Below are 57671 nucleotides of genomic sequence, written 5' to 3'. Positions count from 1 at the left end.
TGAAGAAACAAGGTATCTATGAAAACACTGTATTCATCTTTACTTCGGATAATGGAGGCTTGCATACAGATGGGGATACATGGAATTCACATCATGAACCAAGTAGCATTTTCCGAGGGTTCAAAAACTCTCCTTATGAGGGAGGACATAGAGTGCCAATGATCGTTTCTTGGCCAAAATCTATTAAAGGAAATTGGTCAACAGAAGCTCCAGCTATCGGGACTGATATCTTAGCGACCATAGCTGATATTGGAAATTCTGAAATCAAAGAAGGGCAAGCATTGGACTCATACAGTCTATTGCCAGTACTAAAGAAAGAGAAGCAGACTACTCGAAAGACTTATATTATTCAAGGTGGATCAGCTTGGGAAGGCATGATAACAGAAGACGGTTGGAAATTGATTCTTCAGTTCGATAAAAAGGATAAAACAAATAAAACGAGAATACCCGTTGCGCTTTTCAATCTCAATGATAATCTCCGAGAAAAGGACTCTGGTAATTACATCGATGATCCTAAGTATAAGGATAAGTTGGATTATCTGGTACGCCAGTATAATGAGTTGAGAGATGGTGGTAAACCAACTGGTTCGGCTCATTTGAAATGAGATGATGTTTAACAAACAATTTGACTTTGAATAGGCTGTGGTTACTGGGCTATATAAATGTTCTTGATCGTTTCTGTCTCTGGAATCACAATAAGGGATTAAACCAAGTAATGTTATGAAAAGCATTTTCCTGCTAATAGTTGTATCACTAGTTTTAAGAGTTACCCATCTCAAAGCTCAGGACAACCGCCCTAATATCATCTTTTTACTCTCAGATGACCAAACGAGTATAGCAACAGGGTGCTATGGAAACACTCAAGTAGTTACCCCAAACATGGATCGATTGGCAGAAGAAGGTGTACGTTTCGCTAATCATTATAATACCACTGCAATTTGCATGGCCAGTCGATCAACTATCATGACGGGCATGTATGAGTATAAAACTGCCTGCAACTTTTTACATGGCCCAATGAAACCTGAAACGTTTCAAAAGAGCTATCCAGTATTGCTAAGAGAGGCAGGATATTACACAGGTTTTGCAGGTAAGTTTGGTTTTGCCGTCACGGATGGAGAATCTTGGTCTGACAAAACTTGGGATGTACTACCAGTGAAAGCATTCGATAGTTGGGCTGGTGGATTAGGGCAAACCAATTATAAAACAGAAAAGAATAAATATATCTCGAAGTATGCGACCCAGTACCCACATAGCACCAGAGCATATGGTGCATGGGCCGAAGATTTCATGAAGGAAGCTAAGGCAGCAGGTAAACCTTTTTGTATGTCAATTAGTTTTAAGGCTCCTCATTTACCATTTACACCTGACAAATACTTTGATTATGTCTATGAAGGAAAAGAATACAAAAAGCCAGCTAACTATGGAGTAGAAAATGCCGAACACTTAGCTCCTCAAACCAAAACAGGGAGACAATACAATGGTTACGAATTTTGGAGAGAGTCAGAGCAGTCATATCAGAAAGCAATTAAGAATTATAATCAATTGATTCATGGAGTCGACTATGCTTTAGGAATGATCCGGACTGCTCTCGAAGAACAAGGCATGGCAGATAATACAGTAATCATCTTCACCAGTGATAATGGCTACAGCTGCGGGGCACACAATTTTGGAGGGAAAGTCCTTCCCTATGAAGAAGCCTCCAAGTCTCCATTAATCATCTATGATCCTAGAGCCCCTGAGTCTGCAAGAGGTGTGGTAAGGGAAAGAGTAACAGGTAATATCGATATGGCACCTACAATTATGAACTTTGCGGAGCTAGAAGTTCCAGCGTATATGGACGGTGAATCTCTACAACCACTGATGATAGATGAAGATGGTATAGCGCGTGAGTTCATAGGGCTATTCAATATGTGGGGCAATGATGAGATTCAAGCAATGTCAGTGGTATCTAAAGATTGGAAATACATCTACTGGCAATATGAAGATGATAGCATGTCTCCTACTGAAGAATTGTTCAATATTGAAAAAGATCGGATGGAAATGAAAAATGTATTTTTCAATAAAAAAAACACTAAGACCTTGAAGAAAATGAGAAATCAGTATGACAGGCAATTAGAAGTATTTAAGAAGGATGTTGTCGACTATCATGACTATCAAAAATATCAAACCCTCTTCGATAGAAAAGCTTCAGTAGAACAGAAAAAGAAATACTATTTAGACCTATATGGTCAAGAAAGGAAAAATTAAATACTGAATTTCACTTCGTTTACGGGGGTTAAAATCAACCTCCATTAAATGTCCCGACTATTCGATCAATACTTCCCTATCGGACGAGTCTATTTAAAATAATATTGAGTTTGAAGATTCATCATCCGAATGACAAATTCAGAAGAATAATAAGCTGTATGAAAATATCAAAACTAATTAATGCACTGGCATTGTTTATGGCTCTGAGCATAGCACTCAGGGCTCAAGCAGATGACCAAAATTTCAATAAATCTTGGCTATTCTATAATGACGTAGCTGAAGGAGCAGAAAAGCCAACATTCACAGATTCAAAGTGGAGAAAGGTAGATCTACCACACGATTGGGCGATTGAAGGACCATTCGATGAAAAATACAACGCACGATGTGGAGGCCTTCCTTTTCATGGAACGGGCTGGTATCGAAAACACTTCACGATGCCTTCTACTGCCAAGGGCAAAGTAGTTAGAATTGAATTCGAAGGAGCGATGTACGATGCTCACGTTTGGGTAAACGGAGAGTTTGTGGGTAATAGACCATATGGCTACATCGGATTTGAATTTGATATTAGTAAATATCTGAAATATGATGGATCAGACAATGTTATCTCAGTAAGACTGACGCCAGAAGATTTATCATCAAGATGGTATCCTGGAGCTGGAATCTATAGGTCAGTTTGGCTGAAAGTGGACGAACAGCAGTATGTGGACAATTGGGGGACTTACATTACGACCCCTACTGTTAACAAAGATTTAGCTTATGTTCAAAATGAGACAGTAGTTGTCAATAAATCAAAAAGTGCAAAAACAGTAAAGGTTAAGCACGAGTACTTCGATCCAGCAGGTAAGAGCGTAGGCAGTGTTGAAGAAGATGTTACTATTGACCCAATGTCAAAAGTAACCTCAGGATTATATTCTAAAGTGAAATCCCCACAACTATGGGATACTGAAACACCAAACTTGTACACCGCAACTACCACCATCAGTGATGGAGAAAAAGTATTAGATACTTTCAAAAGTAGATTCGGTATCAGAACGATAAGATATGATTTGGATGGTTTTTACCTAAATGGTAAAAAAGTAAGATTTAACGGAGTATGTCTTCATCACGATAATGGATCCCTAGGAGCAGCAGTTTACAGAAGAGCTGACGAGCGCAAGCTCCAAATCATGAAGGATATGGGAGTAAATGCTGTTCGTACCAGTCACAACCCTCCATCAAGAGAGTTTTTAGAACTTTGTGATGAACTTGGGCTGATGGTCCAAGATGAAGCATTCGACGTATGGAAAATGCCTAAAGTGCCAAATGGCTATAACAAATTCTTTGAAGAGTGGGCAGAGCGAGATATCAAGGACATGGTCATCAGAGATCGAAATCATCCATCCATTGTAATGTGGAGTATAGGAAATGAGATCATCGAGCAAAAAGATGTGAAGAATGGATGGAGAACAGCTAAAATGTTGCATGATTATGTAAAAGAAGTTGATCCTACAAGACCAACTTCAGCAGGGTTCAATAACTATCCAAGACCTTACTTGACCAACATGGCAGCTCAAGTAGATATCGCAGGAGCGAACTATAAGCCTACTAAGTATGGAGAGATAAGAGAATCAAACCCAAATCTTCCCATCTACGGATCTGAAACTTCAAGCTGTACAAGTAGTCGAGGAGTATATCACTTGCCAATCGAAAAATACAAGACACACGAATCACTCCAAGTGACGAGTTATGATTTGATCGGACCTCCTTGGGCTTACCCTCCAGATATCGAGTTTCATTTTCAAAAGAAATTCCCTCACAGTATGGGAGAATTCATTTGGACAGGATTTGATTATCTAGGTGAACCTACACCGTATGGTGGAAAAGACAATTCAACGAATGGATATTGGAATGGTGATTGGCCATCAAGAAGTTCTTACTTCGGAGCAGTAGATTTATGTGGGTTCCCGAAAGATCGATTTTACTTATACCAAAGTCAATGGACTACAAAACCAATGATTCACCTACTTCCTCACTGGAACTGGAAAGGAATGGAAGGCCAAAAAATACCAGTCTATTGCTATACCAACTGTGACGAAGCAGAACTTTTCGTCAATGGCAAGTCGATGGGTAGAAAAGTAAAAGGAAAAGATAAAACGAAACTACTAGTGAATTTTTTGAGATATGAGCATGAAACTTTCGATTCACCATATAGACTTTCTTGGGACGTACCGTATCAAGCAGGGACGATCAAAGTAGTAGGATATAAGGACGGAAAAGCAGTCGAAGAAAATATAATCAACACTGCTGGAACTCCTTACAAGGTTAGTTTGTCTGTAGATAGGACAGAGATTGATGCAGATGGTAGAGACCTAGCATACGTAACTGTTCGCATAGAAGATAGAAATGGTAATCTATGTCCAGATGCTGAGAGTTTAGTCAACTTTTCAGTAAGTGGAGAAGGTAAGCTGATTGCGGTAGATAATGGAAACGCTGCCTCTACAGAGTCTTTCCAAGCTCCATACAGAAAAGCTTTCAGCGGTATGGCATTGGCCATTCTAAATTCAACAGAGAAAACTGGTAAAATCAAACTTGTAGCCAAGTCCAAAGGACTGAGAAGCGCTACGACTTATGTCATGACCAAATAGGCTTTAAGCCAACTGGTAATAATAATTAGTTAGTGAAGTCACCTCGGATCTGGGGTGACTTTTTTTTATTAACCTTATAGGATACTTTCGTGGAATTTTAAAATGCTTATATCATGAAGAATCTTTTAATGCTAGCCTTCCTAACTGTACTTTTTACACAGATCCAAGAAAGTGTTTTTGCCCAAAAGGGTTTGGAACCTGCAATAGTCATTTTGAACGATGGTGATACCCTTCAGGGTTTTATCGAAGTTAGACACACTACAGAAAATGCAAAGTACTGTGGCTTCAGGACACCATTAATTGATTCTCAACAGGAAGAATATACTCCTGAAGATATTAAGGGGTACGTGATAAATGATACAAAATATTATGCCTCTAAGGAAGTCAATCGAAATGGAGTAAGAGAGCAGCTATTTTTAGAGTATCTAGTTAAAGGGTATGCAAACCTTTATTATTTGAAGGAGGAAGATGGGGAATCGTTTTTTGTTGAAAAGAATGGTGAGTTTACCGAATTGACAAATTCAAAAAAGGTCATTAATTCAGATAATGGATTGACTTACATGCAAGAAAGTAACAAATACAAAGGAACATTGATGTATTTGTTTTCAGATGCACCTGAAATGAAAAACAGTCTTCAGGCCATGAAATTTGACACTAATTCCATGATAAAGGCTACTAAAAATTACCATAATGCTGTGTGTGATGATTATGCTTGTATAGATTATACCAAGAGTATGAAGAAAAAGACTTGGTTAGAGCCTGTGATCGGGTATCAATTTCATGTACTTAATACAAACAGAAATGAAAGTAAGAAAGATGGTACAGCACTGCTTGGTTTAAATTTTAGATTAAAAAATTCATTTGATAGTTATCAAGGAAGCTTTATAGTTGGCCTACATTATTTTTCTAACTCGTTTTCAGGAGAGTATGTTGGACTTGATTCGAGAGATAAAACAATGAGTTATTCGTATGATGCATTAAAAATTTTAGTTGGAGGTGAATATTCCTTTTTACCAGGTAAAATTCAACCATATATGCGTTTAACATTGAATTATACTAGGCTTAGTAATCCTAATGTTTTAATTCAATCTGTAAGTGAGAATCCGTTGGTTTACGATGAGAATTTAGAACTAGATGTGCAAAAATCACAGCACGGTGTCAATCTGAACCTTGGTGTGAAAATTTATCATTCTTCCGAGTCTTATTTAGCATTATCATTTGATTTAGGGCTTCAAAGGTCGTTTCATTTGTTTAACTATTTAGAAAGATCGAAGCAGTTGGTTTACGGAATGACGGTAGGCTATGGCATTAACCTGTCAAAGAATAACTAGACATTTATAAATTATAGGTTATTCAAATCATAAAAATTATAAATATAGATTTATGATCTAAATGATTAAGTTGTTCGTAATACAAATTCAGACTACGAACAAGGACATGAATCATATCCTATTTAAGGTAGAGCACTTTTTAGAATCTGCCGGTTTTCAAAGAACACTTACTGCTATAATATGTATCAATGCAATACTCATTGGCTTAGAAACCAATGAGCAAATTGTAGAGTCTTTTGGAGGAGCTATTGACTTAATTGACTATTTGATACTTGCCTTTTTTGTGATAGAACTTAGTGTCAAACTAGTTGTATATAGAGGCAGGTTTTTCAAAAGTGGATGGAATTTGTTTGATGCTTTGATAGTTCTTATCTCAGTATTGCCAGCAGCAGGTTCATTCACAGTATTCAGAGCTTTGAGAGTAGTTAGGACCCTGAGATTACTAAAGAATGTTCCTAAGCTTCGATTGATAATTGAATCACTCATACATTCAGTACCTAGTATTGGTTGGATTTCAGTATTACTGATGGTTCTGTTTTATGTCTATGCTGTGGTTGGTCATTCATTATTCTCTGAAACACACCCTGTACTATATGGGGATTTAAGCAAAAGCTTTTTCACCCTTTTTCAGATAATGACATTGGAAAGCTGGGCCACAGCAATCGCTAGACCCGTGATGATGAACGGTGTCATATATGGACTTTATTTTGTCTCATTTATTTTGATAGCCACCTATACTACATTGAATCTTTTTATCGCAATTGTGGTCAATACCATGAATGAATTGAATCTGAGAGATATTCAATCAGAAGAGAAAAAGATGTTAGAAATCCTTACCTCAGAAAACCAACAGATAAAAAACCAAATACAAGAATTAAAGGAATTGATCATAGCCGATAATAAGAAACCAACCAATGAAATCTATGAAATAGAATCTCAAGAAAAGGGAGTTAAAATATCAGCATAAACACAAATGATAAGACAATGATACAGATGCTCGTAATTTCTCATAACCAATCTCATATCGATGATGTAGCCGATTACCTTAAAGGCAGTCAGTTAGTCTCAAATGCAATAGTGAAGCTTCGTGAGACTGCTCGACACACCAATAATAGTCAGGATAAATATTCTGAAAACTTGTATAAACTAATAGTCAAAACAGAGGTCAAGCTCTTTGCTGGATTAGAGAAAAGAATTCAAAGAGTTTTTCCTGATCATCAACTTAAAATTTTTGGACGTAGGTCTCGCATTCAAGGACGGAAAATATAAAATAAGGACCTCTCGAATATTTATGGCTCTTTGGTAGAGAACACCAAATGAGTGTATGAACTATATCTGATAGGCTTTTAGTATGAAATTAGATGATTAATCTATTCTTAGTAGATTGAACATTTAATAACCATGGTTTTCAAATGCGTTTATCAATTCTAGTGGTCTTAGTCACTTTATATCTACAATCCTGCAATTCTAAAAAGGATCTTGGTCTCATAGAAGGAACTAGTCACTGTGACTCCACATTAGAGTCAGACACGATAAGTATTAAATCTCTGCTTTCCCCTTATCAACAGAGACTGGATACGACTACAGGAGTTTTCGTGTTAGAAGATGGAGGCACCTCTATGATATCACGAGCATGGTGGACCAGTCATGCAACAAAGACAATAGACATCCAATATTTTATATTTTCCACAGACAACATAGGTTTGATAGCTTGTGACTATCTAGTCAAAGCCGCCGAAAGAGGAGTCAAAGTCAGAATCTTGATAGATGACATCATGGTCAACGCAGAAGCAGAAGACCTAATGAAATTGAATGCTCATCATAATATTTCCCTCAAAGTCTATAATCCTGGAGCCAATCTCGGTAAATCTCTATTAGGCAAAATATCCAATTTGCTCAAAGACTTCAGGTCGTTCAATCAAAGAATGCACAATAAGACCTTCATAGTAGACAATACACTGGTGATCACTGGTGGTCGCAATATTGCAGATGAATATTTTGATTATGATCATGAGTATAATTTCAGAGATCGAGACATTATGCTTGTAGGAAAAGCCACCAATCAGGTAACTGGCTCATTCGAGCAATATTGGAACAGCGATCTCAGTGTAGATTTGAATCAACTTACTGACTATAGAATAGAAGAAGCCGATGTTCGTTTTGATCTGCTACATGAGTATGCATGTAATCCAGAGAACTTTTGGCCCGAAGTCAGAGATCAGTTAGTTGGTTACCCTACTTTCTTTCGATCAATCAATGATTCAAATCAAATGGTATGGCTTGAGAATATAGAGTTTGTCGTAGACGAACCTGGTAAAAACGATGGCACTGAAGGTCTAAGTGGCGGCGGAGTTACTACATCCAAATTGATCGAACTAATTAATGATTCGAAAAGCTCAGTTGATATTCAATCACCTTATTTAGTGACTACAGAACTAGGTAAAAAAGTATTTAAAGCCGCTATTGATAGAGGAGTGAAAATTAGAATCTTGACGAACAGTCTAGCTTCTACAGATAATGCAGAAGCATTCAGTGGTTATCAAAAAGATCGTAATGAATTGTTGGAAATGGGAGTGCAACTCTATGAATTCAAACCAGATGCTAAGGTTAGAACAGAAGTGATGAATAGCGCCTTAGAAAACAATGAAGACTTCAACCCAATTTTTGGCATTCATGCTAAAACAATGGTGATCGATAGTAATGTTTCTGTGGTAGGTACTTTCAACCTTGATCCCAGAAGTGCCAATCTAAACACAGAATGTTTTGTTGTAGTACAAGATTCATTCATAGCTAAAAGCATTACCAATCACTTTGAAATTGAAACAGGCTCTGAAAATGCTTGGACTATTACAAAAGATTTCAACCCAGACTCAGAAGTCTCTAAGTCTAAAAGAGTAAAAACTTGGACTAGAAAAATCTTACCCAAGTCTATTCTTTGACTGACGTCAATTTTGTCTATCGAACACTTATTGAAGATGTTAACGACAAAAAGCCAACCTAAACCAGGAGGGCTTTTTTATTATTACTAACTAATTTATCGTTTGGTATCTAATAACCTAAAACTGCTACAGCTGATAAGATCGTCCTGTCAAGAAAAGTGGAGAACCTTTGAATCTTTGCAAAGGTTCTTCAATCGATCTATTTAGGTAACTATGAATTTAGAACTTCCCGTTCTGATTAGCCCAAGTTTCCTTAGCTGGAATTTCCTCTACTGTATCCCAGTGCTCTACAATCTTTCCATCTTCTATCCTGAACAGATCATAAAAAGCCGTTAGCTTCCCAAGGAATTGTCCTTCAGATGCAGTGAAAACAAAGTCACCTTCTCCGAACAGGAAATGATTTTTTGTGTAAACCATAGGAGTCCCTGCATCAGCCATTCCTTGTATAGCAGCACCCAAGCCCTCTAGACCATCAGCGACTGCCGGATTGTGCTGAGCATATGATTCTGTAGAAATATAATCAGTGACTTTAGCTGGATTCTCGCCCATCAATACATCTTTCACAAAACCTTTAATCAGCTCCTTATTAGCAGCAGTTTTGTTAAGGTCCTTGATTTTAGTAGGTCCATCAGTTTGTGATCTACCCGAAGCAGTTTCTACAGCTACTTCCTGAAGATTGTCCCAATGCTCAACGATCAGACCATCTTCAAATCTGAAAATATCAAAACCAATCTGAGGACCAAAGAAATCATACTCAGTATGCGTTACCACAAAGTCTCCATCTTGAAAAGCTCTAACCACATTAGCCTTAAAACCTCCCTCTGGAGCATTAGCGATTACTTTTCCAAATCCAGCAAGACCATCTTCTACAGCCAGATTGTGTTGGATGTATTTATTAGGATTAATATAACTGACAGGTTTTTGATCACCAGTTTCTAAGCTCGTCAAAAGAGCCACTACTTTCTCTTTATTTGAAATTTCCATATTCTTTGAAGTTTCCGTTTCCGATACTTTGCTTTTTTGAGACTGGCAGGCGAATAAGCCTATCGCAGCTGCTAGTGTGAGGATTGTTTTTTTCATTGTTCGTTGTTTTAAGTTGACAGTGCAAAGAACAGGAGGTATCAACCGAGAATTGAGATACAAAAACGACCTTGGATGGTAGATTTGGTCCGAATACTGATGCAGCAAGTGACGATGACTGCTACTAAATAAGGTTTGAGCCGAGGAATAAAAGAAAAAGCCCTCTGACTTTTTTGATGTCAGAGGGCATTATTTTTCCATCATATCATTGTGATGACTTGCAGGTACTAAAGAATACCATTAGTCCGCACGCTGTACGATACCCAAAGCCTCAAGAAGCTGAGGATCTTCTTCCAAAGCAATCTTCGCTATACCAATGAAGTCGCTCATCTTGTCAAGAAGTTCTTCAAGCGCTTGGTCACGAAGAACAGTAGCCTCTTGAGCCTCCCCCATTTCATGCTTCTGAATACCAGTCTTGACCTCTATATCTTTCACCTTAGCAATCATATCACTGATAGCATCAGCTGTAATACCAAACTCCAATAGAGTAGTAGCTATCCCTTCATCCTGAGAGATGTTTTGATAGAAAATACTAACCTGCTCCAGCCATCCAGAGTAAGTAGATTTACGACGCCCTTTTAGCTGAAGAGATTCCCAAGCCCCCCTGTGATCTTTAAGAGCGATTCGAGCGATTTTCAAATGACGGTTGTAAATAGCATTAGCAGCCTGTCTGGCAGTATCTAATGCATCCGTAGCATCATATTGATCACCATACTCCTTCTTCTGGTTCGCCTGTTTGATTTTGACATGATCAAGTAAGGCTTTCATAGCCAATATTTTAGTTTCTCCGTATCCATAGAGCGCCAATGCCTCTTTAATACGTTCATTTTGACTAGCATTTTGAATAGCCACGTCAGCATTAAGGATTTTAGCATCGATTGTGTTGTTTTTCATATTTTAAAACTGTTTCTGGTTGAAAATTTATTTGAATAAAAATCGTTAGGGATAACGTAGGAGAGCCTCAGACAGCATATTCCTGGAATAATTCATTCATTGAGCGGAATAACTCATTCCTGAGGCGGAATAACTCATTTTTTCATGGAATAACTCATTAGTAGAGCCGTAGAACTCATTCCTAACATGGAATAGATCATTCTTAAGTCGGTAGAACTCACTCTTATACTGGTAGAACTGAATTTTGAGTGGAATAACTCATTTTTCAGTACGTATATCCGAATCCAATCAAGAAATATGGAGCCCTTTGAGAGTGAAATAAAAAGTTTGATGCAGCCAAATAAGCCACTGATAGGTTTTACTAGATAATTCATATAAACAAAATAGAAGTTTGACTACTTCCGTCAAATGATGCCGCCAAGATAAGTTATTGCGGCGAAAATGATTGCGATATTTTAAGGAAGAAAGATTTTGACCAAATCAATTCTTTCAGCGTTAGGCCTGAATAGTATAAGAGCGACAATTATGACAAGTAATTAAAGCGTTGATAATAAGGGACTAACTTCTTTTTATTATTTTTAAGTAACCTAAATTCTAAAAAATGAATTTCCTAAAACCAGCCATTCTATTAATAACGTTTTGTTTAGCACAATTTGTATGTGCTCGATTTGCAGATGCTGCTATCACTGAGGATCTTTTTGATAGATTAGCAGCAGTCTCTACTATTGATATAGAAGTTCCCAAATATGAACTAACAATACATTCTATCTCTTTCAAAGGCAAAAAATTTCTATCGGGAGCTGAGCAGACTATATCCTATATACTGAAGAACAAAGCCAAGCAACAAAAATCTGATTTCATCATTGAGTTATACTTATCAGAAGATCAAGAATATCAGAAAGGACAAGATTTGCTCTTGGGAGCTACTTTTCTCACAGAAATAATCACTCCCTCATCGAAAGTAGGAAAGACAATGACAGTAACCATACCTGAGGCAGTCAATATCACATCATCATACAATATTCTAAGCGTGGTAATAGAGCAGGGTATAAAGTTTGACGAATCTGTAAGCCTTAATGTAAATTCTAGTGCCAACAGGTATAAATTTTCGAAACCAAGATATCCAGATCTCAAATATGGTTTTTTCACCTTTTTGAGCTCAATGAATATAGTAGAGCAGGGTCAAGTAAAATCAATAGAGTACTTTTTTAGCAACATAGGAGATGAAAAAGCGATCAGTCCAGAAGTCGAATTCTTCTTATCAGCAGATACTAATCTAGGCATAGAAGATTATTCAATAGGGCGTTTTAAGACTAATTCAAACTTGAAAAGAAATAGCTCTACGGGCTGTCTCAACGCTTCGGTGACTATTCCTAACAAAATACCAGACGGTGCTTATAACATAATAACAAAGCTCGACCCTGATGACAAGATCCAAGAATCTAGCGAGATTAATAATGTCAAAGTCGGAGGAAGTTTAATTGTCCGTACACTGTCTGCTTCCGAAAACGTAATGAATGTAGCATTACACGGAGAAAATAGTTTTGATTCTCCACAGGATATTTCAAGCGTTAAAAACTCTTCAGTAATTCTTCAAATACCCTATGCTACCATACAATCCATGTACGCAGAGGATGAAGAAGGAGCCAAGAGATCTGTTAAGTACTGGGACAGTAACTCAAAGGCAGAACTTGATCTAGGAATACTGCCTAAAGGAGCCTACTCGCTCAATATCATGTTGTACACTGGAGAATTGGTTCAAGTCAAAGGATTAAAAAAATGACGCCTAAGCATGTAATTGAATTGAATTAGCTTTCTCTAAATTCCAGAGGCGTACACCCTTGATGTTTCTTAAAGTATTTGACAAAGTTGGTCGGTTCATCAAAGCCTATACTATACCCTATTTCTTTTACGCTCTCATGTGTGTAAACTAACAGTCGCTTAGCTTCTAGCATCACCCGATCATCAATCATTTGTTTAGGAGTTTTCCCCACAGTTTTCGACGTAGATTGATTCAGTTTTTTAACCGTAATAGCCATCTGATCTGCATAATGACTTACCTGTTTTTCGGTTCTAAACATCTCTTCCAGTAGGTGTTTAAATTCAACTACCGCATCGCGATCTGTCCCCTTCTTTACAGCCTGTAAACTCTGCTTTAAATTGATTCTTTCTGCTTGAAGAAGGAAATTATGAAGTAGGTTTCTTAAGATCTCAGATTGATGCTCATCTTTTGGAAGAGAAAATTCATGCTCCATCAGCCCTGCGATTTGTCTGAAAACTTCAGCAGATTCTTCAACATGGAAATGTGAAACACTTTTCAAGTCATTGAACAAGGTGCAACTTTTCAGGAAACTGGTTTCCTCTTCATTTTTACAGAAAAAATCATCTGTGAATATCATTGCCTTTCCTTTTACCTCTTCATATTGGTGGAACTGCTGAACAGCATCCTTGTAGACGAAAAGCAAGGTGTTTTCGTGGATAGTACACTCACTAAAATCGATAGTATGTTTATGAACCCCTTTTTCAAACCAAAGAATATGGTAAAAGCCAGCTCGATGAACTTTAGTGAGCATATCCGAAGAACTTACAAATAGCTTTGAGAGATCAATTATTTCAAACTCGTGCGGTAGCCCTTCTTTAAAGGAATATTTTTTAATGTTTGAAGTCATTTTATAGATGACAAATCTAGGAGATGCTTTTATATGTAGTGACACACGGAAGTGATATTTTAATTACATGATAGTAATCGACTGCGACAGGTAGCTTCATTCATACCTATTGAATAAGAGAGTCAAAAAACTGTATACTGATCTCGAATTCAAATAATGCCAATCTAGCTCAAAGAGCATAAAGCCCTATAGAAAAATGAGTTAACTCGAAAATCACGATATTGCCAACCATACCTATAATTTCAAATGATGAAAAAGACTATTTATCTGCTACTGCTGTCAACCATCTCACTGACATCATGTAATCAAAATAAGGATGTACAAGTAGAGACTCCCAACGTAATCGTAATTCTAGCCGATGACATGGGCTACGGAGATATTCAGTACTATAACAAAGAATCAAAAATCTCAACTCCAAACCTCAATCAACTTTGTGAAGAAGGAATGATGTTTACCGATGCCCATACTAATTCGGCAGTATGTACACCAACCAGGTATGGCCTATTGACAGGTAGGTATGCTTGGCGAACCAGACTCAAAAGAGGAGTACTCTCTGGATACTCTGACCATTTAATAGAGTCTAGTACTATGACCATAGCCTCTTTACTGAAGTCAAAAGGTTATAATACTGCCGTCATAGGTAAATGGCATCTCGGTCAGGACTTACCTTGGACACAACAGGTCCCAGCCAAAGCGAATAGCCTAAACTATATCTCAAATATCGAAGAGTTGGATTATACAAAGTCAGTTCAAAATGGTCCAAATACGATTGGGTTTGATTATTCCTACATTATAGGTGGTTCGCTAGACATGGGGCCATATGTTTATTTTGAAAATGGAATGGCTACGATGGTGCCAGATAGCTTATGTCCTAAAGTTAACTTTCCAGCCTACATCAGATCAGGGGAAACAGCTACCGATTTTAACCATCAAACCGCAATGGATAACTTCACAGAACGAGCTATTACGTACATTAGTAAACAAGCCCAGTCCGAAAACCCTTTCTTCTTGTATTTCCCATTAACTGGCCCTCATAAACCAGCCTTGCCAGCTGAACGATTCATAGGAAAGTCAGGCCTGGGACCATATGGAGATATGGTAATGCAAGTCGACTGGACAGTAGGGAAAGTAATCCAAACTCTAAAAGAGACTGGAATTGAAGAAAACACTCTAGTTATATACACAAGTGACAATGGATCTTACATGTATGAATATGAAGCAGGAGAGCCTAGTCATGAATCTAAGCCTTGGATACAAGGATTTGCTCAAGATCAACACAGAGCCAACTATGTATGGCGGGGTACTAAAGCAGATATATATGAAGGAGGTCATCGCGTTCCATTTATCGTTAAATGGCCAAGCAAGATCGAACCTCTCACTACCTCTAATCAGTTAATAGCCACCAATGACGTATTGGCAACTTTGGCTCAGATCGTAGGGGTGAAGTTGGAAAATGATGAAGGAGAAGATAGCTATAGTTTTTATCGTGAGTTATTAGGGTATAATAATGATGCTAGGCCTCCATTGATACACCATTCGGTTAATGGTACATTTTCGCTTAGAGAAGGAGAATGGAAATTGATAGCAAGTGATGGTTCAGGAGGTAGGCAAAACCCAAAAGGAAAACCATTCCAAAAGCCATATCAGCTCTATGCAATAGACCAAGACCCTACAGAACAAATGAATGTAATAGATAAATATCCACACATTGCAGAGCAAATGATTCGTCAGTTAGAAGAAATTAAGAACGATGACAACTAATTAAAGAATTTTTTGATTCAATAAAGGGGGGCAATGATCTTGTAAGAATCATTGACCCTTTTTTACGTTTTTGCGATTTTATATTGCTTGAGAAATAACCAATACAGCATTCAAACATAAAATCCATGAGTTCTAAGCTTCAGACAGCAATTTTAATATGTGTTCTATTAGTAGGGATTATTCAGACTTCATTTAGCAAAGTATATGATATTGCTACCTATGGCGCAATCAATGATGGTAAAACCATAAATACAAAGGCGATTCAAAAAGCAATAGATGATTGTACCACCAATGGAGGAGGAACAGTATTAGTGTCAGGAGGAGGCCGGTATGTTACAGGGACTATTTATTTGAAAAGCTTTGTCACATTACATGTAGATAATGGAACAGTTCTACAAGGTAGTACTGACTTTGACGATTATACGACCGATACTCATCACATAATGTATAAACGAGAAACACATATGGATCGAGTATTGATTTATGCTGAAAATGCTGAATCCGTAGCCATCGAAGGTTATGGAGTCATAGATGGTATGGGAGCAGCATTTAAGCACGGCCGTCCGATGCTATTAAGATTTAAAGATTGCAAAAGACTCCACCTCAATAATATAAAGCTGCTAAATCCAGCAGCTTGGACTTCGGCATGGCTATACTGTGATGATATCAGTGTCAGCGGTGTGACTATCTATAGTCGAGCTAATAAGAATGGAGATGGATTAGACTTTGACGGCTGCACTAATGTGAGAGTAACAAATTGCAACTTTGATAACAGTGACGATAGTATCTGTCTTCAATCATCTCTTCCAGATAAGCCATGTAAAGATGTCGTAGTGTCCAATTGTATCTTCAGTACAAAATGGGGAGGCATGAGAATCGGGTTACTATCTAGAGGAAATATTGAATCAGTTACAGTGACGAACTGCACCTTTAAGAATATCAAAGATTCAGGACTTAAGATCCAGCAATGTGAAGGAGGAGAGATGAGGAATATGACTTTCACCAACTTGGTGATGGAAAATGTTCCACGTCCAATATTTATGACATTTTCTAGTCAGCGAGCAGCTATGAATTACCCAGAAGGTATCTATGAGCCACTCAAACGTATGCACTCGATGATTTTTAGCAATATCATAGTAGACAATACCCAAGGAGATGAAAATTCTTGTTTTTTCCTGACAGGTATGCCAGATCACAAGATTGAAGATATAACCATTAAAGATGTAAAATTTTTGACTGCTGGAGGTGGATCGGAAGAGTTAGCTCAAAAGAAGGACTTAAAAGAATATTCGTTGGACGTAGTAAAAAAACATTGGCCTGAATTCAGACTGGTAGGCCCATTACCATCCTATGGAATTTATGCAAGGCATATTGATGGCTTAACCCTTCAAAACATATCGATTACAACTGTAAACCATGATGCAAGAGAACCTGTGATTTTAGATGATGTAGTTAATGAAGATATAACTAACATAAAAGCCAATGGGGAGGTATTGATAAGTAAGAGAATTAGAAGAAAATGAAGGCCTTATAAAGTGTTCGCTATTTGTATTGATGTCAAATAGATACAAACTCTGAAATTTAGTATGCACGCATACTAAATTTCAGAGTTTTCTTTTTTACATTTAGAAATAGGCCATAAAAAAAGGACTCCGAAATCGAAGTCCTTTCCGTTTTTGGAGTGGTGATGAGTGGGCTCGAACCACCGACACAAGGATTTTCAGTCCTATGCTCTACCAACTGAGCTACATCACCCCGTTAACGCGGCACAAAAGTAGAAATTAATATTTACCGTCCAAAAGGATGAGTGAATATTTTGAATAAAATTTAAAGAAAATGATAGGACTCTCCCAATTAGTATTTTTGGTGATAGTAATCACTGCAGGCTATTTTTTGACCAAAAGAATAAAAGAAATTAGGCGCAATATTCTGATGGGTAAGCCTCTTGATCGTAGTGACAAGTCTTCTGAAAGACTCAAGTCTATGATACTCATTGCCTTTGGTCAAAAGAAGATGTTTAAGAAGCCTATTCCTGCATTTCTTCATCTCTTGATATATGTCGGGTTTTTGGTTATTAATCTAGAGGTACTTGAATTTGTAATTGATGGATTGACAGGTGAGCATAGGTTTTTTGCTCCATATCTTGGAGATTTCTACAATGTCGCAATGAACTTCTTTGAGATCCTTGCTCTCGGAGTGTTGATTTCCTGTATAATTTTCTTGATCCGAAGAAATGTTCTGAAAGTAGAGCGATTCACTAAGCCCGAAATGAAAGGTTGGCCTGCGATGGATGGTAATCTTATTTTGATCATTGAGATTGTGCTCATGGTGGTTATTCTAAAAATGAATGCCGCGGACCAAGTGTTACAGTCTAGAGGAGTTGAAGGTTATTATGAGACTGGTACATTATACATATCAAACGTACTCATACCTATTTATCAAAATTTCTCAAGTACGCTTTTGATAACAATAGAGCGAGGTGCATGGTGGTTCCATATAGTAGGAATATTAGCGTTTGCTGTCTATGTCACGTACTCTAAGCATCTTCATATATTTCTAGCGTTTCCAAACACCTATTATTCTAATCTTGAATCAAAAGGCAAAATTGCCAATATGGATAGCGTGACCAATGAGGTTAAATTAATGCTAGGAATGCCAGCAGAAAATGGAGCTGCTCCAGAAGAAGTAGGGCGCTTCGGAGCTAAGGACGCAACGGATCTTTCTTGGAAGAGTCTAATGGAAGCCTATTCATGTACAGAATGTGGAAGGTGTACAGCTGAGTGTCCAGCTAACCAAACAGGAAAACTATTATCGCCTCGAAAAGTGGTGATGGACACCAGAGATAGAATAGAAGAAATAGGTAAAGGGCAGGGACGAGAAAAGTCTTTGCTTGGAGATTATATTACCAATGAAGAGATCAATGCCTGTACCAGTTGTAATGCTTGTACAGAAGCCTGTCCAGTAAACATTGATCCGTTGAGTATCATACTTGAGATGAAACGATATGTAGCAATGGAAGAATCAGGTTCTCCAGCTTCGTGGAATGCCATGTTCGCCAACATAGAAACCAATTTTGCACCTTGGAAATTTGCCCCGACTGATAGATTTAATTGGGCAGATGATGTTAAACAAAAAGACTAAAATGATGAGAGCAGTACCAACAATGGCTGAGCTAGCCGCACAAGGAAAATCACCTGAGATATTATTTTGGGTTGGATGCGCTGGTTCATTTGATGACAGATATAAGAGAGTGACGGTTGCTTTTAGTGAGATTCTATTATCTCTCAACATAGATTTTGCAGTCTTAGGTCAAGAAGAGGCTTGTACCGGAGATCCTGCACGTAGAGCTGGAAATGAGTTCCTTTTTCAGATGCAGGCTATGGCTAATATACAAGTGCTAAATGGCTACGAAGTAAAAAAGATTGTAACCGCATGCCCTCATTGTTTCAATACAATCAAAAATGAATATCCAGACCTTGGAGGTAACTATGAGGTGATACATCATACCCAATTTCTTCAACAATTAATAGACGGAGGAATGCTTAAAGTAGATGGAGGAGAGTTCAAAGGAAAGAAGATTACTTATCACGATTCCTGCTATCTGGGAAGAGCTAATGATGTCTATGAAGCCCCTAGAGAATTGTTAAAATCTCTAGATGCTGATTTAGTAGAAATGAAGCGATGTCGTACGAATGGGCTTTGCTGTGGCGCAGGTGGTGGTCAGATGTTTAAAGACGCAGAAAAAGGGAAGAAAGAAATAAACATAGAACGTACAGAAGAGGCATTGGATACCGGAGCAAAAGTGATTGCTTCTGGATGCCCATTCTGCATGACTATGTTATCCGATGGTGTGAAGAACAAGGAGAAAGAGGGAGAAGTCGTAGTAAAAGACTTAGCAGAAATTATTTCTGAGTCTATGAAGTAATGAACTTCACTTTTCTTTATAATTCTCTTACCCAAATATTTCTGTAGCTGACAGGGTTTCCATGATTTTGTAAATGAATAGAACCGTCACCATGTGGTTTTACAAAATACTCAGGGATACCTCTGAATTTGGTTGGGCCTCTCAGTTTGAAAGCATTTTGTACTAGAACGCCATTGTGTAATACTGTAATCGTCGGAGGAACAAGGTAAGAGCCATCTTTATTGAAGGAAGGAGCCATATAGATAATGTCATAGGATTGCCATTCTTCTGGTTTTCTACAAGCATTTACTAGCGGTGGACTTTGTTTGTAAATACTGGCTGCTTGACCGTTTTTGTAAGTGCGGTTGTTGTAGTTATCTAATATTTGTACTTCGTATCTGCCATCTGAAAAGAATACTCCACTATTCCCTCTTTTTTGGCCATTTCCTACTGCTGGTGGTGTTCTCCACTCCAAGTGAAGCTGAACTGATCCAAATTTCCTTTTTGTACTAATTCCAGCTTGCCCTTTAGCTACCGAATTTTTATCCACTACAGTCATGAAATCATTCGCTATAGGCCATGTAGCGTCGCCAGGACCACTTTTCCACTCATCTAAGTTAGTCCCATCAAAAAGAACGATGGCATCTGAAGGAGCATCTCCATACTTGTGCCCTGGATTGACAACTGGCACTTCCGGATCCCAGATTTCAGTCAATTTAGGATCCATATCTTTACTGTTTTGAGCTAATATTGGATTCAGCACAGCACAGCAAAATAGGATAAGGATTGTACTTAATGTTCTAACATTAAAAGAGTTGAAATGCATAACTATTTCTATTTATGAGGCTCTAACAAAATAAAAATGATTGATATTCTTGTATAAAATATCTCAGTGCAAAGCATTCGACACCAATCGTTACAATAACGATATCTTAATAGGATAATTACTTTATCAGTTTTTCATGAATCTGTAGTACCTGAGGAATTATTAGATTTGAATCTTCATTGTAGATAACGTAGTCAGCAACTGAAACTCGGGCTTCTTCACTTACTTGTTTATCAATGATTTGTTGAACCTGTTCCTCTGATCGAAACGTGTCACGTTTTATAGTTCTATCTTTTCTAGCTTTTTCTGAAACCGATATTGAAATCAAACTATTAAAATTTTTATATGATCCATTATCGACGAGTAGTGCTGCCTCTTGAAGTACATACGGAGCTCTTTGACTATTAGCCCATTGATTGAAGTCTTCTTTGACTACAGGGTGAACGATACTATTAATTATACGGATATTATCTTCACTATTAAATATTTGCTGTGCTAAATGAGTTCGGTTCAGTTCTTCATCGATATATGATTCTACTCCAAAAGCTGAAATAATAGCGTGTTTTATCTCTAAGCTACTATTCATAAGTAACTTGGCACGATCATCAGCATAATAAATCGGTATGCCGAGTAAGTTGAACACCTTGGCTATTGTAGATTTTCCAGAACCTATTCCACCGGTTAGTCCTACTTTTTTCATCGTTGCCTTTCAATAGCTACTTTATCCACATTTAGGACAATGTCTAAAGCTTTCTCTGGAGAGTACATTAAGATAGGAGCAATAGTTGAGTCTCGTGAATTTAACATACTATAATCGAGAGTGATACTGAAGTCATTTTTATCAACTTCATTTTCATGATCTTCGTCTATGGTATAATAAACTCGAATATTTTTTTGAGTTGCAATAACTGAAGAGTCTCTAGGGAAATTTAAGAACTCTATAGGTACATCAACTTCCTTTAGGACGAAGTTTCGGACATCAAATTCAATAGTCGTTCGAGAAGGTCTAGCTTTAATTAAAGGGTCGATTCTATATTTAAGGTCTTCTTCAAAGTCGCTGTCTATTTCCTTGTCTGCAAAAGCAATTTCTACATTGTTCTCGATTTTAGACATTATAGACTTTGGACCAGTTAATGTTACAGAGTCATTATAGACTTTGATAGGAGAGGTAATTCGATAGTTGTTTCGTAGCGGAATAGTCAAGCTATCAACTATCACCGGGAGTTTTTTGATAACCTTTTCCTCAATATTGAAATACAAAGTGTCTGTAACTACAAACGTGACATCAAGACCGCTGAGTTGTTCTTTGACGATTGGAGTCAGACTTGATCTGGTTAGGAATTTAATAGCACTTGGGTTTTCAAGTGGAATAAGAATCGGAGCTGCATTTATTCTTAATGTTCGACGAATCAAATTCCATCCACCACTTGCTACATCGATTTTGATATACTCAGGTAAGGGAGTAATAATTACCACACTATCTCTGACAAAATCATAATCGAGAGGGTAATTAAGACTGGTTTCATAGTCTTTATTCATGGCATTAAAAAACCAGAAGGTAGCCGCTCCTACTGCTGAGAGCATGACTACCTTCCAATTTTCCTTGATACCAGGTGATAAAAACCTAAATATACTCATTAGCTAATGGCTTTGAGTGTATCAACTTTCATTTGCTTTTTTAGACAATTCCATAGAAATAGAACTTTTTTCAAGTACGATTTTAGTTCCTCTGTCTATATCCAAAGTCACTGTAGTGTCATTGACTTCGGCTACTTTTCCATGAATTCCACCAAGAGTCACCACTAATTGACCTTTTTTAATCTCTTCAGCGTAGTTCTTCTGATCTTTTTGTTTTTTCTGTTGAGGCCTGATGAAGAAAAAGTAGAATACTACTCCCATCACCCCAAGCATTATGAAACTTGAATAACCATTCTCAGAACCTGCTGCTTGTAATAAAATGAATTGTAACATTATTATGATTTAAATAGCTTCCTCCTCTTTAGGAGCTGGAGTCACTTGTGCCTTGATCTTTATCTTAGTCTGGCTAGGGTATGTATTAGCAGTAATTGTTACTGTTTTACTTTGAGCACCAGGCTTTTTCTTACTGTTAAATTTAACTTTCAACTGCCCTTTTTCACCTACACCGATAGGCTCTTTTGGCCATTCTGGAACAGTACATCCACATGATCCTTTAGCATTAGAGATTATTAATGGAGCTTCTCCGTCGTTTACAAAAGTGAAAACGTGTTCAGCTATATCTCCTTCATTGATGGTTCCGAAATCATGTAGTTCTTCTTCGAACTTAAAAGATGGAAGTGGACCTTCAGGTTTTACTTCTGGTTCTGGAGTAGCTGCTTTAACGGTAGATGAAGTATTGCTTTTTAACTGAGCAACTTGCTCTTCTAGATCAGCTATTTTCTTTTCTTGTGCTTTGTTTGAGCATCCAAATGCTACTGTTGCTAACACGGCAACTATAGCGATAAACTTAAAATTTCTCATGTTTATGTTTTGAAAACGTTGAATTATGGGATGTAAAAATAGAAAAGTCCCAATGAAATAAAATTTTGAATATTATATAGAACGGAAAGAAATTAGTCCGCTTTGATTTGATCAAGCAAACCATTGACATCGTCTAGTAGCTTTTCTGCCTTTTCTTTAGCATCGTTAACGATCTTTTGCCCTTCTTCTTTGGCTTCGTTACTGTTTTCGGATAATTGTTCTTTGCCTTCCATGAACTCATCCAAAACTTCGTCAAGTTTCTTTCTGTACTTATCAAGTAAGAAAGACAATCTATCTCTAGTATTTTCACCTTTGTCAGGTGCGTATAAGATACCCATGACAGCACCTGTTGCTGCTCCCGTCAAAAACGCTAAAAGTGAATTCGAATTTTTACTCATTTTATTTATTGTCTAGAAGTCCTCGTCCGCTCTTCTTTATCGCCCCTTCTTTTTGTAAATCTACAGAAAGTACGTCGAGTAGACCATTCACAAACTGTTTACTTTTCGGTGTACTGTATTGCTTTGAAAGTTCAATATATTCATTAATGGTTACTTTGACAGGTATAGACGGAAAGTGAGTCATTTCAGCTATAGCCATTTCCAACAATATACGATCAGTGATAGCTACGCGTTCAATTTCCCAGTTTTTTGATTTGGATTGGATTCTATCTAGATATTCATCTTCATGTTCCAAAGCCAAATCAAAAAGCTCTTTTAAAAATTCTAAGTCCTCTTCCCAGTTTTTTGACAATTCCATAAGTAGAGGTGTGGAATTTTCGTTCTCTATTGATTTTATAGTCTTTAAGACCATACTTCTCAAGATCGTTTTGTCTTCTGCCCAATTGAGATCATCAGACTCAAAATAATTGTTGATGTCCTCATTCTTGAAAATGAACTGCTTATAGAAAGTCAAAGCGAACTCTATGTCATCTTCAATTTTTGGATTGTTCAAGTCGTCGTATTCTTGAAAGAACTCTTCATTTTTCAAGATTTCCTTGTACCAAGTGTTGATTAACGTGTCATCCCATGAAATGTTCTTTTTTACACGCTCTACTTCCAGTTCTTCAAAGTTTTTTAGAGCCTTGATGATACCACTTTTAGCAAAGTTGTTATGTGTAATATTACGTTTGCGTTTTTGTCTTCCGATCTCATTTTCTACAGAAATTATCAATACCAGTAACTTGATATACTCGTCATAAATAGACTGTAAATCATTAACCATCTTCTTTTTAACCGGTAGAATCATTTCTTGGGCTTTATCCTCCCATTTTGATAAGAAAAACTTGGCTTCTTTGATGATTTCCTCTTTCGTATCCTCAGGTACAGCTTCTATACCTTTATCATGAATGATATCAAACACTTTAGCTGTAGTGTCTCGATCTAGAGCCAGTGCTTCCTTATCCTGCTCCTCCATAGAATCTAGGTCTGGCAAGAATTGGTCTTGAGCTTTCTTTTTGTGGATATTGTATTCAGCCACTTTGTTGGTTTGGTAGGCAAATAAGGCTTGCATGCCTTTAATCCTTAATGAACGTCGGTTGAGCATAGTACTCTAAACTAGTTAATATTGTTAATTTCTTAGTTTCAGGTTTCCAATATCCTTGATTCGCTTTTCTGCTAAGTGAATCGCTGCAGCTTGTGGAGTCGTATTTTCGTCTTCACAAGTTTTGAAAACCTTTAAGGTTGTATCGTATATTTTTTCTACTTGTGCTAGTACTCTTTCTTTGTTGTGATTGCCTTCGTATTCGTAGTATACATTAGTAATACCGCCTCCATTGATTAGAAAGTCAGGAGCGTACAAGATACCTTTTTTAGATACTTCTTGATCATGGTGAATTTCATCATGAAGTTGATTATTAGCTGCACCTGCTATAATGTCACAATCCATTAAATGAAGCATTTCATCATTAATAGTAGCACCAAGAGCACATGGGGAATAAATTTCTGTAGGTGTTTTATAAACCTTGTCAGGAGGTATTATTTCTAGATTGTGTTTTTGTGCAATAGAAGAGGCCTTATTCTCAAAGATATCTGAAATCATAACTACGGCCGCTTCTTTAGCTAATAGATCAACTAAATATCCGCCTACATTTCCTGCTCCTTGTACTAAAATTCTTTTACCAGTAAGACTGTCGCTGCCATAAGCTTTTTTTGCAGCTGCTTTCATTCCCATGTATACTCCAAATGCCGTATATGGAGAAGGGTCACCGGCTCCTCCCATAGACTCAGGCAACCCTGTGACATATGGCGTTTCCATGTGAACATATTCCATGTCACGAGTTGTCATATTGACATCCTCGGCAGTATAGTACTTACCATTGAGCGAATTGACAAATTGACCGAATCGACGCATCAGTGTTTCATTTTTGATTTGAGAAGCGTCACCTATAATAACAGCTTTACCACCGCCGGCATTGATACCTGCGATAGAGTTTTTTAATGTCATTCCTCGCGAAAGTCGAAGGGCGTCGGTAATTGCGTCCTGTTCATTAGTGTAATGCCACATTCGGGTCCCTCCCATTGATGGACCTAATACTGTATTGTGAATGGCAATGATGGCTTTTAACCCTGTAGGTTCATCATGACAAAATACGATTTGTTCATGATTAGTATCAGCCATGCTGGAGAATAAAGACTCGTTTGTCTTATCGATGTGTTCCGTTGCAATCATCTTGAATTGTTGTTGCGCAAATCTATTTTGTTTTTGAACATTTCAAGCGAGTATTCAAGAAATAATAGATTCTTTATTCTCTGTTAAATTTCGTGTAAAATTAGTTTTGGTTCAGTACTTCTTTAAATTTCTGTGAATGGTTTTGTTTCTATAGAATCAGATTAGTCTTTCAATTAATTAATCTAAATTTTGATTCTTTGTTCAATTCAGTGCTCTCCGTTTCCAAGTATTTTCTTATTTTAGATTCGTGTTCGTTAACGGAAACCAATTTACCTACAGAATATGAAGACATTAGGGCAATTTATCATTGAAAGACAGAAAGATTTTCCATACGCCAAAGGCGAACTTTCTAGATTGTTGAGGGATATAGGAATTGCTGCTAAGGTTATAAACCGTGAAGTCAATAAAGCTGGCTTAGCTAATATCTTTGGATATAATGGGAACACAAATATTCAAGGCGAGGACCAAAAGAAACTTGATGTTTTTGCTGATGAACAGTTGATCAATGCTTTGACGTCTGGAGATGAATGCTGTGTAGTAGCCTCCGAGGAAAATGATTCATATATTCCTGTGGAGCATAATATTTCTAAAGGTGCTAAGTATGTGGTTTTATTCGATCCATTGGATGGTTCATCAAATATTGAGTACAACGTGTCAATAGGCACTATCTTCAGTATATATAGGAGGACATCAGAGTCTGGTGCTGGACAATTGGAGGATTGTTTACAGGCTGGGAAAAATCAAGTAGCTGCTGGATATATTGTTTATGGGTCTAGTACTATGTTGGTCTTTACTACTGGAAGAGGAGTGAATGGCTTTACATATGATCCTTCAATTGGGGAGTTTTGTTTGTCCCATCCTGATATCAAGGTTCCAGAAGACGGACATATATATTCTGTCAACGAAGGAAATTACCAAAAATTCCCAGAGGGAATAAAAAAATATATTAAATATTGTCAAGAAGAAGATGAGCCTACTAAAAGGCCTTATACTTCGAGGTATATAGGTTCTATGGTCTCAGATTTTCATAGAAACTTGTTAGCCGGAGGCATATACATTTATCCGAGTTATCACAATAATCCGAAAGGTAAGATTCGACTAAGTTATGAATGTAACCCATTGGCTTATATCATTGAACAAGCTGGTGGTATGGCTACAGATGGAGTAAATCGAATTCTAGACATTAAGCCAACAGAATTGCATCAGCGTACTCCAATTATTTTGGGTAGTCGAAATATGGTTCTTAAGGTTATGGATTTTGTTGAAAAATACTCCCAAGTTGCTTTGATATAAAACAAAGTTGGTCAATTGCTTTTCTGATCGTAGAGTTAATTATTTTCTGTTTTATTTCCCAATTGATAAATCCAATAACTTGACCTAAGAATCAACCCAAGCACTATAGGGATAAAGGAAATATGAAGTTCTTGAGGGATAGTCTCTCGAAATATTATAATGCTTGTTAAAGTCGCTACGTATACTATGAAATAGTACTTTAGGATATGCGGAAATTTATTAGTTGCTAAGAAGTAGACGACTACCATATTCAATGGTGTGCACCAAAGAATATTTAGATTCCACTGAGAAAGATGATCTGTAGCTACCCATAGTAGTAGAAGTGCAACACTTAATAAACCAGTAGAACCAAAAAGAATATAGTCAAGAATTTTATATCGGGTGCCATATTTCAAACCGCGATGTGTAGCTAGTCCTATAATAGCAAACAAAGCGATACTAAAGTGTAAAGGTTTAATTGGGCTCGAGGCATCAGGCATAGGAGCTTCTTTATTCAGAATTCGAGTTTCTTTTACAAAGCTGACTGTAGAGTCGCCTCGTGAAATAGAGGCACCGTCGAAAGCTTTCATAAGGTATTCTGGCATATACATGTATGCTTCACCATCAGCTAGCCGATCGATTTCACTTCCCAAACAGAAATCAATACCTACATCACCCCAAGGTTGCTGACCCAAATACATATCCATCAAATCTCGATAGGATAGAGAATCATTGGCATAGGAATAATCATAGTTAATTTGACTACCCAGTAGCTTTTCTATCATATCTCGTATTCGAGTGGAGCAGTTATCATAACAATAGTTGTAATAGTAGTTTTTATTTTCTGGTTCAGAATTAACCATTAACATGACAAACAGTTGTTGTTTTTCTTCTTGTGTCAAGTTGAGAACTTGTTCTGTGATAGTACGATTATGTTTATAATAATATCTGACTGACCTTTTATATTGTTTCACACCCAGCTCATAATACAGTTTGCCTCGAGTAAAATTGAGGTAAAAGTTGGGTTGATTAAAATGGAAAACGCCGTAGTTAAATACCACATCTACACGACGCATAGGGTCTTTGAATCTTAATGCACTATGTCCAAAAGCAGAATAGAGTTCTTCCTGTCCTGGCCCCATAGTCAATAAAGAAACTTCGACGCTATCGGACAGAGTAATATATTCGACAGCTTGAGATGGAATCGAATTGACTAATATTGTAAATAGAAAAATGGCACCTAGTATATTGCGCATTTGGATGTCATGGTTTGTGTGAAACAGTCTACAGTACGAGTCTAAAGACACGCAAATAAGCGCACCAAGTTAACGACCCGAATTGTCTTTTCACGATCATATCAACTTAATTTCCAAATTAACCCTTCTCAAGGGAAAGAGTAGTTTACGCACGTTAAGAAGTTATTACCGTTCTAAAAATGGTTATTATCAAGATCCTGCTCTTCCTATTAGTATAGCTTTTGAACCTACCACTTCATGTAACCTTAGATGTCCTGAATGCCCGAGTGGTTTAAGATCGTTTACTAGAGCCACAGGTATGTTAAATGTAGACTTTTTCAAGAGTCAGATTGATCAAATGAAGAGTCATTTGTGGTATTTAACATTCTATTTTCAAGGAGAACCTTACCTGCATCCAGACTTCTTGAATATGGTTAATTATGCTGGGCGAAGAGGAATATATACTGCCACTAGTACTAATGCTCATTATTTAAATGATGAAAAAGCTGAGGCTACTGTGAAATCAGGGTTGGATCGATTGATTATTTCAATAGATGGCACTAGTGAAGATACTTACCAGCAGTATCGAGTAGGTGGTAAACTTGAAAAAGTGCTAGAAGGTACACGGAATATCGTGAAGTGGAAGCAGAGATTAAAATCGAAAATTCCTTATCTCATTTTTCAATTCCTGGTAGTTCGACCAAATGAACATCAAATTGAAGATGCGAAGCTGTTGGCAAAAGAGATTGGAGTTGATGAAATTCAATTCAAATCGGCTCAGGTTTATGATTTTGAAATTGGTTCGCGGCTTATCCCCGAAAATCAAAAATACTCGCGCTATTTCCGAAATTCAGAAGGTAAATATTCCTTGAAAAACCCTTTGGATAATCAATGCTGGAAAATGTGGCAAAGCTGTGTAATTACTTGGGATGGTAAAGTTGTACCTTGTTGTTTTGATAAAGATGCTGAACATGTAATGGGGGATTTGAAAAAACAATCCTTAGAGGAAATTTGGTATTCGAACAGATATCAAACGTTTAGAAAGGCTATTCTGACTTCGCGTTCTAAGATTGACATTTGTAAAAATTGTTCGGAGGGGTTAGACGTATCTTTGACAGATGTCTGATAAAGGCCTTTATTTTATTGCTATCGTTCCAGAGGCCCCATTATATGAGGAACTAATGTGGCAAAAGCGTTTTGTAGCTGATCATTTTCAGTCCAAAGCAGCTTTAAATTCACCACCGCATATCACTTTACATATGCCTTTCAAATGGCGATCAGATAGAGAAGGGCCATTATTAGAAAAACTAACAGAGTTTCATTTTTCAGGGAGCTCATTTGAAATCCAACTAAAAAACTTTGATTTTTTTGAACCAAGAGTAGTTTTTATTGATGTGATTGAAAATCCTGTGCTTAGGAGTCTCTTTACTGAGCTTTCTAAGCATATTCGAAAGGAACTAAAACTTGTTAATGCTGATTACAAGTCGAGAGGTTTTCAACCTCATGTGACTATTGCTTTCAGAGATCTCAAGAAGCCCAAGTTTTTTGAAGCCAAAGATTATTTTGATAGGCAGGTTTTCGAGGCTCGATTTTTTGTGGATGGTTTTTGGATTTTAAAACATGATGGCAGAAAATGGAACCCGTTTCGATTTTTTCATATCAATAATTCATCTTGAATTATAAGTTGAAATCAGATCTTTCAAATTTAAAACTTGTTGTTGTTCAACTGTTTTTGAAAACTAACAATTAAACAGTTGTGTTTTATTGGATTATTGTTCGGTTATTTAACAAGGCTAAGACTGAATCGAACAAGAGATTTAAATAATCATTTCAGTCGAAAGTCCAATTGTCTATAGTACTGTGCTATTCATATTTTATGGTCTCACTAATGTTATTCTTGTCTAGTTTTAAGGATTTTGTGTTACCATCTTTTTTGACATGAACAATATTTACTTGATCATTAAATGAGGATACAAAAACACTATTAGTTACCTCTATTTCTTTAACCTTATTGATGCCCGTACCCTCTAGGTAAATTACCATTACATCCTCTTTAAGTCGATTACCAATATGAACTAACTCAATATATTTGCCATTGACTTTGACAGATAAGTTCTTGTTTACATAATTGATAATTAACCGCTTTATTCCAACATCATCAGATGAATTAAGAATGTCAATTGGTAGATTCGGTGAGGAATTAAGCAAAACCTCTTCGAGATCGTCGGCGAAAACTTTAAGCGAAATTTGAATAGCTTTTTCTTGTTGGATGTGATTAATTTCGCAGACTGACAGGTGATAGCTATGATTCCAGCCAAATAGCATAAGAAAGGCTGTTAAAAAGGTTGTATGCATGCTGATTATATTATGGTATGTTTGCCGTCAAGAATTTAGCCAAAAATAAATATCCCTTTCATTTATTAGCTTAAATCTACATTAATGTCTGACTTTTGGTTGTTTTTTGATCTTGGACGAGATCACATTTTAGATATAAAGGCGTATGATCATGTTCTATTTGTGGTAGCATTATGTGCCGCGTTTAGATTATCAGAATGGAAGAGAGTTTTGATATTGGTTACAGCGTTCACAACTGGTCATTCAGTAACACTAGCGATGGTAGTACTTGACGTCATTAAGATTAACGCAGCACTTGTTGAGACACTAATACCGATTACTATTTTATTGACAGCATTATCTAATATCCATTTTCGGAATAAACAGCAAAATCAATCAAACTTGCAATTGAATTACACTCTAGCGCTTGTGTTTGGGTTTATTCATGGTATGGGTTTTTCAAATTATTTGAAAAGTCTACTCGGAAGTGATATTTCTATAGTTAATCAACTTTTGGCATTTAATGTAGGGCTTGAACTTGGACAAGTGTTCATTGTATTTGGGTTCTTTGGAATAGTTTTTATAGTAGAGAGATTTAAATTACTTAATAAACCAGATTGGGTATTGGCAGTGTCTTCAGCAGTAGGAGGCGTGTCTATTACCTTATTATTGGACGTATGGTTTTGAACAGATATAATATGATTAGAAGATTAATAATTTTAATTGCAGTATTGGCACCTTTGAGTGTATTCTCGCAGGGAGAATGGAATCAAAAGTTTGAACAGTTAGGTACGGATCTACCTACTCCAAATACTTATAGAACTGCTTCTGGTGCGCCAGGGAAAGACTATTGGCAGCAAAGAGCTGACTACAAAATAGCGGTTACTCTTAAGGATGAAACACAATCCATTGAGGGAGAAGAGACTATCACTTATTACAATTATTCTCCAGATGATCTTAAGTATTTATGGGTACAACTGGATCAAAACATAAGAGACCAAAACTCTGAGGCAGTTCAGATAGATAGTGATGGACTCAATAGAGTTTCTCAGATGAAAAAAGAGTTGTCGGGCAAGCAACTTCAAGCTTTGGGTCGTGACTTTGATTTCGATGGCGGTTTTAAAATCACTTCTGTTACGGATTCAGAAGGTAAGGATCTTCCAAATTTAATCAATGGAACGATGATGAGAATTGACTTGCCAGAACCGCTTGTTCCGCAAGGGGAAGTGTCTTTTAATATCAAATGGAAATACAACGTACAGGATAGAATGAATATGAGAGGTCGTTCAGGGTACGAGTATTTTCCAGAAGATGAAAATTATCTCTACACGATTGCTCAGTTCTATCCTAGAATGGCTGTATATGATAATGTAGAAGGATGGCAAAACAAGCAGTTTCTTGGAAATGGTGAGTTTACCCTTGAGTTTGGTGATTTTGAAGTTGACCTGACAGTACCAGCTGATTTTGTAGTGGCGGCGACAGGTTCTTTGCAGAATGAGACTGATGTTCTTACTATGAAGCAAATGGACAGAATGAAAAAAGCGCGTAAATCATTTGAAAAACCTTTTTTCATTATCACAGAAGAAGAAGCTAAGGCTAATGAAAGCTCAAGATCTAAGGAGTCAAAAACATGGAAGTTTAAAGCTGAAAATGTAAGAGACTTTGCTTTCGCAGCTTCTAGAAAGTTTATTTGGGATGCCCAAGCTGTTAAGATCGGGGATAAAACTCCAATGGCTATGTCTTTCTACCCTAAGGAAGGAAACCCTCTTTGGGAGCTAGAATCAACTAAGGCTGTGGTTAATACTTTGAAAACTTATTCAAAGTATACCATTGACTACCCTTATCCAGTGGCAATTTCGGTTCATTCAGCGTCTATAGGAATGGAGTATCCAATGATTTGTTTCAATTGGGGACGTCCTGATGCAGACGGGAAATATACTGACGCTAAGAAATGGAGAACGATTATGGTTATAATCCATGAAGTAGGTCATAATTTCTTTCCTATGATTATCAACTCTGACGAAAGACAATGGACTTGGATGGATGAAGGACTAAATTCTTTTGTTGAGTCAGTTACCGAGCGAGAGTGCTATCCAGACATGCCTGTACGAAGAGGCCCGGCTAAGACTATTGTAAAGTACATGAAGAGCGATAAAGAGATGATGCGTCCTATTATGACGAATTCGGAGCAGATTATTCAGTTTGGTAATAATGCTTATGGAAAGCCTGCTGCAGGATTGGATATTCTTCGTCAGACTGTAATGGGGCCTGAATTATTCGACTATGCGTTTAAGGAATACGCTACCAGATGGGCATTTAAACATCCTACACCGGCAGATTTTTTCAGAACTATGGAAGATGCTTCAGCGATCGATTTAGATTGGTTTTGGAAAGGGTGGTTCTATACTACAGACAATGTTGATATCTCAGTAGATAAAGTAACTTGGTTCCAAATGGGAATCCCTGAACCAGAGGAACTAGAAAATAAAGCTAAGAGAAGTCGCAAAATCAAAAAGTCAGGTGGAGAAACTGAAAGTATGACCACACAAATCAATGATGAACCAAAAACTTTTTCAGTAAAAGACACTGATAAGAAATATTATGGTGAATTTATGAACGTGATTGATGACAAGAAAATCATGATGAATCATGAAAATAAGCAGTTTTATGAAGTGAAGTTTAGCAATCAAGGAGGTCTAGTAATGCCAGTAATTATCAAATGGACATATGAAGATGGAACTGAAGAAACTGAAAAACTTCCTGCTGAAGTATGGAGAATGAACGAACAGGAGTTTACTAAGGTCTTTATTAAGGATAAGAAAGTCGTGGGAGTTCAGATTGACCCACTGGAAGAAACTGCTGATGTCAACCCAGAGAACAACTTCTTCCCAAGGTCACTTTATGAATCTGAATTTGATGAGGTAAAGAAGGAAGGATAAGTCAATAAATGTGACTTTATACGATGAAAGCCTTCAGTCGCAATGGAATTGTAACTGGAGGCTTTTGTTTTTATTAAGCTAAGCTTGTTTGTAAAAGTTGCTTCCTTGTAAGCCACCAGTATGAACCGCAATGATTCTTGTTCCCTTAGGGAATTGGTCTTTTTGTATCATGTTAAAAAGCCCAAAGAGCATTTTTCCAGTATAGATATGATCCAAGGGTACTTGATGCTTAGTGTAGAAGTTTTGAATAAAATGAATAAGTTGATTATCGAGTTTGGCATATCCACCAAAGTGATAATTATTAATTAGCTTCCATTGCTTTGAACTAGTTAAAAAGGCTATTTCCTTTTTAAGATAATCTTCTCCTTTTAGTGCAGCAAAACCCAGTGCTGTTTGGTAAGGTTTCAGTTCATTGGATATTCCAGCAATAGTACCTCCTGTGCCAACCGCACTACATATATAATCGAAATCAATTTCTATTTCGGTTACTAATTCAGCAACTCCTTTAGTTGCTGATACATTGCTTCCTCCTTCGGGAATGATGAATGCTTGAAATTCAGAGGCTAGTTCTCTTAGCCATAAATTATCGATACGTTTTCGGTAACCTGATCTTGTTACAAATCGAAGCTCCATTCCATTGTTATGAGCTTTTGACAACGTTTGGTTTGAGCTTTCGCTGAGTTCATCTCCGCGAATGATACCGATGGATTTGAACCCATATCGCTTGCATGCAGCTGCAGTTGCAGCAATATGATTTGAGTATGCACCACCAAAGGTTAAGATGTTTTGATAACCTTCTTTCTGCGCATCAATAAGGTTGTATTTGAGTTTTCTCCATTTGTTACCTGAAATCTCTGGATGGATGATGTCATCCCTTTTTATCCAAAGTTGTATATCTTTTGAGTCGAGAAGATCATCTTTGATTTCTACAATAGGTGTAGCTTGAAATTGCTCAAACACTCGACTACTTATCTCTACTATATATTGTGGGACTAATAAAATCAGCGTCGGTTTGAACTTCTAGTTTATCGAAGACAGGCATTTCAATATTTTCGAAATAATCATCAAAGAGAGTCTCTAAGTAAGAATTAGTGAAGATATCATCTTCTAGAAAATCTTCCGGGATATTGGGTAGGGCTGCCTTCATTTCTTCATCTGACACTTCTAGCAGTGTTCGAAATATTCTAAAGAATTTAGTTTCATTGTAGTCCAAAAAACCATCAGCATTAAGAATATTGATGGCAATTTCGATCAACTGAATCTCCTGATCTTTATCAATGGTTGCATTCTTGAGAACTTTGAAATAATCTTTTAGATATCCAATTCCTTTTTGATTGATTATCTCAACCAAAAAGTCTAATTCAGTGTCAATATCAATATCTCCAAAAAATTTCTTGTCGTTAGCCATTCCTTTTATTAATGCCACTTCGTTTTGGTCTATGTTACCATCACAAGTCATAAAGGAAAAGGCTGTTTGTAACCGTATCTTGTCAAAGTTGTAAATACTTTGCTCATCTTCATCAGCCATGCTATTAAATGTCCAGTCTTCTATACCTTGTACATTGTCATCTATTCTATGTTTCGTAGATGTGGATGAAGGTATATGTGCAGCATATCTGATAAGTTTCAAAGATTTGTCCCTTGCATCATTTGAAGTACGGTAGGTTGTTTTGAAATAATCAACTGCACATTGAAGTATCTCTTTTGCCAAGTTATCACATGTGTTAATAACCTTTTTGTCAGAAAAGTCGGCATTAGCTTGAAGACTATTTATATAATCTTTAGTGCTCTCATATAGATCAATTCCTAACTGATAGGCCTTCGATTTATCTGCTCTTCTTTGACTTTTATTCTCTTCTACTTTTTTTGTGACGTGATTAACGAGTTCTTCCATGGTGATTTTTTTTGGCTATGAGCCTAGTTGCAGAGGAATTGTGAGTTAAAGTTAATCATTTGATAGTGTCTAGGGAATAAGGTAGTTGATAATTGTATTTAGTGTTGGAGTGTGTGTAATTGTAGGTGTTTAAAAAACAAACGCCAGAGCTTATCTGGCGTTTGTAACATCTTATATTTTTCGGATACAATCTTTCTCTAAATATTACTCAGCTATATCCCCAAGGTTTGAATCTTCTGAAATGTCATGCACATCTGATACGTCAAATTCAGGAAGAGACTGATTTTTGAAATAGTTACTATACAAGACTTTTACATATTCTTCAGTGAATTCATCATCCCACATAAAGTCTTTGGCTAATTGGGGGTATCTTGATATGATCTTTTCATCCGATACCTTTAGCATAGTTCTTAAAACTCTCAGAAATCTTACTTCCTCACTTTTTACTTCATCATCGGCATAGATTATATCCACAGCTACTTGAATTAAATCTAATTCTTCGTCAACAGAAAGTTCAGCCTTATTGACTCTTCGAAAATAGTCTTTCAAAAAGTCCATGCCTTTTAGATTAATTTTCTCAAGCATGGTTTCCAGCTCTTTGGTAATATCAATATCACCGAAAAGCTTATTGGCTTTGTCCATGTCCTTGATCTTCAGAACTTCGCTCTTATCAATGTGTCCATCGCAAGTCATGAACGAAAATGCAGTTCGCAATAACAAGTATGGGTAATTTGGGTGTGTCATTAGAATCATAATATATGAGCCATTAAAATTAATGAAATTCCCCGAACTCAAAACATAGCCTGATAAAACAACAAAATTAGGGGGGTGATCTATGAATCTCAAAGATCATTTAAGTGCCTTGGTAAAATTGATTTACACTGTGCAAAATTCCTTTGTGACATTTTGTTGTTTTTCACTTTTGTCCAGATGGTAGTGTCTTAGACTTTCCTCATTTTGACGAGCACTACTGAAATTAGAGACTCGTTTGAGGTAGCCTATTACTCTAGTACCGTGATCTACATCGATTGAACCACACTTACTGCAGTGGTGTTGCGTTTTCTTGTCAATGTGTTTACAGTGGTTACAAATCGTGATTTTGATATTAAAACAAAAGTAATTGCAACCTGCTTTAGCAGTAGCATTTAATAGTTTTCGGAAAGAGCTCTTACTTGGAGTTTCTTCTAAGTTAATATGTAGTGCAGACCCACCGTCAAGATACTTTATGGTTTGGTTTCCATGCAAGATTACTTTGTCGAGTGTGTTGACTTGATCATTCTCTACAGGGTAAAAATAGGAGTTATAACAATTCCTTGGAGAGAAAAGACCATCTTGTTTATCCCATTTAGCATTTTTTACACCAAGGTTTTCTGCTGGTACAAATTCAGTATTGAATTTAAAACCATACTCTTCTTTAGCTTCTTTATTAGCATCGAATATTACTTTTAGTTGACTAGCGACCCAGTCAATATAGGAATTATTATTGCTGGCTGTAAAGCCCAGATATTCGGCAGCTTCTACCATGCCATTGATGCCGATTGTCAAGAATTGTTTGTCAAGTGAAATTAATCCAGCGTCATAAACAGGTAAAAGTTTTGCTCGATGATATTCATCTATTAAACTTCTGTATGCCACTTGATATTTATGAATTTTAGTTACTTCTCGTTCTAAATCAGCTCCATTTTGAATTAGACGATTCATATTAATGGTGATAACATTAATAGATCCTGTAGACACTCCGCCAGCTCCTAGAGAGTAACTAAATTGATTATCGGCGATTTCATTTCTTAGTCTGCAGCATGAGGCTAAACTATCCGCATTTTCGGATTGATAGATAAAAAAACTATTTCCTTCGCTTAGTTCTTGTGCACATAAATCAGCGAATTGCTCATCTACTGGCTTACCATTTTTTACTAACATTGCTGCAGTGACAACAGGGAATGTAAGAATAGCTTTGTTTCTTTCCTGATTAAACCAATGCATAAAAAAACGCTGTAATTTATCTAAGCTTGTCCAATTGGGTCTGCTGTAGTCTGGAAACACAAAATCATGGAACATGTTATTGAAATAAGGTTCATCATAAAGTGATATATTCCAGAATACAGATTGATATCCTCGAGCAGCTGCTGGTTGATTAATGGCATATACCACATGTTGTAAGTGATTTCCAATTAATTCCTCATTGTCTTGAAGGTAATCTGAACCATAATCTTTGCGGGCGAAATAGTCGAAGTATAACAAGAATTCTACCGTTGCTAGAGCTCCGGCAAATTGTGAACTGACTGCAAAGACTAAATTTACAAACTCACCACAGTAGCTTTCTAAGTGCTGAGGGGCTTTGCTTTCGCCACCTAATTTCAACAAACCATCAAATAAAAAAGGATACATGCTGATTGAGGCACAATAGGGTTTGAGCGAGGTCTCATCATGGACATAAATCTCATGGCTCTCAATTTGACGAATATATTCCTCTGCGAGTTCCTGACCAAAAAGTGTTTCGATTCGTTTTTTGACTAGCTGGCGGTTGATTTGGATATTGATATCCTTGTTGAGTTCCGCCTCCATTGTAGCGATATTTTTTGTAGAGACATTCGCATTAGCATCTAGAATTGATCCATCAGCTGCGTTGGCAGATCCTATATAGTTTTCGATGAAGTTTATTTTATCTTGAAGTTGGGTGTTTGAAAGAGTGATCATATTGATTTATTTAGGAATAGAGAATTAAGCGTTTTGTTTGTTTTTACCTCAATGAACAACTGGTTGGTAATAGGTGATTCAAGTCCACCTTTTTTTTCAATCCAAGGTCCAGTTTTGAGCCATGTTAATTCTTGTTTGATTTCTTTAGAGATACGTGTCAGACCTGTATAGAGACAGGTCTTATAGCCTCTAGCTTTTGCTATTCTGAGTTTATTAACTAGGTCTTGTTCATACCACTCTCCACCCATGAATAAGACACAAGTGGCGAGATTTTGATATTGATTTAAGTAATTTGTGTATTGTTCATTTGATAAGAGTTTTCCGTTATGGCTATCCCATAAAAACTCTGAGTGACAACCTTTGCATTTAAGAGGGCATCCAGTGATTGTGAAACATATACAGAGTTCTCCAGGAACCTCCTGAGTAGTGATATCTACATTTGTACTACGCATAGATTTACAGTTGAATTATGCTGGGGTTTAAAGTCTCTACTTCAATAAACCTAAGAAGTGGATAACTTTAAAAACATTATAAAAGTAGCGTCTCCAAATAAGATACTTGGAATGATTATTCTCATCTTGATTTGCATCATGTAGGAAAAGTTGATCCTCATCATGAATCCATTTTTATTGAGTTAAGCCTGTTTTTAGATTTAAATATTTAAGTGTTTTGATGTTAAGTACTGATTGATAGTGGCCTATGAAACTGTACATTCTTTCTGTAGTGATGTAAAGAATTGAAAAGGAAACTATCTTGATAAAGTGTGAATAATATGTGGATCATTTTTGTTTATCCACAATGTTGAATTTATTTCCCTTTTTATTTGAGCAATTAGCTTTGTTAAATATGACGAAATCTGGAATAATTAAGGATCGTGTATTAAAGAAGTTTCCAGGTAAAGGAGGTTGGACGTATGCCGAGGTTCCTGAGATAATGCCTAGCTCAGATGCTCCGTTTGGGTGGGTTACTGTCAGTGGGTATATTGATGAATATGAGCTAAAGAAAATAAAGCTTCTGCCGATGGGTGATGGTAAGCTATTTCTTCCTGTCAAGTCTATGATTAGAAAGAAGATTAATAAGGAAGCAGGAGATACAGTTTTATTACAGCTTTTTATAGATAACACTCCCGTTAAAGTTCCTAAAGAAATATATGACTGTCTAAGTTTGATTGGGGCGGAAGTGAAAAGGTCATTTGACGAACTAAACGATTCTTCTCGTAAAGCATATGTAGATTGGATATACGAAGCCAAATCAAATGCTGTCAAAGAGAAAAGAATAGCTAAAATGATTCAGGATTTAGAATAGTACTATGATTTTACATTCTAGGAGTATGTTCATGTAAACTTGATCTGTTAACCTTTGTAAAATTATGACTAGAATGGTTTTGATCCATTTGCGGAACTTTTTGATACTCCTAACTTGTTTCAAGTTAACAATGTCAATTTGAGGCTGTGATACTTTTGTGATATTTATGTTTAGGAACGTTGAACTTTAAAAATCGACTTCCATCAGTTCTTTTCGTCTATTTGATTATCACTTAAAACAAGTGTCGTTTCAGTATATAAGCTGATACGTTTGTTGAATCAAATTTTTAGACAATTGCATACACAGTTAAACTCCATAAATGACTCAGGGATATTGTTGATGGAAAAACCTCCTGTTAATGGGAAGTATACTGACAAAGAGAAGCATCGTCTTTTTAATGAAGAGTTTATGCCTAATCTTGATGCTATGTACAATTTCGCTTATCGACTCACATATGATGCAGATGATGCTAATGATTTAGTACAAGATGCTTTTATGAAATCATTTCGTTTCATCAATTCATTTCAGCGTGGAACTAATGCGAAAGCATGGTTGTTTCGAATATTGAAAAATAGTTTCATTAATGACTACCGTAAGAAAAGCAAACAGCCTTCTAAGGTAGATTATCAGGATGTGGAAGGTTTTTATAACTCTGAAAAAACTGAGTCAGAAGCGACTGTAGACCTTAGAGTTGATACTGTTAAAAATATGATCGGAGATGAGATCACTATAGCGCTCAACTCTCTAGACGTAGATTTTAGGACGGTGATAATCTTGTGCGATTTAGAAGGGTTTACCTATGAGGAGATGTCTAAAATCTTAGATATTCCAATTGGTACTGTAAGGTCTAGATTACACAGAGCACGAAATGTATTGAAGATCAAGTTAGAAGTCTATGCTAAAAGCATGGGATATAACAAGAATTAAAAGATTGAACAAAGATATTCTACAAGCAAGGTTCGAGGCTGGTACGGCTGATTGTTCGGAGTATATTGAATTGATCCAGAATGTAGTAGATAATAGATCTACTCCTGAACAAGAACTATATCTTAAGCGTCACCTCAAAATGTGTTTAAAATGCTTGAATAAACTAAATTTGGATCTCGAATTGAAAAAGGCTATTCAACACAAGGTTCGGTACAAGGATGTGCCTGTGGGGCTAGCAAATTCGATTCGTAAGAAGATTTCGAATTCAGTTTAAATTCAATGCAATCAGGTAAAGCCTTTATTTTTTCAGCTCCATCTGGATCTGGGAAAACAACTATAGTTAAGTATCTTCTCGGTAAATATCCAGAGCTGGAATTTTCTATCTCCGCAGCTACACGCCAAAAACGTCCAGAAGAAGTTAATGGAAAGGACTATTACTTCTTTTCTCAGCAGGACTTTGAGGAGCGTATAAAAAATGATGAGTTTATCGAGTACGAAGAAGTCTATGAAGGAAGTTACTATGGCACACTAAAATCAGAGATAGATAGAATATGGGCTAAAGGACATCATGTGATTTTTGATGTAGATGTGAAAGGAGGCTTGAATATCAAAAAATTTTTCGGGGACAAAGCCCTTGCCATTTTTGTCAAGGTACCAGACATGACTACTTTATCCTCTAGGCTCAAAAATCGAGGAACCGAAACCCCTGAGAGTCTTCAAAAAAGAATTGACAAAGCTGAGTATGAGATGAGTTTTGAAGATCAATTTGACACCACTATTGTTAATGATAATCTAGAAGTATCATTACCTGAAAGCGAAAAGTTGTACATGAACTTTTTGTCTAAGTAGCAGATGAAAGTAGGATTGTTTTTTGGTTCTTTCAATCCCATCCATGTGGGACATATGATTATAGCTCAGACAATGCTAGAATCTGGTAACATTGATGAATTGTGGTTTGTTGTTTCTCCACAAAATCCATTTAAAAAGAATACCAATTTACTTCATGAATTTGAACGGTTTGACATGGTACAAGCCGCTACTTTTGATAATCCTAGGTTTAAAGTAAGTGATGTTGAATTTCATATTTCCAAGCCAAGCTATACTATTGATACTTTGACAGTATTAAGTGACAAATTCAGATCGTACGATTTTAAGTTGATTATAGGAGGAGACAATTTAACTCACTTTCATAAGTGGAAAAACTATAAAGAAATATTGAAGCAATATGAACTGTTGGTATACCCGAGACCAAGTGCTAAAACTCCTTCTTTTGAATGTCCAGATACTGTCAAGTTTATAGATGCTCCTCAGATGCAAATTTCAGCTACCTTCATCAGAGATAGAATTAGGTCTGGTTATTCTATTAGATATTTAGTTCCAAAAGAAGTCGAGGAACTAATTCTCAGTAGAAAGCTATTTGTGTAAAACAAAACAGCCCAAAGTAAAACTTCGGGCCGTTCAGGTTATTTATAAAAAGAGATTAAATCGTCATAATGTCCTTTTCTTTCTCGACTAGCAATTGATCAATTTTAGCGACATGTGCGTCAGTTAATTTTTGAACATCCTCCTCAGCACCTTTGATAGCGTCTTCAGATACACCGTCTCCTTTTAATTTTTTCAAAGAGTCGTTAGTGTCTTTTCTTACATTTCTAACAGAAACTTTTCCATTTTCTCCTTCAGATTTAGCCTGTTTTACCAAGTCTTTTCTTCTTTCTTCAGTCAGTGCAGGAATATTGATTCTGATTTGCTCTCCATCATTTTGAGGATTCAGACCTAGATCGCTATTGATAATAGCTTTCTCAATTTCAGCAATCATGTTTTTTTCCCATGGTTTTACTGAAAGTGTTCTAGCGTCTGGAGTAGTGATTGAAGATACTTGCTGAATCGGAGTTGGACTACCATAATAGTCAACCATGAGCCCATCCAGCATGTTTGGCATCGCTTTACCAGCTCTGATTTTATTAAGTTCTTGCTGAGTATGAGAAACTGATTTGTCCATCAGCTCTTTCGCCTCTTCCAAAAACAATTCTATTTCTTCCATGGTTTATTGCTGTTTTCTTACTTCTAAAATATTTCCGTGAATTTAGGTTCAGTTGATCAATGTACCAACCTCTGCACCAGATACAATACTCTCCAAGTTGCCTTTCTTATTCATATCAAATACTACAATCGGTAGTTTGTTTTCTTGACATAATGTAAATGCAGTCATATCCATTACTTTCAGACCTTTTTCATAAGCTTCTTGGAATGAAATATTAGAGAATTTAGTGGCTGTAGGATCTTTTTCGGGGTCAGCTGTATATACTCCGTCAACTCTAGTTCCTTTTAAAACTACGTCAGCCTCAATCTCAATAGCTCTTAAGCTAGCGGTAGAATCTGTAGTAAAGTATGGATTTCCGATACCTGCCCCAAAAATTACTATTCTCCCTTTTTCTAAGTGTCGAACAGCTCTTCTCTTGATAAATGGCTCACAGACTTCTTCGATTTTGATACCTGACATAAGTCTGGTATATAGTCCCGCCTTTTCTAGAGCAGATTGTAGAGCCATGGCATTAATTACAGTGGCTAACATACCCATATAATCGCCTTGAACTCTGTCAATTCCAGATTTTTCGGCATCTACTCCTCTAAAGATGTTTCCACCACCTATTACGATGGCTATTTCTACACCTGTTTCTTGTACCTTTTGGATGTCTTGTACGTATTGATCCAGTCTAGCAGCATCTATGCCGTACTGATTTTCACCCATCAAAGCTTCGCCGCTTAGCTTAAGGAGTATTCTTTTGTATTTCATTTTCTGGGATTGTAACTAAAAAAAATTTTACAAATATAGACCCCTCTTTGAATTCATCAATTACAATTTTGAAAATGCTCTTAACTATTTATTGTCATCTATCAAGGTTATCGGTCTACTTAGGCTTTCATCTAAGGATATAATGGTTTCAGTACGGTCGATACCTTCTACCATCTGAATTTTATCATGAAGGACCTCTCTAAGATGATTCGTATCTCTACAATGAATCTTAATAAATATATTGTAGTTACCAGTAGTGTAGTGAACTTTTACGATTTCGGGTATTTGATTAAGTTCCTTTACCACTTTGTCATATAATGAACTCTTCTCTAAATATATTCCTAAGAAACAAGTAACATCAAAGCCTAGCTTAGTGTAGTCTAGCTGTAGCGTAGTTCCTAACACTACTCCCATCTCTTCTAATTTTTTCATTCTAACGTGAACAGTTCCTCCTGAAACGAACACTTTCTTAGCAATCTCAGTGTAAGGAGTTTTAGCGTCTTCCATAAGGTGGGAAAGAATTTTTAAGTCGATCTCATCAATTTCGTAATTTTTAGACATGTTTTATAGCAGTTTTTATGAAATACTCAATGGAATATAATATTTGTTAGATGAGGTCTAATTATTACTCTATTTTAATGAAATATTTTTAATAATCCGAGCGATTGCCTTACCTTTGTCATCACAAAAGCAAAAGAAAAAGTTCTTTTATATACTGTAGGGTGATGAAATAGGCAGCCATACCCTCCTGTCTCGAGGGTGAGGACAACGGGATAAACGCTCTTCATTTAGAGTGGCTAACTGCTTCGTGGAGGTTCGAATCCTTCTCCTACAGCTTTTTGAAATATTGGATCACTGAAAGAGTGATCGTACACTGTAGGGTGATGAAATAGGCAGCCGTGCCCTCCTGTCTCGAGGGTGAAGATAAGGGATAAACACATTTTTGGATGTAGCTAACTGCTTCGTGGAGGTTCGAATCCTTCTCCTACAGCTTTTGAAATTCTTAATTACTTGAAGAGTAATCATACACTGTAGGGTGATGAAACTTGGCAGCCATGCCCTCCTGTCTCGAGGGTGAGGGAAAGGGATAAAACTTTGTGTCTAACCGCCTCGTGGAGGTTCGAATCCTTCTCCTACAGCAATCATTTTTGGGTTAATGTTGTTTAATGAAAGAGTCTGGTTTGCGCCAGACTTTTTTGCTTTGTACACTTTTGTACAATTTTTTAGTCAAGTTCGGATTTGATTATCGCTCATCATTAGGCATATTTATAAGTACATTACTTTTTTAATTAAGATAAGACGACCCAAATGAGTAATTACCCATGGCATCAAAGCTATTCTAAAGGTGTTCCACACCAGATAGATCCTGATCATTATTCATCACTTGCAGACCTGCTAGAATTTGGTTTTTCGGAGTTTGCTGATAGACCATGTATGCAAAATATGGGTAAGTGTTACACTTACAGTGAAATAGGAGAGATGTCTCGACAGCTTGCGGCTTATTTTCAGAACTGCACGGATTTAAAAAAAGGGGATAGAATTGCTATTCAACTTCCGAACTTAATTCAATATCCTGTAGCAATGTTTGCTGCTTTGAAAAGTGGCTTGGTAGTAGTAAATGTAAATCCTCTCTATACTCCTGATGAAATGAAACATCAGCTCAATGATAGTGGAGCTAAAGCGATTATCATTTTAACCAATTTTGCACATAACCTTCAAGAAATCCTACATGAGACTTCAGTTGAAACGATTATTACTACTGAAATAGGTGATTTACTAGGAGGTTTGAAGAAAGTCATTACCAATTTTGTTGTGAAAAAGGTCAAGAAAATGGTACCGCCTTACTCATTACCTTTAGCTAATACTTTCAACTATGCATTGTCCGAGGGAAAGAAGAATTTGTTTACTCGGGTAGAAATATCTTCGGATGATATTGCTTTTCTTCAATATACAGGTGGTACTACTGGTGTTTCTAAAGGAGCAATGCTGACTCATAGAAATCTCGTTGCAAATCTAGAACAGGTTTGTGCATGGCTTCGAACACTATTAGTAGATAGAGAAGAGATAGTAGTCACGGCATTGCCACTATATCACGTCTTTGCTTTGACCAGTAATTGCCTGACGATGTTTAAACTAGGTGCCAAAAATGTTTTGATCACTAATCCTAGAGATATGAAAGGATATCTCAAAGAGATAAAAAATCTTAAGTTCACCGTAATTACTGGAGTAAATACTCTTTTCAACGGAATGTTAAATCATCCAGACTTTCAGAAAGTAGATTTTAGTAATCTAAAAATGGCTTTTGGTGGAGGTATGGCCTTGCAACGAGCCGTTGTTGAAAAGTGGAACTCTATTACTGGATCCGTATTGGTTGAGGGGTATGGGTTAACAGAAACATCTCCAGTCTTATGTATTAATCCAGTTGATGGACATGACAGAATAGGTACTATTGGGTTGCCTGTATCTAGTACAGAAGTCAAAATTATGGATGATGAAGGCAATGAAGTTCCATATGGAGAGCCGGGAGAGCTTTGGGCTAGAGGGCCTCAGGTTATGAAAGGCTACTGGAATAATGATGCGGAAACCGCATTAGTCATGGAAGGTGATTGGTTCAAAACAGGAGATATCGCTACGATGACAGAAGATGGTTTTCCGAGTATTGTTGATAGGAAGAAAGAAATGATTCTAGTATCTGGGTTCAACGTTTATCCAAACGAAGTGGAGGAAGCTCTCATGAAGCACCCTAAAGTATTTGAAGCTGGAGTAATAGGAGTACCTAATTCTAAAACAACTGAAGCTGTGAAGGCCTTTATAGTCAAGAAAGATGATTCATTGACCGAAGAGGAACTGAGATCATATGCTAAGGAACATTTGACAGCCTATAAATGCGCTAAGTATATTGAATTTGTTGATGAGTTACCAAAATCAAATGTCGGTAAGATTTTAAGGAGGATTTTAAAAGAAAACGATTTGAAAGATAATTCATACGATTAAGTAGTAAATAACTTATAAAGTGAAGTAGGGATTTATAGCTTTGCATCAAAATCCCTTAACTATGAGAACAATACCTTTAATCTTAACTTTATTAATTAGCGTTTCCACCGTCTACGCACAAACAGATACTACCTACTGGAATACTGGGGGTAATATTGGAATTAATTTTAACCAATCAACTCTCTCAAACTGGTCGGCAGGAGGTACAAGTTCTGTATCTGGTACTGGCGTGATGTTTTTACTAGCAGATTATGCTAAGAGTCGGGTTTACTGGAATAATAGCCTCGATTTAGGATATGGACTTCTAAAAGAAGAAGGACAAGGTACAAGAAAAACTGAGGATAAAATAGTATTAGTGTCAAACTACGGGGCTCAACTTTCACCACAAAATGATAAATGGTTTTTTAGTGCGCTACTAGATTTTAGAACCCAGTTTACTGATGGGTTTTCTACAGATAATCCAGATTCTGTGATTTCGAAATTTGCGGCACCAGCATATCTTTTAACTTCCATTGGTCTTGATTACAAACCTTTTAGTTTCCTTTCGTTTAAATTTGGTCTGGTTTCTAGTAAAATGACTTTCGTAAATGACCAAACCCTTGCAGATCGTGGAGCTTTCGGAGTAGATGAAGGTAAAATGTTTCGAGGTGAATTCGGGGGTACATTTGCAGCCAATTTCAACAAAGAGATATTTGAGAATACTACGTTTACATCCAATCTTGTTCTATTCTCTAATTATGTTGAGAATCCAGATAAGATCGATGTCAACTGGGAAAATACTTTAGTAATGAAGATCAATAGCTTTTTGACAGCCAACCTTTACAATCAGTTGATTTATGATTATGATATCAAATTCGATGTGACTGATGAACAAGGGAACGTAGTTCAAGAAGAAAGAGTACAATTCAAGAATATTCTTGGACTGGGCATTTCTTATAAATTTGGAGGACAAAGAGGATAATTTCGGATCTAAAAGTGTCAAATAAAAAGAAGATACTTTTTATTGTAAATCCAGTTTCTGGTCACAATATCAAGGTCAAGTTGGAGGATATTATTCCGTATCATCTTGATCTTGATCAATTTGATTGGTCTCTGAAGAGAACCCAACAGCAAGGTGATGCTGAAATATGGAGTAGAGAAGCAGTTATAGACAATTTTACCGTCGTAGTAGCGGTTGGTGGTGATGGTACTATCAATGAAGTGGCAAGAGGTCTTGTAGGCTCTAAAACTGCTCTGGCGGTTATTCCAAGAGGTTCTGGGAATGGATTTGCCAATTATTTTAAAATACCTAAAGACCCAATTCAGGCGATTGGCGTTATTAACAATCTATCTCTAAAAAAGATTGATACAGGTCGATTCAATGATAAGTTGTTTTTATGTGTAGCTGGAGTCGGGTTTGATGCCCAAGTTGCGTACGCATTTGATAATCATCATAAGCGAGGGTTTTTATCTTATATTCAGCTTACTTTAAAAGAGTACCTAAATTACAAGCCTGCGACATATCATATAAAGTATAAAGACTTGTCTCAGGAAGTAATTGGGTTGCTAATTACAGCTGCTAATTCCACTCAGTTCGGCAATAATGCTCATATTGCTCCTAATGCCGATATTGCTGATGGGAAGCTTGAACTAGTAGTGTTAAAACCGTTTCCGTTTTGGGCTGCAATATCAATAGGTGTCAGGCTTTTTAATGGTACAATTCATAAGTCACGATTTACAGAGACTATCTCTATAGATGAAGTAGTGATAAAATCAAATGAGAATACAGTCGCTCAGGTGGATGGAGAGCCTTTCAGCTGTCAAAATCATTATGAGATAAAAGTTAACCCCCAATCTTTACAGATGGTTTGTTGATATTTCTTCAAAATCGGGGTTTAGGTGTATATTGAGCGAACAATGAAACTCGATTTAAATGAAATATGGGAATTTATGGAGATGGCTCCAGAACCTTATGCCGGAAGTAAAGGAGTTCAGTGGAGTTATGAACTGGTAGTAGGAGAGATTATTGTAAAGGACCTAAAGACTTCGGATATTGAGAGTTTGAAAAACTCTGATTACTATGATACTGAGTTGCTTCCTTCAATTTTTACTTTTCGTGAGATCCTTTGGCAGCCAAATGTTTATGCAAATCCGCAGCTTTGTATTCCACAGCTCAACATTTTAAAAGTCTTTTGTGAAGAGTTTGAAGCAGAGTTTTCACAAAAGGAAGGATTAAAATCGTGGCCATTTTTTGTTTTACTTCAAGGGGTTTCAAAGTTTTGTCAAGAAGCAATTGATAAACTTGTAGAAATAGGTGAGGGAAGTCAAGTTCATGATATAGCTAAGGTGTTAGGAGAATTGAGACGTAAGACATTTCCCATTGTAGAGTTCTTTCTGTTTCATCCATGCAATAGAATCGACTATCAAAAAGACGCTGTTAATCGACTAAACTATGCAGTGAAAATTATGCTTACACAATACAATAATAAGTTCTTTGAGCTCAGTGATCCCTATTGGAATATAACAACGAGTAAAACTGCTAAAAAGAAGATAGCAGATGCAATCGCCGAAGCAAATACAGAAGCTTAAGTTTATTTTAAAAAATATTTTCAAAGCCTATCAATCAGGAAGTTCCTTATTAAAATAAGCTTCTGTTAATAAAAAACTGACCTATCGCAGTTCTAGATTATTCCAGTTACATTTGCCGCTTAATTTTGGAATAAGGTATGTCAGAAATTAGAAATGTAGCGATCATCGCTCACGTTGACCATGGTAAAACAACCCTAGTCGATAAAATCATCTACGCCACTCAAGACTTAAAAAGAGAGCAAAATAACGATGAGTTGATTCTAGATAGTAATGATCTCGAAAGAGAAAGAGGTATCACTATCTTGTCTAAAAATGTCTCTTGTGAGTATAAAGGAGTAAAAATCAATATTATCGATACTCCGGGTCACGCCGACTTTGGAGGAGAAGTAGAACGTGTATTGAGTATGGCTGATGGAGTGATTCTTTTGGTAGATGCTTTTGAAGGAGCAATGCCTCAGACTCGTTTTGTATTGAGTAAAGCGCTTTCTATTGGATTGACTCCTATCGTCGTGGTAAATAAGGTTGATAAAGAAAACTGTCGTCCTGATGAGGTGCATGAAGAAGTCTTCGACTTAATGTTTAACCTTGAGGCTACGGAAGAGCAACTTGATTTTGAGACATTATATGGCTCATCTAAAAATGGCTGGATGGGACATGATTGGAAAGAACCGACGGATAGTATTACTCCGCTCTTAGATACAATCATCAAGGTGATTCCTCCTCCAACTCAAAGAGACGGTGTACCTAGAATGAAAATTACATCTCTTGATTTCTCTTCATTTACTGGCCGTATTGCAATTGGCAGAATATATCAAGGCGAGCTGAAGGAAGGACAAAGCATTGGAGTAACCAAGGCTGATGGTTCTGTTAAGAGAGCTAGAATTAAGGAACTTCATATCTTCGAAGGTTTAGGTAAGAGAAGAGTGGAATCTGTAGGTTGTGGAGATATCTGCGCTGTGACTGGACTTGAAGATTTTGATATCGGAGACACTATTACAGATTTTGACAATCCTGAGCCTATGGAAAGAGTAGCAGTAGATGAACCTACTATGAATATGCTATTCTGTATCAATAACTCACCATTCTTTGGTAAGGAAGGAAAATTCGTTACTTCCCGTCACTTAAGAGATAGGTTATTTAAAGAGACTGAAAAGAATCTTGCTCTAAGAGTACAAGAAACCGACTCTGAAGATAGATTCTTAGTATATGGACGAGGAGTTCTTCACTTATCTGTTTTGATAGAAACTATGAGAAGAGAAGGGTATGAGCTTCAGGTAGGTCAGCCACAGGTTATCTTCAAGGAGATCGATGGGCAAAAGAATGAACCTGTAGAGCTATTAGTGATTGATGTACCAGAAGAAACTTCTGGAAAGGCAATCGAGCTAGTAACCAAAAGAAAAGGAGAGCTGACTGTAATGGAACCTAAAGGAGATGTTCAACATCTTGAGTTTAATATACCAGCAAGAGGTTTGATTGGTTTGAGAAATCAAATATTGACAGCTACAGCAGGTGAAGCGGTTATCACTCATAGATTTCAAGGTTATGAACCATTCAAAGGAGAAATGCCTGGTAGACAAAATGGTTCATTGGTATCAATGGAAATGGGAGCTTCAACGGCTTACTCTATTGACAAACTACAAGATAGAGGTATATTCTTTGTAGACCCAGGAGAAGACCTTTATATAGGTCAAGTCATAGGAGAGCACTCTAGAGCTAATGATCTCGCTGTCAATGTTCAGAAAGGAAAGAAGCTAACGAATATGAGAGCGGCGGGGTCTGACAATAATTCTAAAATTGCTCCAGCCAAGAAATTTTCTTTAGAAGAAGCACTGGAATATATTAATGAAGATGAGTATGTAGAAGTAACACCTACATCTCTTAGAATGAGAAAAATAGATTTTAAGGCTTAAGAGCTGATAAAAATATTGAAGGAAAAGGAGCTTTTGAGCTCCTTTTTTGTTTTCTCTTATTTATCAATCATACTGAAAAGTTCAGTTTTCTAAGCCTTTAAGTCGGCATCATTCAAAATGTTCATCATATTAGAGTACTTATCAAAAGCAGTAGAATCATCTTTTTTTCCAAGGTTCAAATACAATGAAGCAGCACCTAAGTCCAAAAATTGACTATCAGATATAACACCGGCTTGCTCAGAAATGTTATAGTACATATCAAGTGTATTGGTCTGCATAGCTTGACCATTGAATGAACTAAAAGTCTTTCCATTCAAACTACCCATCGTTGGAGTTTTGATGTAGTAAAGCTTCTTTGAATTTAGTTTACCACTATCTGTAAGCGATTTTATTTTAGCTTTTGTTCTTGTAGCTAAAAGTACTCGACTTACACCCTTATGCTCTCTTAACCTTTTAATGTCAAATAGTAAGAAATGAGCTTTTTGATCTGGGTTGTCAAATAAAGAATTGTCTTTGTCTAAAATTAGAATGTTGAATGATTGGATGTTTTTAGGAATAAAAACCCTATCCTTTTTGTTACTACCCATGTACCATGAAATAGCTCCGGCAAAGGTTCGTTTAAAACCAAGGCTTTTAATAAGATCAGCAAGCGTATTGCAGTATATGCTTTCCGTGTTATAAAAAGAGACAGGTTTATAATCAAAAACTTTTTTTAGAACTGACTTGTGTGCTTTGACTTCTTCAGTAAACTGGTCTTGAGAATAAAGAGAAGACAAAGAATTGTTAATAGTTCCTCCCAATAGCTCCAATTTTCTATTATTGACTGCTATTTTGATTTCATGAATCATTTTCTCATCTGCTTTTTCGAGTAGCTTGATGAAAAAACCAGAAAAATAAACAGATATAGGTGTATCCTTATCTTGAGATTCATGGAGCATTTCTTCCAAATATCTCTTGAATTCGGAAAAGTACTCCCTATTGAAGGAGCTCTGAGTTTGTTCCCAATCTACATAGTGTTTATCTGATCCAATATCAAAAATAGAGAAGGTACTTAAGACAGGAGTGTAATCAAAGATTAGCGATAAGAATGCTGTCTTCATACAGTTTCGAAGATATTAGTAATTTGATCAGCAGCTTCTTTCCAAGTCATAGAGTGTACCACTTTTTGGTTCTTGGTAGAGTAATAATGCTTCATTTTTTCGTTTTTGAGCAACTTTACGATTTCATTAGCGAAGCCTAAGGTGTCGTTATAGTCCAATGAAATTGCTCCTTCTAGTATTTCTGATGCACCAGAGTTATTACTAATTACCATAGGTAGGCCAGCACCAGCAGCTTCTAAAGCTGATAATCCAAACGGCTCTGAAACGGAAGGCATACAGTATATGTCTGCCATGGCATAGAGCTTGTTTAATTCATCATCAGATAAGTGGCCGGTCATATGGAATTTATGTGCAATTCTTGAATGTGCTCCAGCTTCTATAAGAGACTGGTATAACTCACCATCACCAGCCATTATAAATCTACTATTAGGATAATGCTTGTGTACGTGTTCAGCGATTTTTAAGAACTCCGTTGGACCTTTTTGATTGGTCAGTCGACCAACAAACAAAATCACTTTTTCTTTAAAAGGGCTTTGGTGGTCTTTATATTGTCTATTGGTAAAACCATTATATATCACATTTATTTTACCTCCATCAATTCCATAAACTGATCTAATGATGCTTTTAGAATAGTTACTGACACAGATGATTTTATCAGCTATACAAAATGCTTTTTGTTCCAACTCAAAGACCCAAGATCTATCCATGTTAGGATTGCGATCATGATCCAAAGAGTGAACATGCAGCACTAGGGGTAATTTTGTCTTTTCTTTCAGTTCGATCGCAGCTTGAAAAGTCAACCAATCGTGCGCATAGATGACATCATATTCAATCTCATCTACAATCTCTATAATTTCTTTGGTGTAGGTTTCAGCCTTGATTCGAACCACTGACTCTGTATACTCATGGGTTACTTTTTCAGTGCCTCCTAGATACCAATATGGTGCAATAATATTGGTGATTTCAAATTTCGCAATATCCGAAAGTACTTGATAGTCGGTAAACTCTTCAGTTCTATGCTGAGGCTCAAATTCTCGTTGTTGTACAGACTCGTTAAACTCTTCTAGTTTTTCCGGTTGGACAACCGTCAATTCTACATTTTTGGAAATAGAATCAGCAAGGTGGAAAGCCGCTTTACCAAGTCCACTATTCAGTATACTAGGTTCTCCTGGTCCTAGCATTAATACTCTAGTTTTAGTCATTTGCTGGTATATTAGTTGGTTTGATAATGTGGTCTCTTATTTACTAAAGAGGCCACATTATATCTGGATCAAAGAGATAAAACGCAGTTTTCTTCTGCGAATTCATTAGGGGTATATCCGTCACACTCCTTTTCATTAACCCAAGTAGTACCATCAACTAAATACCTGAATTGGTATTGTTTTTCCTTTGGTAGTTCTAAAGTGATTTTGAATCCACCACTTTTCATTTTGGTAAATTGATCGGTGGTTTCATTCCAGCCATTGAAATCACCAGCTAAAGCAATGCTTTCGGCTCCGTCAGCTATTTTTTTGTCAATATTCCAAGTTACCTTGTAAAGATCTTTTGACTTAAGAAATTGTTTTTTGATACTCATAGTAGTCTAGGGATTTATTATTTGTATTAAGTTATAATAATTTCTTTAAAATCAATTGGTAGCTCTATTGTCAATACTTTTTTAGCATATCTACCTTTCTTAATTACCTCTTCTCCTTCAAGAAGAATTGACGTTGGAGCTTGTTCTATTCCATGCAGTTTTAATTCGTATTTTTTATAACACACTTCAAAGTCTCCTTTTACTTTCTGTGTGATTTTCCATTTGTCGGCTTCCAGTTCTGCAATGAAAGTTTTTACTGACTGATCACCTTGAGTATACTCGTATCCGTCACCTTTGTCTTCATATAAGTATGACTCTGTTGTTCCTACAGGTTTATATGCCTTCAAAGTCAAAGTGTCAAATTCGAACTCATCTACGTACTGCATTTTTGGCTGCATCGGTATGATACCACCTGCTCTTACGAATAGTGGTATTTGATCAAGAGGAGCCTTTACTTTAATTTCTTTTTTCCCGGTCAACTCTTCATTTGTCCAGTAGTTGAACCAAACACCTTGAGGAAGGTACATTCTTCTGCTCGTTGCCTCAGCCTCTGATATTGGACATACCAATATATGGTCTCCTAAAAAGAACTCTTCTTCTCTAAAGAAAGACTCAGGATCATCATGTACTTCTAAGTGAAGCGAGCGAAGCATAGGAGCTCCTGTAGTGCTATGCTGCCAGAAAGTAGTGTAAACATAAGGAAGTATCTCGTATCTCATCTCTATAAACTTCCTAACGATGTCAATATATTTTTCTTCAAAAGTCCAAGGTTCTTTGTCTCCGTGATCACCAGAGGAATGCGTTCTGAAGAATGGGTGAAATACGGCCATTTGTACCCATCTAGTGTAAAGTTCTCCATCTGGGGAACCAATAAATCCCCCAACATCAGATCCTGCAAAAGAAATTCCCGACGCATTAAGTCTTTGACACTGTATATTAGCGATTCTTAATTGTTCCCAACTTGCAGAGTTGTCACCTGTCCAAACAGAAGCGTACCTCTGAATACCAGCATAGGCAGATCTAGATATAGTGAAGTCTCTTTTATTGTCTAGGAACATTTTTTGTCCTTCAGATGTAGCTCTCGCCATTAGAGAACCATAAACGTTATGGGCTTTCCTGTGGCTGCAAGGATGACCATCAAAATCGAATCTAACATCATTTGGAAAAGTTCCTTCTTCAAATGTCGCAGGTTCATTCATGTCATTCCATACTCCATCTACGCCTGTCTCAACAAGTCCTTCATACAGTGTTCCCCACCAGGCTCTTGCCTCAGGGTTTGTAAAATCAGGGAAATGACATAGACCAGGCCATACACTAGCCTTTAATAAAGGTCCGTCCATTCTTTTACAGAAGTAATCACCTTCCATTCCTTGCTGATATACCCAATATTTCTTGTCCACCTTGATCCCTGGATCTATGATCACTATGGTTTTAAAACCATCATCTTTCATTTCCGAGATCATCTTTTTAGGGTCTGGAAATCTATCTTTGTCCCAAGTGAAACACCTGAAGCCATCCATGTAGTCTATATCCAAGTGAATAACATCACAAGGAATCTTTCGTGTTCTAAACTCAGCACCCAGTTCTCGTACAACGGATTCAGGATAGTAGCTCCACTTACTTTGGTGATACCCAAGTGCCCATTTTGGAGGAAGGGCATGCTTTCCGGTTAGTTCAGCATATCGTTTTATTACATCAATTAGCTTAGGCCCGTGGATGTAGTAGTATCTCATTTCACCGCCTTGCGCCCAATAACTACAAGCCTCATTTCTTTCTTTCCCAAAATCAAAGAAGCTTCGGAAAGTATTATCCATAAAGATTCCATAGCCTATTTTACTATGTTGTCCCATGAAGAATGGTATGTTCTTGTAAACAGGGTCAGTATCTGCACCGTACCCATAGCAATCCGTTCCCCACAATTCCTTTCTCTGACCTATCATATTGAGCCTACCAGACTTGTCTCCTAGACCAAAGAACTTTTCATATGGTTGAAGTACTTTGGTAGAGATGTTGATTGTGCCACCATAGTATTTATGATCTTGCCAGTGGTACCCTTTTTCATCCTCTTGAATGACAGTTCCCTTAAGGTCTTTGATTTTGGTCTTGAGGTCGGCTTTATTGATTACACATTCTACGACATCAGTTTTGATGGATATCAAATCTTCATCTTCTTCGAATATATAATGAGTGTCTTGAGGTTGATAGTTGGGGTCAATGGCGTATGAAAAGTCATCTTCAAAATAACCATCATGTCCATATCTAAACCTTAAAATGTGAGAACTAAAGATTGCTAGTTCCAAAGTAGCATTCTCACCATGGAACAAAAATGTATTTTCTATCTTCTCCCAGCTTTCAAGTTTACCACAAAAAAATTCTTCTAAATTCTTGTCCTCGAATTTGTCTATATAATTACCCGAAAAGTCTTGGGTCTCTTCGGTGTTTTGGATTTCTTCTACTGTATCTGACATGAACTTTAACCAGTTGTTTGTTAAACAAATATAGATATTGACTAAACTATAGGGTGCGAAAAAACCATATTAGAAGGCTTCGACTTTAAAATTTTCATTTAATTTAAAAACCAGATAATATGACTTCAAGTTTTGCAATGAAAGAGGTGTTTCATTGATATGAGTTGTAATATCATCAAGTAGGATCTTTAATTAATTTTCAATAATATAATTGAATTATTGTGATTTTGTTCAATAGCAAACATCAAAATCAAGGATATTTCAATAAAGCCTGTCAAATAGCAGTTTTTAACTTCAAACAAAACCAATGAACCGAAAGAAGGGTAAGAAATTCAGTACTAAAAACAGAGTCCTAGCAGAGGTCGCATGGGAAGTATGTAATCAAGTAGGAGGTATTTATACCGTTATTAGATCTAAAGTACCAGAGATGGTAAGACGATGGGGAGATGATTATGTATTGCTCGGTCCCAACATTAATCCTAATGTAGTTTCAGACTTCGAACCAAAGTCTAATGTTGAAAACAGTATTTCCCAAGTAGCCAGAGAAATGCGTGAAGAACTAGGTTGGGATGTTCAGTATGGAAGATGGCTCGTTTCTGGTCGCCCACAAACAGTTTTGTTTAACCCATATAGTGTCTTTCCATTACTAGGAGATATAAAGTACTTCTACTGGCAAAACCATTTTATAGATTTTAAAAACCATGATCCTTTGATGGATCAAGTGCTGGCTTTTGGCTATATGGTAAAGGAGTTTATTTCAAGATATGCTAGGGTGTGTCATGATAATGATTTTGAGTTTATTTCTCATTTCCATGAGTGGATGGCAGGTACTTGTATTCCTGATCTTGGTCGAGAGCAGATACCAGTCAATACAGTCTTTACCACACACGCAACGTTATTGGGTAGATACTTAGCGATGAATGACCCACAGTTCTATGATCATTTACCCTTTCTGAATTGGGAAGATGAAGCTAAAAACTTCAATGTAGAGGCAATAGCAAAATTAGAACGTGCCTGTGCACATGGTGCCAACGTTTTGAGTACGGTCAGTGAAGTGACGGCTAAAGAGTGTGTTCATCTATTGGGGCGAAATCCGGAAACTATTTTACCGAATGGGTTGAATATTGAAAGATTTTCTGTATTGCACGAAGTACAAAATAGACACCATCAGTATAAAGAAAAGATAAATCACTTTGTGATGGGGCATTTCTTTCAGTCTTACTCATTTGATTTAGGTAAGACACTATACTTCTTTACATCTGGAAGGTTTGAATACAAGAATAAAGGATATGACCTGACGTTGGAGGCTTTAGCTAGACTCAATCATAGGATGCACGAGGAAGGGATTGATATGACTGTTGTCATGTTTTTCGTTACAAAGCAACCTTTTCACAGTATCAATCCAGAAGTGTTGAATACAAGAGCTGTGATGGAAGAGATCGAGGATAATTGTGATGAAATATTGAAGCAGGTAAAAGAGCGACTTTTTACTGATGCTGCGACTAATTCAGATCATAGACTTCCTGATTTGTCCACTATGGTAGATGACTATTGGAAATTAAGATATAGAAGGACTATTCAGTCTTGGAAGACACACAAGCTCCCAAGTGTAGTTACTCATAATTTAGAAAATGATGGAGCCGATCCTATTTTAGGGTTTGTTCGAAGTGCCAACTTGCTTAACTATGCTCACGATAAAGTGAAAATTGTTTATCACCCTGATTTTATTTCATCCACATCTCCATTATTCGGCATGGATTATAGCCAGTTTGTAAGAGGTTGTCATTTGGGAGTGTTCCCTAGTTACTACGAACCTTGGGGGTATACTCCTGTAGAGTGTTTGGCTCGTGGAGTAGCAGCAGTTACTTCTGATTTATCTGGATTCGGTAATTATGCAAAGGATTTGAAAAATGGAGATGAGAGGCATGGTTTGTATATGATTGAACGAGAAGGTAAGGACTTTCATTCATCTGCTGAACAATTATGCGAAAAGCTTTTGGAGTTCGTTAAAACAACAAGAAAAGAAAGAATTAATATGCGCAATAAATCAGAGGATCTTTCGGAGGAGTTTGATTGGAAGAATTTAGTTTCCAATTATGAAGATGCTTATGAAATTGCTTGTTCTAAATACCCTGTTGAGGGCTGATATTGAAAATAAACTACTTAACTAATAAAAATAATTAATTGCATGTTTAATGATTCAGACCATAAACAGAT

Annotated in this window: 54 protein-coding genes and 1 tRNA gene (2 of these 55 cut by a window edge); 29 read left to right on the top strand and 26 right to left on the bottom strand. The window is 36.8% G+C overall.

Annotated elements, in window-relative coordinates; genetic code table 11:
- The 7 genes from DKG80_RS12715 to DKG80_RS12685 all read left to right on the top strand — a co-directional run.
- Positions 1-605, top strand: partial view of a sulfatase family protein gene (locus tag DKG80_RS12715; RefSeq protein WP_109831718.1) — the 3' portion only. 937 nt of this gene lie to the left of the window's left edge; the window shows 605 of its 1542 coding nt (coding positions 938-1542); the start codon falls outside the window, past its left edge; its stop codon occupies positions 603-605.
- Between the two features lie 115 nt (positions 606-720).
- Complete coding sequence (locus DKG80_RS12710) at positions 721-2247, top strand: sulfatase family protein (RefSeq protein ID WP_109831717.1); 1527 nt, start codon at positions 721-723, stop codon at positions 2245-2247.
- Positions 2248-2405: 158 nt separating this feature from the next.
- Complete coding sequence (locus tag DKG80_RS12705) at positions 2406-4871, top strand: glycoside hydrolase family 2 TIM barrel-domain containing protein (RefSeq protein ID WP_109831716.1); 2466 nt, start codon at positions 2406-2408, stop codon at positions 4869-4871.
- A gap of 113 nt (positions 4872-4984) precedes the next feature.
- Complete coding sequence (locus tag DKG80_RS12700; protein ID WP_162555861.1) at positions 4985-6202, top strand: hypothetical protein; 1218 nt, start codon at positions 4985-4987, stop codon at positions 6200-6202.
- 61 nt (positions 6203-6263) lie between these two features.
- Positions 6264-7169, top strand: coding sequence for an ion transporter (locus DKG80_RS12695; RefSeq protein WP_109831714.1), 906 nt, complete (start codon positions 6264-6266; stop codon positions 7167-7169).
- Positions 7170-7186: 17 nt separating this feature from the next.
- Entirely contained in the window at positions 7187-7471 is a 285-nt protein-coding gene (locus tag DKG80_RS12690; protein ID WP_109831713.1) for a hypothetical protein, read from the top strand.
- 143 nt (positions 7472-7614) lie between these two features.
- Positions 7615-9141: a phospholipase D family protein gene (locus tag DKG80_RS12685; protein WP_109831712.1), complete on the top strand. Its 1527-nt coding sequence runs from the start codon at positions 7615-7617 to the stop codon at positions 9139-9141.
- A gap of 219 nt (positions 9142-9360) precedes the next feature.
- Here the strand turns inward: DKG80_RS12685 and DKG80_RS12680 are convergent, their stop codons facing one another.
- Together DKG80_RS12680 and DKG80_RS12675 are read right to left on the bottom strand one after the other, a co-directional pair.
- Positions 9361-10221: a nuclear transport factor 2 family protein gene (locus DKG80_RS12680; protein ID WP_109831711.1), complete on the bottom strand. Its 861-nt coding sequence runs from the start codon at positions 10219-10221 to the stop codon at positions 9361-9363.
- A 240-nt stretch (positions 10222-10461) separates the two neighbouring features.
- Complete coding sequence (locus tag DKG80_RS12675) at positions 10462-11115, bottom strand: hypothetical protein (protein WP_109831710.1); 654 nt, start codon at positions 11113-11115, stop codon at positions 10462-10464.
- A 601-nt stretch (positions 11116-11716) separates the two neighbouring features.
- On the opposite strand from DKG80_RS12675, the gene DKG80_RS12670 reads away from it, so the two are divergent.
- Positions 11717-12898, top strand: coding sequence for a CARDB domain-containing protein (locus tag DKG80_RS12670; RefSeq protein ID WP_109831709.1), 1182 nt, complete (start codon positions 11717-11719; stop codon positions 12896-12898).
- A gap of 25 nt (positions 12899-12923) precedes the next feature.
- Here the strand turns inward: DKG80_RS12670 and DKG80_RS12665 are convergent, their stop codons facing one another.
- Positions 12924-13829, bottom strand: a complete 906-nt coding sequence (locus DKG80_RS12665) for a helix-turn-helix domain-containing protein (protein ID WP_221409122.1) — start codon at positions 13827-13829, stop codon at positions 12924-12926.
- 204 nt (positions 13830-14033) lie between these two features.
- Here DKG80_RS12665 and DKG80_RS12660 point away from each other — a divergent pair, with 204 nt between their 5' ends.
- Both DKG80_RS12660 and DKG80_RS12655 read left to right on the top strand, forming a co-directional pair.
- The gene (locus DKG80_RS12660) at positions 14034-15545 is read left to right on the top strand and encodes a sulfatase family protein (RefSeq protein ID WP_109831744.1); all 1512 of its coding nucleotides are present in this window, start codon (positions 14034-14036) and stop codon (positions 15543-15545) included.
- A gap of 125 nt (positions 15546-15670) precedes the next feature.
- Positions 15671-17068 (top strand): glycoside hydrolase family 28 protein, encoded by a 1398-nt coding sequence (locus DKG80_RS12655; protein WP_109831707.1) that lies wholly within the window; start codon positions 15671-15673, stop codon positions 17066-17068.
- A gap of 159 nt (positions 17069-17227) precedes the next feature.
- On the opposite strand, the gene DKG80_RS12650 is transcribed toward DKG80_RS12655, so the two are convergent.
- Positions 17228-17300 (bottom strand) — tRNA-Phe (locus DKG80_RS12650).
- 81 nt (positions 17301-17381) lie between these two features.
- Between DKG80_RS12650 and DKG80_RS12645 the strand changes: the two genes are divergently transcribed.
- Both DKG80_RS12645 and DKG80_RS12640 read left to right on the top strand, forming a co-directional pair.
- Positions 17382-18686, top strand: coding sequence for a (Fe-S)-binding protein (locus DKG80_RS12645; RefSeq protein ID WP_109831706.1), 1305 nt, complete (start codon positions 17382-17384; stop codon positions 18684-18686).
- A gap of 1 nt (position 18687) precedes the next feature.
- On the top strand, positions 18688-19470 hold the full coding sequence (locus DKG80_RS12640) for a (Fe-S)-binding protein (RefSeq protein ID WP_245907007.1): 783 nt from the start codon (positions 18688-18690) through the stop codon (positions 19468-19470).
- A gap of 16 nt (positions 19471-19486) precedes the next feature.
- Here DKG80_RS12640 and DKG80_RS12635 read toward each other — a convergent pair whose 3' ends face one another.
- The 8 genes from DKG80_RS12635 to DKG80_RS12600 all read right to left on the bottom strand — a co-directional run bounded on the left by DKG80_RS12635 (position 19487) and on the right by DKG80_RS12600 (position 25441).
- Entirely contained in the window at positions 19487-20176 is a 690-nt protein-coding gene (locus tag DKG80_RS12635; RefSeq protein ID WP_245907006.1) for a 3-keto-disaccharide hydrolase, read from the bottom strand.
- Between the two features lie 217 nt (positions 20177-20393).
- Positions 20394-20975 carry a dephospho-CoA kinase gene (gene coaE / locus DKG80_RS12630; protein ID WP_109831704.1) on the bottom strand — a complete coding sequence of 194 codons (582 nt, stop codon included), beginning with the start codon at positions 20973-20975 and terminating at the stop codon, positions 20394-20396.
- Positions 20972-21913, bottom strand: a complete 942-nt coding sequence (locus DKG80_RS12625; RefSeq protein ID WP_109831703.1) for a YbbR-like domain-containing protein — start codon at positions 21911-21913, stop codon at positions 20972-20974. Before DKG80_RS12625 ends, coaE begins: the two co-directional genes overlap by 4 nt.
- A 21-nt stretch (positions 21914-21934) precedes the next feature.
- The gene (gene yajC, locus DKG80_RS12620; protein WP_109831702.1) at positions 21935-22246 is read right to left on the bottom strand and encodes a preprotein translocase subunit YajC; all 312 of its coding nucleotides are present in this window, start codon (positions 22244-22246) and stop codon (positions 21935-21937) included.
- Between the two features lie 9 nt (positions 22247-22255).
- A complete protein-coding gene (locus DKG80_RS12615; protein WP_109831701.1) occupies positions 22256-22774 on the bottom strand; it encodes a DUF1573 domain-containing protein in 519 nt (172 codons plus the stop codon).
- A 92-nt stretch (positions 22775-22866) separates the two neighbouring features.
- Positions 22867-23172, bottom strand: a complete 306-nt coding sequence (locus DKG80_RS12610; protein WP_109831700.1) for a YtxH domain-containing protein — start codon at positions 23170-23172, stop codon at positions 22867-22869.
- 1 nt (position 23173) lies between these two features.
- Complete coding sequence (nusB, locus tag DKG80_RS12605; RefSeq protein WP_162555860.1) at positions 23174-24283, bottom strand: transcription antitermination factor NusB; 1110 nt, start codon at positions 24281-24283, stop codon at positions 23174-23176.
- A 57-nt stretch (positions 24284-24340) separates the two neighbouring features.
- Positions 24341-25441, bottom strand: coding sequence for a Glu/Leu/Phe/Val dehydrogenase dimerization domain-containing protein (locus DKG80_RS12600; protein WP_109831698.1), 1101 nt, complete (start codon positions 25439-25441; stop codon positions 24341-24343).
- 282 nt (positions 25442-25723) lie between these two features.
- On the opposite strand from DKG80_RS12600, the gene fbp reads away from it, so the two are divergent.
- Positions 25724-26734 (top strand): class 1 fructose-bisphosphatase, encoded by a 1011-nt coding sequence (fbp, locus tag DKG80_RS12595; protein ID WP_109831697.1) that lies wholly within the window; start codon positions 25724-25726, stop codon positions 26732-26734.
- Between the two features lie 35 nt (positions 26735-26769).
- Here fbp and DKG80_RS12590 read toward each other — a convergent pair whose 3' ends face one another.
- A complete protein-coding gene (locus tag DKG80_RS12590; RefSeq protein WP_109831696.1) occupies positions 26770-27969 on the bottom strand; it encodes a lipoprotein N-acyltransferase Lnb domain-containing protein in 1200 nt (399 codons plus the stop codon).
- Between the two features lie 82 nt (positions 27970-28051).
- Between DKG80_RS12590 and DKG80_RS12585 the strand changes: the two genes are divergently transcribed.
- Together DKG80_RS12585 and DKG80_RS12580 are read left to right on the top strand one after the other, a co-directional pair.
- Positions 28052-29074 (top strand): SPASM domain-containing protein, encoded by a 1023-nt coding sequence (locus DKG80_RS12585; RefSeq protein ID WP_109831695.1) that lies wholly within the window; start codon positions 28052-28054, stop codon positions 29072-29074.
- The gene (locus tag DKG80_RS12580; protein ID WP_109831694.1) at positions 29067-29624 is read left to right on the top strand and encodes a 2'-5' RNA ligase family protein; all 558 of its coding nucleotides are present in this window, start codon (positions 29067-29069) and stop codon (positions 29622-29624) included. Before DKG80_RS12585 ends, DKG80_RS12580 begins: the two co-directional genes overlap by 8 nt.
- Positions 29625-29811: 187 nt before the next feature.
- On the opposite strand, the gene DKG80_RS12575 is transcribed toward DKG80_RS12580, so the two are convergent.
- A complete protein-coding gene (locus tag DKG80_RS12575; RefSeq protein WP_162555859.1) occupies positions 29812-30303 on the bottom strand; it encodes a DUF6702 family protein in 492 nt (163 codons plus the stop codon).
- Between the two features lie 84 nt (positions 30304-30387).
- Between DKG80_RS12575 and DKG80_RS12570 the strand changes: the two genes are divergently transcribed.
- A complete protein-coding gene (locus DKG80_RS12570) occupies positions 30388-30969 on the top strand; it encodes a HupE/UreJ family protein (RefSeq protein ID WP_109831692.1) in 582 nt (193 codons plus the stop codon).
- 11 nt (positions 30970-30980) lie between these two features.
- The gene (locus DKG80_RS12565) at positions 30981-33221 is read left to right on the top strand and encodes a M1 family metallopeptidase (protein WP_221409121.1); all 2241 of its coding nucleotides are present in this window, start codon (positions 30981-30983) and stop codon (positions 33219-33221) included.
- A gap of 78 nt (positions 33222-33299) precedes the next feature.
- Here DKG80_RS12565 and DKG80_RS12560 read toward each other — a convergent pair whose 3' ends face one another.
- The 5 genes from DKG80_RS12560 to nrdG all read right to left on the bottom strand — a co-directional run bounded on the left by DKG80_RS12560 (position 33300) and on the right by nrdG (position 38264).
- Positions 33300-34181, bottom strand: coding sequence for a 1-aminocyclopropane-1-carboxylate deaminase/D-cysteine desulfhydrase (locus DKG80_RS12560; protein WP_109831691.1), 882 nt, complete (start codon positions 34179-34181; stop codon positions 33300-33302).
- Positions 34182-34185: 4 nt separating this feature from the next.
- Positions 34186-35115, bottom strand: a complete 930-nt coding sequence (locus DKG80_RS12555) for a TerB family tellurite resistance protein (RefSeq protein WP_109831690.1) — start codon at positions 35113-35115, stop codon at positions 34186-34188.
- A 204-nt stretch (positions 35116-35319) separates the two neighbouring features.
- Entirely contained in the window at positions 35320-35859 is a 540-nt protein-coding gene (locus DKG80_RS12550) for a TerB family tellurite resistance protein (RefSeq protein ID WP_162555858.1), read from the bottom strand.
- A 132-nt stretch (positions 35860-35991) separates the two neighbouring features.
- Positions 35992-37812, bottom strand: a complete 1821-nt coding sequence (gene nrdD / locus DKG80_RS12545) for an anaerobic ribonucleoside-triphosphate reductase (RefSeq protein WP_221409120.1) — start codon at positions 37810-37812, stop codon at positions 35992-35994.
- The gene (nrdG, locus tag DKG80_RS12540; RefSeq protein ID WP_109831687.1) at positions 37809-38264 is read right to left on the bottom strand and encodes an anaerobic ribonucleoside-triphosphate reductase activating protein; all 456 of its coding nucleotides are present in this window, start codon (positions 38262-38264) and stop codon (positions 37809-37811) included. Before nrdG ends, nrdD begins: the two co-directional genes overlap by 4 nt.
- Before the next feature lie 394 nt (positions 38265-38658).
- On the opposite strand from nrdG, the gene DKG80_RS12535 reads away from it, so the two are divergent.
- From DKG80_RS12535 to nadD, 5 genes are all read left to right on the top strand, one after another.
- Positions 38659-39117: a YdeI/OmpD-associated family protein gene (locus DKG80_RS12535; protein WP_109831741.1), complete on the top strand. Its 459-nt coding sequence runs from the start codon at positions 38659-38661 to the stop codon at positions 39115-39117.
- 339 nt (positions 39118-39456) lie between these two features.
- Positions 39457-40044: a sigma-70 family RNA polymerase sigma factor gene (locus DKG80_RS12530; RefSeq protein ID WP_109831686.1), complete on the top strand. Its 588-nt coding sequence runs from the start codon at positions 39457-39459 to the stop codon at positions 40042-40044.
- The gene (locus DKG80_RS12525) at positions 40013-40318 is read left to right on the top strand and encodes a hypothetical protein (protein ID WP_109831685.1); all 306 of its coding nucleotides are present in this window, start codon (positions 40013-40015) and stop codon (positions 40316-40318) included. Before DKG80_RS12530 ends, DKG80_RS12525 begins: the two co-directional genes overlap by 32 nt.
- A 5-nt stretch (positions 40319-40323) precedes the next feature.
- The gene (gene gmk / locus DKG80_RS12520) at positions 40324-40893 is read left to right on the top strand and encodes a guanylate kinase (protein ID WP_109831684.1); all 570 of its coding nucleotides are present in this window, start codon (positions 40324-40326) and stop codon (positions 40891-40893) included.
- A 3-nt stretch (positions 40894-40896) separates the two neighbouring features.
- Positions 40897-41469, top strand: a complete 573-nt coding sequence (gene nadD / locus DKG80_RS12515) for a nicotinate (nicotinamide) nucleotide adenylyltransferase (RefSeq protein WP_109831683.1) — start codon at positions 40897-40899, stop codon at positions 41467-41469.
- A 55-nt stretch (positions 41470-41524) separates the two neighbouring features.
- Here nadD and frr read toward each other — a convergent pair whose 3' ends face one another.
- The 3 genes from frr to DKG80_RS12500 all read right to left on the bottom strand — a co-directional run bounded on the left by frr (position 41525) and on the right by DKG80_RS12500 (position 43399).
- Complete coding sequence (frr, locus tag DKG80_RS12510; protein ID WP_109831682.1) at positions 41525-42085, bottom strand: ribosome recycling factor; 561 nt, start codon at positions 42083-42085, stop codon at positions 41525-41527.
- Between the two features lie 48 nt (positions 42086-42133).
- Positions 42134-42838 (bottom strand): UMP kinase, encoded by a 705-nt coding sequence (gene pyrH, locus DKG80_RS12505; protein WP_109831681.1) that lies wholly within the window; start codon positions 42836-42838, stop codon positions 42134-42136.
- Between the two features lie 84 nt (positions 42839-42922).
- On the bottom strand, positions 42923-43399 hold the full coding sequence (locus DKG80_RS12500) for an Lrp/AsnC ligand binding domain-containing protein (RefSeq protein ID WP_109831680.1): 477 nt from the start codon (positions 43397-43399) through the stop codon (positions 42923-42925).
- A 747-nt stretch (positions 43400-44146) separates the two neighbouring features.
- On the opposite strand from DKG80_RS12500, the gene DKG80_RS12495 reads away from it, so the two are divergent.
- The 5 genes from DKG80_RS12495 to typA all read left to right on the top strand — a co-directional run bounded on the left by DKG80_RS12495 (position 44147) and on the right by typA (position 50310).
- Positions 44147-45832, top strand: a complete 1686-nt coding sequence (locus tag DKG80_RS12495) for an AMP-binding protein (RefSeq protein ID WP_109831679.1) — start codon at positions 44147-44149, stop codon at positions 45830-45832.
- A gap of 61 nt (positions 45833-45893) precedes the next feature.
- Positions 45894-46793 (top strand): DUF3078 domain-containing protein, encoded by a 900-nt coding sequence (locus tag DKG80_RS12490; protein ID WP_109831678.1) that lies wholly within the window; start codon positions 45894-45896, stop codon positions 46791-46793.
- Positions 46794-46807: 14 nt separating this feature from the next.
- Positions 46808-47686 carry a diacylglycerol/lipid kinase family protein gene (locus DKG80_RS12485; RefSeq protein WP_162555857.1) on the top strand — a complete coding sequence of 293 codons (879 nt, stop codon included), beginning with the start codon at positions 46808-46810 and terminating at the stop codon, positions 47684-47686.
- A gap of 42 nt (positions 47687-47728) precedes the next feature.
- Positions 47729-48400, top strand: coding sequence for a hypothetical protein (locus DKG80_RS12480; RefSeq protein ID WP_109831676.1), 672 nt, complete (start codon positions 47729-47731; stop codon positions 48398-48400).
- Between the two features lie 137 nt (positions 48401-48537).
- The gene (gene typA / locus DKG80_RS12475; protein ID WP_109831675.1) at positions 48538-50310 is read left to right on the top strand and encodes a translational GTPase TypA; all 1773 of its coding nucleotides are present in this window, start codon (positions 48538-48540) and stop codon (positions 50308-50310) included.
- Positions 50311-50399: 89 nt separating this feature from the next.
- Here the strand turns inward: typA and DKG80_RS12470 are convergent, their stop codons facing one another.
- From DKG80_RS12470 to DKG80_RS12455, 4 genes are all read right to left on the bottom strand, one after another.
- A complete protein-coding gene (locus DKG80_RS12470; protein ID WP_109831674.1) occupies positions 50400-51410 on the bottom strand; it encodes a polysaccharide deacetylase family protein in 1011 nt (336 codons plus the stop codon).
- Positions 51407-52612 carry a glycosyltransferase family 4 protein gene (locus tag DKG80_RS12465; protein WP_109831673.1) on the bottom strand — a complete coding sequence of 402 codons (1206 nt, stop codon included), beginning with the start codon at positions 52610-52612 and terminating at the stop codon, positions 51407-51409. Before DKG80_RS12465 ends, DKG80_RS12470 begins: the two co-directional genes overlap by 4 nt.
- Before the next feature lie 68 nt (positions 52613-52680).
- Positions 52681-52986 carry an isoamylase early set domain-containing protein gene (locus DKG80_RS12460; RefSeq protein WP_109831672.1) on the bottom strand — a complete coding sequence of 102 codons (306 nt, stop codon included), beginning with the start codon at positions 52984-52986 and terminating at the stop codon, positions 52681-52683.
- A 26-nt stretch (positions 52987-53012) separates the two neighbouring features.
- The gene (locus DKG80_RS12455) at positions 53013-55454 is read right to left on the bottom strand and encodes a glycoside hydrolase family 31 protein (RefSeq protein ID WP_109831671.1); all 2442 of its coding nucleotides are present in this window, start codon (positions 55452-55454) and stop codon (positions 53013-53015) included.
- A gap of 307 nt (positions 55455-55761) precedes the next feature.
- On the opposite strand from DKG80_RS12455, the gene DKG80_RS12450 reads away from it, so the two are divergent.
- Positions 55762-57600, top strand: coding sequence for a glycosyltransferase (locus DKG80_RS12450; protein ID WP_109831670.1), 1839 nt, complete (start codon positions 55762-55764; stop codon positions 57598-57600).
- 42 nt (positions 57601-57642) lie between these two features.
- A protein-coding gene (locus DKG80_RS12445; protein ID WP_109831669.1) for a DUF4301 family protein crosses the window boundary here: on the top strand, positions 57643-57671 show its start. It continues 1468 nt past the right edge of the window; the window shows 29 of its 1497 coding nt (coding positions 1-29); it begins with the start codon at positions 57643-57645; its stop codon lies beyond the right edge, outside the window.

The sequence above is a fragment of the Reichenbachiella versicolor genome, from assembly GCF_003171675.1.
Taxonomy (GTDB): Bacteria; Bacteroidota; Bacteroidia; order Cytophagales; family Cyclobacteriaceae; genus Reichenbachiella; species Reichenbachiella versicolor.
The sequence above is the reverse complement of the archived record's forward strand: the minus strand, read 5'-3'. Positions and strand labels throughout refer to the sequence as shown.

What these genes read in the sequence shown, in the direction of transcription:
- DKG80_RS12525 (WP_109831685.1), top strand. Translation starts at nt 40,013, where the DNA reads ATGCTAAAAGCATGGGATATAACAAGAATTAAAAGATTGAACAAAGAT.
- DKG80_RS12700 (WP_162555861.1), top strand. Translation starts at nt 4,985, where the DNA reads ATGAAGAATCTTTTAATGCTAGCCTTCCTAACTGTACTTTTTACACAG.
- nadD (WP_109831683.1), top strand. Translation starts at nt 40,897, where the DNA reads ATGAAAGTAGGATTGTTTTTTGGTTCTTTCAATCCCATCCATGTGGGA.
- DKG80_RS12675 (WP_109831710.1), bottom strand. Translation starts at nt 11,115, where the DNA reads ATGAAAAACAACACAATCGATGCTAAAATCCTTAATGCTGACGTGGCT.
- DKG80_RS12655 (WP_109831707.1), top strand. Translation starts at nt 15,671, where the DNA reads ATGAGTTCTAAGCTTCAGACAGCAATTTTAATATGTGTTCTATTAGTA.
- DKG80_RS12670 (WP_109831709.1), top strand. Translation starts at nt 11,717, where the DNA reads ATGAATTTCCTAAAACCAGCCATTCTATTAATAACGTTTTGTTTAGCA.
- DKG80_RS12660 (WP_109831744.1), top strand. Translation starts at nt 14,034, where the DNA reads ATGAAAAAGACTATTTATCTGCTACTGCTGTCAACCATCTCACTGACA.
- DKG80_RS12645 (WP_109831706.1), top strand. Translation starts at nt 17,382, where the DNA reads ATGATAGGACTCTCCCAATTAGTATTTTTGGTGATAGTAATCACTGCA.
- DKG80_RS12490 (WP_109831678.1), top strand. Translation starts at nt 45,894, where the DNA reads ATGAGAACAATACCTTTAATCTTAACTTTATTAATTAGCGTTTCCACC.
- DKG80_RS12470 (WP_109831674.1), bottom strand. Translation starts at nt 51,410, where the DNA reads ATGAAGACAGCATTCTTATCGCTAATCTTTGATTACACTCCTGTCTTA.
- DKG80_RS12625 (WP_109831703.1), bottom strand. Translation starts at nt 21,913, where the DNA reads ATGAGTATATTTAGGTTTTTATCACCTGGTATCAAGGAAAATTGGAAG.
- DKG80_RS12710 (WP_109831717.1), top strand. Translation starts at nt 721, where the DNA reads ATGAAAAGCATTTTCCTGCTAATAGTTGTATCACTAGTTTTAAGAGTT.
- DKG80_RS12610 (WP_109831700.1), bottom strand. Translation starts at nt 23,172, where the DNA reads ATGAGTAAAAATTCGAATTCACTTTTAGCGTTTTTGACGGGAGCAGCA.
- coaE (WP_109831704.1), bottom strand. Translation starts at nt 20,975, where the DNA reads ATGAAAAAAGTAGGACTAACCGGTGGAATAGGTTCTGGAAAATCTACA.
- fbp (WP_109831697.1), top strand. Translation starts at nt 25,724, where the DNA reads ATGAAGACATTAGGGCAATTTATCATTGAAAGACAGAAAGATTTTCCA.
- yajC (WP_109831702.1), bottom strand. Translation starts at nt 22,246, where the DNA reads ATGTTACAATTCATTTTATTACAAGCAGCAGGTTCTGAGAATGGTTAT.
- DKG80_RS12500 (WP_109831680.1), bottom strand. Translation starts at nt 43,399, where the DNA reads ATGTCTAAAAATTACGAAATTGATGAGATCGACTTAAAAATTCTTTCC.
- DKG80_RS12580 (WP_109831694.1), top strand. Translation starts at nt 29,067, where the DNA reads ATGTCTGATAAAGGCCTTTATTTTATTGCTATCGTTCCAGAGGCCCCA.
- DKG80_RS12615 (WP_109831701.1), bottom strand. Translation starts at nt 22,774, where the DNA reads ATGAGAAATTTTAAGTTTATCGCTATAGTTGCCGTGTTAGCAACAGTA.
- DKG80_RS12590 (WP_109831696.1), bottom strand. Translation starts at nt 27,969, where the DNA reads ATGCGCAATATACTAGGTGCCATTTTTCTATTTACAATATTAGTCAAT.
- nrdG (WP_109831687.1), bottom strand. Translation starts at nt 38,264, where the DNA reads ATGCGTAGTACAAATGTAGATATCACTACTCAGGAGGTTCCTGGAGAA.
- DKG80_RS12570 (WP_109831692.1), top strand. Translation starts at nt 30,388, where the DNA reads ATGTCTGACTTTTGGTTGTTTTTTGATCTTGGACGAGATCACATTTTA.
- gmk (WP_109831684.1), top strand. Translation starts at nt 40,324, where the DNA reads ATGCAATCAGGTAAAGCCTTTATTTTTTCAGCTCCATCTGGATCTGGG.
- DKG80_RS12635 (WP_245907006.1), bottom strand. Translation starts at nt 20,176, where the DNA reads ATGGATCCTAAATTGACTGAAATCTGGGATCCGGAAGTGCCAGTTGTC.
- frr (WP_109831682.1), bottom strand. Translation starts at nt 42,085, where the DNA reads ATGGAAGAAATAGAATTGTTTTTGGAAGAGGCGAAAGAGCTGATGGAC.
- DKG80_RS12550 (WP_162555858.1), bottom strand. Translation starts at nt 35,859, where the DNA reads ATGACACACCCAAATTACCCATACTTGTTATTGCGAACTGCATTTTCG.
- DKG80_RS12465 (WP_109831673.1), bottom strand. Translation starts at nt 52,612, where the DNA reads ATGACTAAAACTAGAGTATTAATGCTAGGACCAGGAGAACCTAGTATA.
- DKG80_RS12565 (WP_221409121.1), top strand. Translation starts at nt 30,981, where the DNA reads ATGATTAGAAGATTAATAATTTTAATTGCAGTATTGGCACCTTTGAGT.
- DKG80_RS12455 (WP_109831671.1), bottom strand. Translation starts at nt 55,454, where the DNA reads ATGTCAGATACAGTAGAAGAAATCCAAAACACCGAAGAGACCCAAGAC.
- DKG80_RS12530 (WP_109831686.1), top strand. Translation starts at nt 39,457, where the DNA reads ATGGAAAAACCTCCTGTTAATGGGAAGTATACTGACAAAGAGAAGCAT.
- nrdD (WP_221409120.1), bottom strand. Translation starts at nt 37,812, where the DNA reads ATGATCACTCTTTCAAACACCCAACTTCAAGATAAAATAAACTTCATC.
- DKG80_RS12450 (WP_109831670.1), top strand. Translation starts at nt 55,762, where the DNA reads ATGAACCGAAAGAAGGGTAAGAAATTCAGTACTAAAAACAGAGTCCTA.
- DKG80_RS12705 (WP_109831716.1), top strand. Translation starts at nt 2,406, where the DNA reads ATGAAAATATCAAAACTAATTAATGCACTGGCATTGTTTATGGCTCTG.
- pyrH (WP_109831681.1), bottom strand. Translation starts at nt 42,838, where the DNA reads ATGAAATACAAAAGAATACTCCTTAAGCTAAGCGGCGAAGCTTTGATG.
- DKG80_RS12460 (WP_109831672.1), bottom strand. Translation starts at nt 52,986, where the DNA reads ATGAGTATCAAAAAACAATTTCTTAAGTCAAAAGATCTTTACAAGGTA.
- DKG80_RS12695 (WP_109831714.1), top strand. Translation starts at nt 6,264, where the DNA reads ATGATTAAGTTGTTCGTAATACAAATTCAGACTACGAACAAGGACATG.
- DKG80_RS12690 (WP_109831713.1), top strand. Translation starts at nt 7,187, where the DNA reads ATGATACAGATGCTCGTAATTTCTCATAACCAATCTCATATCGATGAT.
- typA (WP_109831675.1), top strand. Translation starts at nt 48,538, where the DNA reads ATGTCAGAAATTAGAAATGTAGCGATCATCGCTCACGTTGACCATGGT.
- DKG80_RS12680 (WP_109831711.1), bottom strand. Translation starts at nt 10,221, where the DNA reads ATGAAAAAAACAATCCTCACACTAGCAGCTGCGATAGGCTTATTCGCC.
- DKG80_RS12535 (WP_109831741.1), top strand. Translation starts at nt 38,659, where the DNA reads ATGACGAAATCTGGAATAATTAAGGATCGTGTATTAAAGAAGTTTCCA.
- DKG80_RS12640 (WP_245907007.1), top strand. Translation starts at nt 18,688, where the DNA reads ATGATGAGAGCAGTACCAACAATGGCTGAGCTAGCCGCACAAGGAAAA.
- DKG80_RS12685 (WP_109831712.1), top strand. Translation starts at nt 7,615, where the DNA reads ATGCGTTTATCAATTCTAGTGGTCTTAGTCACTTTATATCTACAATCC.
- DKG80_RS12480 (WP_109831676.1), top strand. Translation starts at nt 47,729, where the DNA reads ATGAAACTCGATTTAAATGAAATATGGGAATTTATGGAGATGGCTCCA.
- DKG80_RS12555 (WP_109831690.1), bottom strand. Translation starts at nt 35,115, where the DNA reads ATGGAAGAACTCGTTAATCACGTCACAAAAAAAGTAGAAGAGAATAAA.
- DKG80_RS12495 (WP_109831679.1), top strand. Translation starts at nt 44,147, where the DNA reads ATGAGTAATTACCCATGGCATCAAAGCTATTCTAAAGGTGTTCCACAC.
- DKG80_RS12575 (WP_162555859.1), bottom strand. Translation starts at nt 30,303, where the DNA reads ATGCATACAACCTTTTTAACAGCCTTTCTTATGCTATTTGGCTGGAAT.
- DKG80_RS12600 (WP_109831698.1), bottom strand. Translation starts at nt 25,441, where the DNA reads ATGATTGCAACGGAACACATCGATAAGACAAACGAGTCTTTATTCTCC.
- nusB (WP_162555860.1), bottom strand. Translation starts at nt 24,283, where the DNA reads ATGCAAGCCTTATTTGCCTACCAAACCAACAAAGTGGCTGAATACAAT.